The organism is Cupriavidus sp. 09_S30 (assembly GCF_056930435.1).
In genome coordinates this window covers 2,890,055-2,947,725 of the sequence record NZ_JBXOWI010000002.1, presented here as the reverse complement: position 1 = coordinate 2,947,725, position 57,671 = coordinate 2,890,055, and the positions used below count along the sequence as shown (strand labels likewise).

Sequence of the window (57,671 nt, the reverse complement as noted above, 5' to 3'; positions counted from 1 at the left end):
TGCGGCGGCAGTGGACCGCTCGCGATCTCCTGCGCCTCGTTGCCTGCCAGCCAGCCGATATAGCGTGAGAACACTTCGTCGTCGCGGCGATCCAGGCCCGCGGCGGCCTGGGCGCCTGCCCAGGCCTGATAGAACTGCGTGAAGGCGCGATGGTGAAAGAGATCCAGAAAGTCGGCAACGGTGCTGTCCCGGTATACCTCGTTACGCTCGCGAACGATTTCCGTCAGGTGGATCGGTAGCGCGCCGTTCGGTCCCAGCATGCCCAGGCCGAACAGCTGCACCTTGATCCGCCCCGACGACTGCTGCAACTGCGCAATCTCGCGCGGCGCGAAGGTGAGCGCGGCCTGCTGGCCAGCCCGGAACGGCTCGTCGCGTGGTCGACGGGCCTGCCCGATCGGTGGCAGTTCTGGATGCCGCGCAGAGAGATGTCTCAGCAGCCCTAGGAAGGTCAGCCGCCATGGTGCCACGCCGGCGTAGCTTCCCAGGTGCGCCTCGGCCGTGGCGGGTGGCGCAGCGCTGTCGTCGTGGTCCTTGAACATGGCTATACGGCGCTGCGGCCACCCATGCGGGCCGGCCATCGGTGCACGAGGCCGCGCTGCATCGAGTGCAGCGCCGTTTCGGTGAAGACATTGACCGAGACATGGCGGGCGAGGAAGTGTTCCAGCACCACCCCGAAGAGATAGGGGCTGATGCCCGAGAAGCCATCCTCGTCCACGGTGAGCTGGCACTGGATGCCGCGGCCATAAATCAAGGGGCCGTTGCCTGGCAGCCTGCGCATGACCGGCTGGATCTTCGAGCCGATCAGGCTTTGGATCTGTCCCTGATGCGCGAGATCGTCGCTGGGCGCGAACAGCCGCAGCATGTCGCGCAGGCCCTGGCCGCCCGAGCGATGTTCCAGATCGATCAACGACAGGTAGTTGAAGCCAAGCAGCCGGATCAGCCGCCAGGCCATTTCGCCATCCGCAAAGGGCGGACGAGGCGCCGAGGGTGGCCGGATCAGGCCAATGCCATTCACGGGGATCGATGTGGCCGAGGTGAGGTCGTGCAGGCCGTTGCGCGGTACCAGGTTAGGCAGGTCCCGGTTGGTGACCAGCGATTCGACCGACAGGTATCGCAAGCTGTCCGGGTACGGAGCCTCGTTCTGGTCCACCAGGGAAACGAACACTTCCGTGCCGGTATAAGCGGTACGAGTGCCATACTTGCGCGCCTGCTCCGAGAGCAATCGCCGCTCGCGCCGCAGCGAGAAGTAGCGGCCGTGGTTTCCCTCATCGCTGTTCAGCGTCACGAACAGAGGCTGAAAGTCGATAGGCGCACTCTGCTGCGACTCCTGCGCGGAAAGCCGCTTGACGGCATAGACCTCATAGTCGAGCGGATGCTGGCGATCGGCGACGAGATGAAACTCGGCGCGCCCAGGCGTGATCTCGATCCGATCGGTGCGCTTCGGGAACAGGTTGACCACGGGGGTGCAGTAGAGCGCGAACTGGCCGGCATCGACCTGGCTGGCCAGCGGGCCGGGTGGCTTGGAGAGCAGTACGACAAGTTCGGCTTCCTTGCTGCTGATCCGGCCGAACCCCGGCGCAAGCTTGTTGAGCCCGAAGAAATAGAAGCGTTGTGGGCAGGCAAAGTACTCGTGCAGCAGGTTGTGCCCGTGAAATGTGTTCCATTGCAGGGGCAGCGCGCCTTCGCCCGGTCCCATGCCGACATAGCTGACGGCATCCTCCGTCACCGCGTGGGGGCGTTCGCCGATTGCCCCGGGCTGGCCGATCAGGGTCGCCACCCCGGCGCTGTGCAGGAGTTCGAACAGGTGCGTTGCAATCTGGTCGTCGCCGCACAGGTAAACGGGCAGGTGGTCCAGGCCGGACAACTGGTCGAAGGTGGCGTCGCCCGTGCAGCGCAGGCGCAAGCGCAGGGCACCATGCACCGTCACATGGGCGGGAACATACCGCTCCAGCCCCCGGATATCCGGAGGAATCCCAGTGAGGCGCGCGTCGGTGAGTTCGACCGGCCACAGTGTCAGCGGCTGCGAGGTCCGGAACCGGCAAGCCGTTCTTTCACCCGGTGCCGGCGCAGCATCGAGATCCGAGTCGCGCGGAATCGGCACGCCCCGCACGAGATTCCCGCTCGAATCGCTCGGGCGGAATTGCGCAACGGCGATTGACGGCGTTGGCGCGACATAGTTCGGATAGACCACTTCCAGCAGCCGCTGCGTAAAGCGCGGGAACTCGGCGTCCAACTTGATCTGCGTACGCGCCGACAGCAGGCAGAAGGCCTCGATCAGGCGTTCCACATAGGGGTCGGCTACCTCGATGCCATGCATGCCCAGGCGTCTCGCCACCTTGGGATGCTGGCGGGCGAATTCGCCCGCCAGCTCGCGCATGTAGACGAGCTCGCGGTTGTAGTAGTCGAGCAGTTGAGGGTCCATGGTCTCAGTACGCGTGGATCGATCGGACGTGCATCCGGCTGGTTTCCAGATCCAGCGAACTCTGCGCCGTAAACGCCATCGGATAAGGGTCCATATGGACCAGGCCCCTGATCTCGAATACCAGGGTGTTGTAGCGCTGCGGTGCGTCTTCTTGCAGCAAGGGTTTCACTTCCAGCGAGCCCGGGATGAGGCGCGGTTCGAAATCCAGGATCGCCCGCCTGACGATCATGACGATGTCGCTCCATTTATGCCTGGACAGGTAGCTGCCGGCTACCGGCGGCACGCCGAAATTGAGGGTGGAACTGGCCGCGGCCGGATAGCGCTTGCGGTCGATCTCGTCCTCGCGATTGTTGGTATTGAGCAGGTAGGTCAAGTCGCGCTGGATGATCTCCCGCATCTGGGAGCGGGTGACCGTGTATTCGTCCGCGCTTTCCGTCTGGCGCTGGGGCGCATCGTCCCGCAAGCGATCGAACAAGGTCGGCAGGAGTTGCGTATTGGGGCGGCGGGGAGGGCGGCGCTCATGCATGTGCTTCGCCCAGGATCAGCGTATTGATGTCCAGGAACGCCACGTCGCCCGCGTCGGTCATCCAGGTCTTCTGCCCCAGCGCGATGACGCCAGTTTCGCCGGCTTCCGTCCAATTCGTCTCGCGTGCCAGGCGGATGGCGTCGCTACCTTGTTCCGAGCCGGGATAACGCACTGGCACAAAGCCGCGGATGACCATGCCGTCGGTCAGCGTGATGCAGGCGGGCCGCCACACCAGGTCCAGCAGCCCTGCCGGTTCGGCAAGCTCGAGCTTGCGCATCTGTGCAAATGGCAGCCATGCGTAGCGGCCGGCGGTCACGATCTCGCAAGTCGGGCCAAGCCGCGTATCCGTATCCGTGATCCAGCCAAAGCGCAAGCCATCATGCGTGCCGGGCGAGGCAGGGGCTTCCGATAGCGCTCGTTCTCGACTCGCATCGGCGGCAGCGGAATCACCGGCCTGCACGTAGGCCAAGGCTTCCTGCAGGTGTGCCATCCAGCGCGGCGCTGGCAACAGGAAGCCCGGTTCGCGCTGGCCGGTGAAGACGTCCTGACGAAACGCCTCTGCCCGGATGAGCTCCCGGCAGGCGAGAGCGGTTGCCGCAAAGTCAGGCGCGAGCTGCGCGGCAACCTGCAACTGCCTGAGTGCGCGCGGCCAATCGCCAATGACGCATAGCCACTGGAACAAGGACCAGCGGGGATCGGCCGCTGCCGGCTGCTGTCGCACCCGCGCTTCCATCGCGGCAATGGCGCCGGCGACCGAGCCGTATTGCGCGAGGAGGGTCGCGACGCTGCTTGCATCGCGGTGGCCGGGAACGCGCGGATCAAGCGTCATCACCGCGCTCCTGGGCTTGCGCCGGTGCCGGACGGAAGGCGCTGTCCATCGAGACGAGGTGATGCTCGCGGCGGGTGAGAGGCGCCGCGACGGCGCGCCGCTGCGGGGGCACGATGTCGCCGGCGAATAGCCGGAGGACGTCCGGCGCATGCGGGACCGCAAAGAATGGATGTGCCTCCACCGGTGCCAGAGGACCGAACATGGCGGCCTCCCGGCTGGAACCGTCCAGCATGTCGAACAGGCCGGCGGCACTGCCGGCTTGGCTTGTGAGCGTCTGCGCGGGTTGCGGACTCAGTTCGGCCGGTGCGGTCCGGGCCGCGCCCGGGTGGCTTCTTGCGTACGCGCTGACATAGGCAGGGTCGCGCAAGGCGGCCTCGGCTTCGCGCTTGAGCAGATCAAGCGGGTCAGTTGGCTCGCTGGCGGGTGCAGACGTAGGTGCATGCGTCAGGCCGCCGCCAACCGGCCTCACCGACGAGAACGGATCGGTCGCGTCTGGCCCGGCGGCATCCAAGGCATCGCGTGGCCACAGATTGTCGTTTGCGGGGGCGGTGCCGGGCTGACCTTGGGCCGCACCAGCCGGTCTGCGCTGCCTATCGCTCATGAGCTTTCGTATGTGCTGTCTGTCTTTCTGATGGTGCGGATAATAATCCCAAATTCTTGCCGTCAGGAATTAAAAAAATAATAAGTTTAGCGGTTGCGTAGGGGTGGAAAAGAATGAATAAATTCTAAATTCAATTTCTGAATCTTCCCAATATCAGATGTGATTTCGTCTGCTATATGGATGAATGTATTAATTTGTATTATTTTCGTGATCACTTGTTAAAAGTGATTGACTTGGCAGGCCCGCACGCCAAACATGCGCGCAGTATCGATCGGCTTTCGTGAAGATCGATGCAATTCCCTATCCCTTCTGTGGTGAGCTGAATCGTGCCTGAGGATTTTTGTGCGCAATGATTCGGCCAATTTCTCGGAGGTTGGGGAAAATCCGAGCGTTCTTCGGATGATAGTGGTTCATCTATTAAGATAAATCCGAAAAGGTGGCGAATGGATATTCCGCGTCAGACGCTGTTCGGTCGGCTCAATCCAACCCTGTTCAAGGCAATCGAAAGCGCAACGGCGTTCTGCAAGCTGCGAGGCAACCCGTACGTCGAGCTCGTGCACTGGCTGCACCAGCTGCTGCAGGCGCCCGACGGCGACCTGCAGCGCATGCTGCATCACGCTGGCGCAGATATGCCAGCATTGGAGGCCGATCTGGCCCGCGCGTTGTCGGCGCTGCCGGCGGGCGCCACCTCGATCAGCGACTTTTCGTTCCAGGTCGAGTCCACCATCGAGCGAGCCTGGGTGTACGCGACGCTCGCCTTCGGCGACGACCGGGTGCGTGGCGCCTACCTGCTGACCGCGCTGCTCAAGACGCCGGAACTGCGCCGCACCCTCCTGGCGATGTCCAGCCAGTTTGCCCGGCTGCCGTTCGATGACGTGGTGGCAGCCGTGCCGGCGCTGGTAGCACAATCGCCAGAGAGCCGGGAGGCTGCCTACGACGGCAGCGGCCTGGCGGCCGCCACGCCGGGCGAAGCGAGCGGCGCGCTCTCTCAGGCGGCCTCGGGCAAGTCCGCGCTCGCCCGGTACTGCCGTGACCTGACCGCGGCGGCACGCGCCGGTGAGCTCGATCCCGTGATCGGCCGCGAGCACGAAATCCGCGCCATGACGGACATCCTGCTGCGCCGCCGTCAGAACAATCCGCTGCTGGCCGGCGAGGCCGGGGTCGGCAAGACCGCCGTCATCGAAGGGCTCGCCCAGGCGATCGCAGCCGGCGAGGTGCCGCCGAGCCTCAAGGAAGTGCGGCTGCTCAGCCTGGACGTGGGTGCGCTGCTGGCCGGCGCCAGCATGAAAGGCGAGTTCGAGGCAAGGCTGAAGGGCGTGCTGGAAGAGGCCGCCGCGTCTTCCAGGCCGGTGATCCTGTTCGTCGATGAAGTCCATACCCTGGTGGGCGCCGGCGGCCAGGCGGGCACGGGCGATGCCGCCAACCTGCTCAAGCCGGCGCTGGCGCGCGGCGCCCTGCGCACGATCGGTGCGACGACCTGGAGCGAGTACAAGCGCCATATCGAGAGGGACCCTGCGCTCACGCGGCGCTTCCAGGTCCTGCTGGTCATGGAGCCGGAGGAAGCCAAGGCCGTCGCCATGGTGCGCGGGCTGGTCGAGACCTTCGAGGCGCATCACCAGGTCCTGATCCGCGATGAGGCGGTCCGTGCCGCGGTGAAGCTCTCGCATCGCTACATTCCATCGCGGCAGCTGCCCGACAAGGCCATCAGCCTGCTCGATACCGCTTGTGCGCGGGTCGCCCTGTCGCATCACGCTCCACCGGCCGCGGTCGAGCACCTGCGCCAGCAACTGGCGGCCGCCGATACCGAGTGCGCGCTGCTGGCCAAGGAAGCGGGCCTCGGCAAGCCCGATCCGGCCGCCAGCGCTGCGGCGTTGGCCCGGCGCGCGCAGATCGATGCAGACCTGGCGCTGGTGGAAGCCCGCTGGCAGCAGGAGCGCATGCTGGCGAACGATCTGGTCGCGCGCAGGCAAGCGCTGATGCAGACGCTGGCCAGCGGCACGGGCATGGCGGAAACGGAGGAGCCGCCCGCAGGCGACGGGCGCTCCCTGGCCGACGTGGACGCGGCCTTGCGCGCCGTCCAGGCCGACGCACCGTTCGTCTACACCGAAGTGGACGAGGCAGTGGTCGCGGCGATCGTCGCGGACTGGACCGGCATACCGGTCGGGCGCATGGTCGCTGACGAGGTGTCCACCGTGATGCGGCTTCCGCAGACACTCTCTGCCCGCGTCATCGGCCAGGAGAGTGCGCTCGCCCAGCTCGGCGAGCGCGTGCAGACTGCCCGCGCGCAGCTTGCCGACCCCGGCAAGCCGGTGGGCGTGTTCCTGCTGGTGGGCCCATCCGGTGTCGGCAAGACCGAGACCGCGCTGGCGCTGGCAGACGCCCTCTACGGTGGCGAGCAGAACCTCATCACCATCAATCTCTCCGAATTCCAGGAAGCGCACACCGTTTCCACGCTCAAGGGCGCACCGCCCGGCTACGTCGGCTATGGCGAGGGTGGCGTGCTGACCGAAGCCGTCCGGCGCCGCCCCTACAGCGTGGTTCTGCTCGACGAGGTCGAGAAGGCCCACCCCGACGTGCACGAGGTCTTCTACCAGGTCTTCGACAAGGGCTACATGGAGGATGGAGAAGGGCGCCACATCGATTTCAAGAACACGATCCTGCTGCTCACCAGCAACGTCGGCTCGGATCTGCTCGCCGGCCTCTGCGAAGACCCGGCCCTGATGCCATCCCCGGCCGACTTGCGCGAGGCGCTGGTGCCGGCCTTGCGCAAGGTCTTCCCGGCGGCCTTCCTCGGCCGTCTGGTGGTCGTGCCCTACCTGCCCCTGGCCGCAGAAAACCTGGGCCGCATCGTGCGTTTGCACCTGGACCGCCTGGTGGCGCGCATGCGCGACCAGCACGGCATCGCGCTCACCTATGGCGACGCCGTGGCCGAGTTCATTGCGGTCCGCTGCCCGGCCGGGGAAACCGGAGCCCGGCAGATGATCAGCTTCATCGAGCAGGCGATTCAGCCGCAGCTTGCGCGCTTGTGGTTGTCGGCCTTGTCCGAGAAGCGCCGCTTGTCGGCCATCGATATCCGGCTGGCAGCGCCTGGAGCGGACGATGCCGCCGGGCTCGCCTACCACCTCGAATACCGTCCCGGCCACGACCCTGTCAGGCCGGATTGTCCCGAAGCCAGAGCGGCCTGAAGCCGTCCGGCACGTCCTTGTAACCCGCTGGGGAAATCCATGTCCGTTGTGAACAGTTCGCAAAAGTTCATCGCACGCAACCGCGCGCCGCGCGTGCAGATCGAGTACGACGTCGAGGTCTATGGCTCGGAGAAGCGCGTCGAGCTGCCTTTCGTGATGGGGGTGCTGGCCGACCTGTCGGGCAAGCCCGCCGAGCCGCTGCCGCAGGTGGCAGACCGCAAGTTCCTCGAGATCGACATCGACAATTTCGACGAACGCATGAAGGCGATGAAGCCGCGCGTGGCGTTCGCCGTGCCCAACACGCTCTCCGGCGAAGGCCAGCTCCTGGTCGACATGACCTTCGAGAGCATCGAGGACTTCTCGCCCGCGGCAGTGGCCGGCAAGGTGGATGCGCTGCGGCAACTGCTGGAAGCGCGCACCCAGCTCGCCAACCTGCAGACCTATATGGACGGCAAGTCGGGCGCCGAGGCGCTGATCAACCAGCTGCTGCAGGACCCCGCACTGTTGCAGTCCCTTGCCAAGGCACCCAAGCCGAAGGCTGACGAAGACCAGGCCCCTAAGTCCTGACTGCGCAGGCTGTTCGCCGCACTGAAACCCTTCACCGATCGAGGATTCCATGGCATCCGTCCAACAAAAGCCACAGCAAGCCGCAGCAAGCGCTGAGCATTCCGCTGAACACTCTGATTTTGCCGCGCTGATCAGCCGCGAGTTTTCTCCCAAGACCGAGCAGGCCCGGGTGGCCGTCGACCTGGCCGTCAAGACGCTGGCCGAGCAGGCGCTCGCCAGCGCGTTCACCCTGAGCGATGACGCCTACAAGAGCATCGAAGCCATCATCGGCGCCATCGACAGCAAGCTCTCCGAGCAGATCAACCTGATCCTGCACCATGAGGACTTCCAGAAGCTGGAATCGGCCTGGCGCGGCCTGCACCACCTGGTGTCGAACACCGAGACGGATGACAAGCTGCGCATCCGCGTGATGGATGTCTCCAAGGAGGAACTGCGCCGCACCCTGCGCCGCTACAAGGGCATCGGCTGGGACCAGAGCCCGTTCTTCAAGCGCGTCTACGAGGAAGAGTACGGCCAGCTTGGCGGCGAGCCCTATGGCTGCCTGGTGGCCGATTACTACTTCGATCACACCCCGCCAGACGTCGAACTGCTGGGCGCGCTCGCCAAGATCTCCGCGGCTGCCCATGCTCCCCTGATCTCCGGCGCCTCGCCATCCGTGCTGCAGATGGACTCGTGGCAGGAGCTGGCCAACCCGCGTGACCTGTCCAAGATCTTCCAGAACCTCGAATACGCGCCGTGGAACAGCCTGCGCAATTCGGAAGACGCGCGCTACGTGGGGTTGGCCATGCCACGCTTCCTGTCGCGCTTGCCCTATGGCATCAGGACCAACCCGGTCGATGCCTTCGACTTCGAGGAAGACACCGACGGCGCCGATCATCGCAAGTACGTGTGGAGCAATGCCGCCTATGCCATGGCGGTCAACATCAACCGCTCGTTCAAGCTGTACGGCTGGTGCACGCTCATCCGCGGCGTGGAAAGCGGTGGCGTGGTCGAGAACCTGCCGTGCCACACCTTCCCGACCGACGATGGCGGCATCGACATCAAGTGCCCGACCGAAATCGCCATCTCGGACCGCCGTGAGGCCGAACTGTCCAAGAACGGCTTTATCTCGCTGGTGCATCGCAAGAATACCGACTACGCGGCCTTCATCGGCGCGCAATCGCTGCAGAAGCCGGCCGAGTACTACGACGCCGACGCCACCGCCAACGCCAACCTGTCGGCGCGCCTGCCCTACCTGTTCGCCTGCTCGCGCTTCGCGCACTACCTGAAGTGCATCGTGCGCGACAAGATCGGCGCGTTCAAGGAGCGCGAGGACATGCAGCGCTGGCTCAACGAATGGATCATGAACTACGTTGACGCCGACCCGGCCAACTCCTCGCAGGAAACCAAGGCACGCCGCCCGCTCGCCGCTGCCGAAGTGGTGGTCGAGGAGCTGGAAGGCAACCCGGGCTACTACAGCGCCAAGTTCTTCCTGCGTCCGCACTTCCAGCTCGAAGGGCTGACGGTCTCGCTGCGCCTGGTGGCGCGCCTTCCGTCGGTCAAGGACGCCGCCTGAGGCATCCCAACCCCATCCCCACAGACTCCGCCTCCCGGTCCGCCTACCGGCTGGTCCAGGAAGCGGCTGTGGCCTTTGTCTGCAGTACCCGTCTACATCTGAAGGAGAGTTGCAATGGCACAGGACATTTTCCTGAAAGTGCATGGTATCGACGGCGAGTCGCAGGATTCGTCGCACAAGAACGAAATCGAGGTGCTGGCCTGGGACTGGAGCATCGAGCAGCAGTCCACCATGCACGCTGGCTCCGGCGGCGGCGCCGGCAAGGCGACCGTGTCGGACCTCACTTTCGAGCACTTCATCGACCGGGCTTCGCCCAACCTGATGAAGTACTGCCTGACCGGCAAGCACATCAATGAAGCCGTGCTGGTGGTACGCAAGGCCGGCGGCAGTCCGCTGGAATACCTGAAGCTCACCATGACCGACGTGATCGTCACCAAGGTGTCGCCGAAGGGCTCGGTGGATGACGAAGTGCGCATGCGCGAGCGGGTGGCCCTGTCGTTCTCCCAGGTGAAGCAGGAATATGTGGTGCAGAACGCCCAGGGCGGCAGCGGCGGCGCCGTGACCGCGGGCTACGACATCAAGGGCAACAAGGAGCTCTGATTGCCATGACCGACCTCGCCGGCCGCCATCTGTCCGGCCGGCGAGGCCGCCGATTTCATTCCGCCGCCCACGCCATGGCCATTCCACTGCGCTCCGACTACTTCCGGCATGCCTGTGAAGACATGGGCCATGCCGCTATGGCTGCTGCCGCCGGCAATGGCGACGGGCCTTGCTCGGCGCCCTTCCTCCGCTTCCTTCACTGGGAAATCACGCCATGAACACGTCGAACAACGCGGCGAACCGGATGCCGGGCCGGCGCCAGACGGTCAGCGTCTCCAGCGCCGCCATTCCCGACCTGCTCGGGCAGCCGCAGCTGGAATTCGTGCGGCTGTCCGGTCATGAGGGCTTGAGCGAACTGTTCACCTACCAGGTGGACCTGCGCGCGGTCTCGCCTGCGGCAGAGCAGTATCTTGCCGAAGCCGACCCGGACGGCATGATCGGGTGCGAGATGACGGTGACGGTCGAGCTCGACGGCATGGGCACCGGCCTGCTCGGTGGGGTAGGGGCGGGGCAGCGGGAAATCACGGGCTTGATCTCCGACATCGAGCAGGTCGGAGGCGCCGCGGAGAACCGGCTGTACCGCATCACGCTGCGCCCTTGGCTATGGCTGGCTACGCAGACCTCGGACTTCAAGCCCTTCCAGAGGAAGACGGTCATCGAGATCCTGGACGAGGTCCTGGCGGACTATCCCTTCTCGGTGGAAAAGCGCCTCGACGTCTCCGTCTACCCGAAGCTGGCCTGGGAGGTGCAACACGGGGAAACCGATGCCCGCTTCATCCAGCGCCTGACCGAGGAATACGGCATCACCTACTTCTTCGAACACGACGGCGGACACCATCGGCTCGTGCTGGTAGCGGAAATGGGCGCATATCGCCAGTTCCCCAGCGAGGCCTATCGCACGCTGCCCATCTATCCGCGCGGGTTCAAGATCGACCAGGAACACCTGGTCCGCTTCGATCCGGTCCATCGCCTGCGCACCGGCAAGGTGACGCTGAACGACTACGACCACCGCAAGCCGCGGGCGAACCTGATCACCGACAACAGCCAGCCGCGCGATACGCGCTTCGCCGGCTTCGACCGCTACGAATACCCCGGCGACTACATTGACCCGGATGTGGGCGCCACGCGGGCGCGCATCCGCATGGAAGAGCGCCGCGCCCGCGGGCGGCGCGCGCGCGGCGTCGGCGCGCTGCGTGGTGTCGTGACGGGCTGTACCTACCAGGTAAGCAACCACGACAACCCCGCGTTGAACCGCGAGTTCCTCGTCACCGGCGCGACACTCGATCTGGAAGACACCGGAGCGGAGGCCGGCCGCGGCCAGCAGTTCCACTGCCGCGTCGACTTCGAAGCCCACCCGGCCGACGAGGTGTTCCGTCCGCCGCGCACCGTGGGCAAGCCGCGCGTGTCCGGCTTGCAGCGGGCCGTCGTGACGGGGCCGAAGAACCAGCAAGTCTGGTGCAACGACCACGGAGACGTCACCGTCCAGTTCGAGTGGGACCGCTACGGCAAGTATGACGAGAACTCTTCGCCGTGGGTTCGCGTCGTCAACGGCTGGTCCGGCGATCAGTACGGCGCGATGCATATCCCCCGCATCGGCCAGGAAGTCATCGTCGCCTTCCTCAACGGCGACCCGGATTGCCCCTTGATCGTCGGGCGGGTCCCGAACCAGATGAACATGCCGCCATGGGCGCTGCCGGGGCAGCATGCGCTGTCCGGCATCCGCAGCAAGGAGCTGTTCGGCGGGCGTCATAACCATCTGCTGATGGATGACACCAAGGACCAGATCCAGGCGCAACTGTCGTCCGATCACCAGACCTCGCAACTGAACCTGGGCTATTTGACCGGCGTCCCGAACAACGCCGGGCGCAAGGACAAGCGCGGCGAAGGCTTCGACCTGCGCACCGACGGGCAAGGCACCGTGCGCGGCGCCCGCGGCCTCTTCCTCACCAGCGAAGGGCAGGTTGCCGCCGTGGGCGGACACCTTTCGCGCGACGAGTTCATCCGCTGCATGGAGGCCGCGCTCGAAGCCGCCAGGTCGCTGGGCGACTACAGCGGCCAGCACGAAGCGCTGCAGACCGACACCGGCCCACAAGCAAGCCTAGCCCAGGCCGTCCGGGAATGGGATGCCGGCGCCAACAACCACAAGGAAGCGCCCGGCCAAGGAGGCCAGCCGCTGCTCGGCGCCTACGCCCCGGCCGGCATAGCCCTGGCCACGCCCCAGGTGCTCACCAGCTACGCCGGCAAGCATATCGACATGGTCGCCAAGCTGAACCAGCAGTTCACGGCCGGCCAGCAATGGCTGGTCAACGCCGGCACCGGCATCAGCCTGTTCGCGCACAGCGGCGCCTGGAAGGGCATCGCCCACCAGGGCAACCTCGTACTGCAAGCGCAGAAAGCGAGCATCGAAGCCAACGCACAGAGCGATGTGGTGGTCACCGCCACCGACGGCACCATCCTGCTCAACGCCAAGCGCGGCATCACCTTCATGAGCGGCAATGCCGGCATCCGCATCGCGGATGGCTGCGTCGATGTCTATGGGCCGACGCGCGTGCATATGCATACCGCCGCCTTTGACGTGCCGGGGGCGCAGGGGATTGACGGCGTGCTGCCTGAGTTCGCCTCGGGCGATGCCGGCCGCAGCTTCGCGCTGGTCAGGGGCACGGACGGCAAGCCCATTCCCGATGCGCCCTTTGCCGTGACCAAGACGGACGGCAGCGTCGTCGACGGCATTGCCGCTGATGGCCAGACACCACTCTCGAGCGCACAGCAGATCGAAGTCCTGCAGGCGGCCTTCAAGCTGCCCAAGCTGTACTGAGGCACCGGCACCATGAGCCAATCCAGCTTCCACAACCCCGAGGCCGGCGTCATTGCCAGCGCCAGCGACATTACGCTGCCTACCCACCGTGTGCGCGAGGTGCGATACAACGCACTGCCCGGCATCATCATCTTCGTGCACGGCGTGAACTCCACCGGCGAATGGTTCGACGCAGCGGAAGAGGGCCTGTGCCAAGGGCTCAACGAGCGCTTGCGCCGCCGGGATTTCGATGACCCGCCCGACAACCCCCTCTCTTACCTGCTGCGTGCTGCCAAGTACCGCACCGAACTCACGCCCGATGGCTACCTGACCCGGCCCAGGTCCGAAGACGCGATCAAGCCTGAGGAGTTCGTGCAGGGCGCCGAGGCCAGCCCCGTGATCCGCTTCCGCTGGGGTTACGTCGCCAGCAAGTCCGACCTAAAGTCCGTTGGCGGCAACATCCTGCTCGACGAGGACGACGCCTGGGGCGGCGGCCCCTTCGCCAACGGCTGCACCGCGCTGCCCGACCTGTGGAGCAATGGCACGGTGACCGATCTCTTCGCCGGCTTGCAGATCCAGCAGATGAACACCGAGGCCAGCCGCCTGGTATACGGCTGCCCGGCCCGGCACTACGGTGCGCACGCCGCATGGCGCCTTGCCGCGCTGGTTGCCCAGGTGCGCGAGCGGCACACGACGGAATGTAACGGCAAGGAATGCCCCGTGACCATCGTGTGCCACAGCCAGGGCAATATGGTTGCCCTGGCATCCGCCTTCATCGGCGACAAGAAGTTCGGCGGCAAGGGCGTGGCCGATACCTATATCCTGGCCAACCCGCCCTACAGCGTGCTACCCAACTGGGCTGACAACTTCGCCCAGTACGACCAGCATACCGACCTCGGGCGCGTTACCACGCTCTCGCGGCGCAAGACGCTGGACGCCTTCTTCGGCATCGTCAAGAAGCGCCAGGGCAATCTGGCCAGCGCGGCCTGTGTCAACGCCCTGATGGGTAACGACCGCAAGCCGTGGAATGTGGAGAAGGACCAGGAGGAGTTCCCCACGCACAAGCGGGTCTTCCTGTACGCCAACCCCCACGACCAGGTCATCTCCGTCTCCACTGTCATGGGCATGGGCTGGATGGGCCTGCCGCAGGCCGTGCTGACCGGCGAAGACGACGACATGCGCGACGCCAAGACGCCCTACGTCTTCCAGCATGCAGACGGCGTGCTGTACCAGCGCATCTGGGCCCAGGGCAACCCCAGCAAGTACAAGGACGAGACCTTCAAGGTGGGCGCCGCACCAGGCCAGAATTTTGTCTACTACGACAAGGATAAGCCCGCCCGCGCCGACGCCATTCAAGGCGCGGACGGTAAATTCTGGCTGCGCAAGCCGCTGGAGATGCGCTTTCATTTGGGGCGCACGTGGGCGAACGAGCAGCAAGGCGTTGCCGGCAAGGTTGGCGCCACCATCCTGGGTGGGACGTACGAGATCGCCATCGGCCTGGTCCGGGTGGTGACCCTGGGCAAGATAGCCCCCTACGCCTCCGTTAACGCCACCCCGCCCGACGGTTGGACGGTCCGCATCGATGCCCATAAGGTGCCCAACCCGATTGCGCCCACCGCCATCCACCTATATCACCCGCAGACCGCCCCCACCGGCCAGCAGCCGGAGGGCGACGGGAAACAGCCGCCGGACGGCGCCAATGCCTCGCCAAGAGGCAAGGTCGAAGGCGAGTTCAACCAGGGCCCCGAGTCGCACACCGACGCCTTGAACCCGCGCACCCGCACGAAAGACGTCTACGACAAGTACCGCAGCGCGGGCCAAGGTGATGAAGCCGACGAAGCCGCACTGCGCTATGAACACAACGCCAGCGTGCGGCAACTCGCGCGGCGCAAGAAAGATAACCGCTATGAGGGCGCCGTCGAGCAGATGAAGACGGGCGGTGACCTCTCGGGCGACGAATACAAGGAATTCCGCGAGTTCGACCAGGAAAAGCGCGAAGACTTCCTGCGCCAAGTCAAGGACATGAACGCCACCAACCACTCCACCATCCTCTCCAACCCGGCGCACAGCCGTCACGTACTCGCTTACGACGTGAACGTCGGCATGAACGGGCTGCCCACGAAGCAGATGAACTGGCTGCGGCAGTTTGCGGATTGGCGGTATTGCAATCCGAAGGATACGGTAATGATGGAATGGCACGAGTACCACCTGAAGGGGCGAATGGATGGTGGCAAGAAGCTGGAGGAATGCCGCAATTACCTGCCCGAAGTCCCGGTACAACTCGGTATCGACACCGAGCGCAGCAACAGTAGCCGCTGGTCACAGAAGCACAGCACACCGCAGCCCGACCCGATGCAGAGCCGTGAGCTGCCGCTTGATGAGCAGATGCGCCGCGATTGGCGTGCCGAGCAGCAGCGGCTAAGCCGCCCGACCGAGAACGACGACGTCTTTGGAGTCGGCCCGAATGAATAGCCGTCGCCGCCTCGCTGCGCTCGTCGGCTTGCTTGCTGCCGCCATTCTCACTACTGCCTGCACCGGAACCGCCATGTCCCGACCCAAATACTCCCGCCAGCCAACCCCGTACCCGCTAGCCGTCACCCCGCCGCCCGCCACCGGCCCAAACGCGCCCGCCGCCTATGTCATGGGCATCGTCTGGCGCAGCCCGCTGATGTGGATTGACTACCCTACCCACTGGAACCTCCTGTGGACGCAGGGTATGGCCGATCGCAACCCGAACGACGCCGACAGCCCGGAGCTTAAGCTGGGCGATCCCACCGGAGTGTTGGTGCGGCCGGTGCGTGTGGTCTGGTCGGACGACAACCCCAACCCGGTCTATTGGCTAACCATGACCGAACTGATCGGTCCGCCGCTGTACTCGATGGGCTACCAGTATGCAGTGGACCCGAACTACTTCTACTCGATCCACAACGGCACCAACCGCCCGGACTTCGGTGACATCCGCGTGTTTGCCGGCATGCCCCGCGCATGGATCGATACGCCGACCTACATCAAGGAGGTCCGGTATCGAAATGGCAGCGACCGCCTTGGCGAGCATTTTGAACTGGGTCTGCCGGCGCCGTCGATCTTGGCCGAGAACGAAGACCATGCCGAGGCGCGCTTCCCGGATCTGTTCACCAAGATGTACGTCAATCGTGGCAAGCCCCAGCGCGGAATGGGCCACCCCGCCGATATGGTCGTCGGCCTACCCACCTTCACGCTGAAGGCCGCGCGGCGGCTGTACACCAGCGAGATCTTCGGCGAAGCGGAGGCGATGGACCTGGAGGCCTATCCCGAGACCAAGGTGCCCGACGTCACGGTCATGGCCGGCGAGGAAACGGTGGGCTTCTACGACCTGCAAGAGGCGATCGCCTACCTGAACGCCAACCCGCGCAAGACGGTGTGGGTCTACACCATGGACGCGCCCGGCTACCCCAAGGGCGGGCGTACCGATGAAAACGCCATCCTGCTGATCCTGGGCCACCCGAGCGCGGACTGGGGCTACGCGCCGCTGTCGGCCATCTACACCCCGCAGCAGCACGAAGGCGGCATCGGCGCGAAGGCCGTCGACCCGGGCGGCGCCTGGAGCGGGCTGCTGCAGACCATGCAGGCCGCAGCCCGGCAAGCCCACCCGGTCGGCCGCCTCTATCACGACGTGGACAAACACGCGAGCAACGTCAACACATTGATGAAGCCGCTGCGCGCCGCTGTGCACCAGCAGTGGCCGGACCTGGACCAGATCCAGGACGTGCGCAGCGTCTCCGAGCACGCCATCGGCGGGCTGCGGGCGGCCAGCGCGGGACTGAACATCGCACGCGCCACGGCCTACGCGGACCAGACCGGCAACAGCGCCGTGGTGACGAGCGCCGCCAACCCGAACGATGCCTGGAGCGTACTGGTGGCGCCGCCGCCGGGCTGGGTCAAGCGCGAGCCGCCGAAGGTGTGGCCGCGTGCGGGTGGACGGACCAGTGCGTATCTGCCGTGGTTTGGCAAGCGTACTGGTAGTACCGGTAAGAAGTGAATGAGCGAGGGACTGATGCGAAGCCTGTTCTTAGGAAATCGTGCAATGGCTTGGGTGGCGGTGGTAACGCTCGTCGTTGCCATCCTCGTCCTGACCGCCTGCACGACCAGCAGGTCCCGACCCAAATACTCCCGCCAGCCGACGCCGTATCCGCTAGCCGTCAGCCCCCCGCCTGCCACCGGCTCCAACGCGCCCGCCGCCTACGTCATGGGCATCGTCTGGCGCAGCCCGCTGATGTGGATCGACTACCCCACCCACTGGAACCTGCTGTGGACCCAGGGCATGGCCGACCGCAACCCGAACGACACTGACAGCCCGGAACTGAAGCTGGGCGACCCCACCGGTGTGCTGGTGCACCCCGTGCGCGTAGTCTGGTCGGACGACAACCCCAATCCGGTTTATTGGAAGCCGTTGCGCGCCATGATCCGTCCGCCGCTGTACCCGATGGGCTACCAGTATGCGGTGGACCCGAATTACTTCTACTCGATCCACAACGGCACTAACCGCCCCGACTTTGGCGACATCCGTGTTCTTGCGGGCATGCCCCGCGCGTGGATCAATACGCCGACCTATATCAAGGAGGAGCGGTATCGGAATGGTAGCGACCGCCTTTCGGATCACTTCCGGCTCGGCCTGCCCGCGCCGTCGATTCTGGCCGAAAACGAAGACCATGCCGAAGCGCGCTTTCCGGACATGCTGTTCAAGATGTATGACGACGATGGCAGACCACGGCGTGGCCTGGGTGTTGACGCCGAGATGGCCATCGGCCTGCCCATTTTCACGCTGAAGGCCGCGCGGCGCTTGTTCACCAAGGAGATTTTTGCTGAGGCGGAGGCGATGAGCCTGAAGCTCTATCCCGAGACCAAGGTGCCCGACGTCACGGTCATGGCCGGCGAGGAAACGGTGGGCTTCTATGACCTGCAAGAGGCGATCGCCTACCTGAACGCCAATCCGCGCAAGACGGTGTGGGTCTACACCATGGACGCGCCCGGCTACCCCAAGGGCGGGCGCACCGACGAAAACGCCATCCTGCTGATCCTGGGCCACCCGAGCGCGGACTGGGGCTACGCGCCGCTGTCGGCCATCTATACCCCGCAGCAGCACGAAGGCGGCATCGGCGCCAAGGCCGCCGACCCGGGCGGCGCCTGGGGCGGCCTGCTACAGACCATGCAGGCCGCAGCCCCGCAAGATCACCCGGTCGGGCGCCTCTATCACGACGTGGACAAACACGCGAGCAACGTCAACACATTGATGAAGCCGCTGCGCGCCGCTGTGCACCAGCAGTGGCCGGACCTGGACCAGATCCAGGATGTGCGCAGCGTCTCGGAGCATGCCATCGGCGGGCTGCGCGCGGCCAGCGCCGGGCTGAACATCGCGCGCGCCACGGCCTACGCGGACCAGACCGGCCACAGCGCGGTGGTGACGAGTGCCACCAACCCGAACGATGCCTGGAGTGTACTGGTGGCCCCGCCGCCGGGCTGGGTCAAGCGCGAGCCGCCCAAGAAGTGGCCGCGTTCGGGCGGGCGCACCAGTGCTTATCTGCCGTGGTTCGGCAAACGGCCAGATAAGCAATGAGGAGCAATGGCGGGCAGCCTTGGCCCTGGCCGCTGAACCCAATAGACGCAGTTTGGATTGGCGGTGCCGAACCAGGGTCTGGTGCCGATGCGTTTTTGCGTTTTTTCAACCAACGAGGAACAGAAATGAATCGCAGACTATTTCTTGCCGCTTCGGCACTGCCGCTGCTTGCGCTGGGGGCATGTTGGACGCCGGTCACCCAGTCCCTGTATTCGGAAGCTTCAAAGACGGAGTACAAGAATTACTCGGAGACGGTCAGCCAGATCCTGATCACGAATGATGGGAAGAAGATTGTGGTGATTGGCCCTGCCTATCACTACATCATCGATACCCCGCCGCGATTGGTCGAGGTTCTCAACTCGCCCCTGCATCCGGACGTGGTGGCGCGCATGGGGCAATTCAATGTCACGCCGGATGCCAAGCTGAGTGGCGACTTTACCTTGTTTTTGTCCGATAAGGCAGGCGACCAAAGCCAGCAGCTCGCACAGTCATTCGGCTTCTGGAAAGCCTCGGGTGGGAAGATGGCGCTGTCGTTCAATCTGAGCGGCACGCGCTATAGCGCCAAGGAATTCACCATGCCCTCCGCGCTTGCCAAGCACTTCAACCAATCGTACAGCGTGGATATCAGGGAAGAGCTGCCGCCCGGCGGCAAGTCGGCGCTGGTCTTGCTCACGCCGCTGTCGGTGGCAGCGGATGGTGTCCTGAACATCCTTGCCATTCCGCTTGTGCCGCTTGGCATTGCTGGCCTGGTGGCCGCCTCTTCGATGCGCTAAGCGCAAGCCATGGGCGGCGCTGTTCTCTCAATGGAGGGCATGCCGGGAGATTTCCCGCGCTTGACGGCCCCTGCATTGCGCGAGCAGAACAGCGCCGCCTCTATTTCAACCCGGGTCCACTCAGACAGGAGCCTAGTATGTCCGCAGACATCATCACCGTAGGCGATATCACCTCCCATGGCGGCGTGGTGATCAGCGGGTCGCCAAGCAGCAAGATTCGAGGCAGGGCCATCGCCCGTCTGGGTGACCTCGTCAACTGCCCGCAGTGCTATGCCGATGGGCGCCCGCACGGCATCAATCGGATCGTGCAAGTGGCCGGCCGGTCCAAGGTCGATGGCATCCCTATGGCATGCGCGGGGGACATGGGCGAGTGCGGCTGCGTCTTGATCGGCAGCCAGCCGGCCCGAGCATGAAGACCGTTGCGCAATCCACCACGTCCAAGCGCAGATGGGCGTGGCTTCTGATGTGGTTGGCGGTGTCGCTTGCGCTTGCTGCCTGCTCCACGACGCCGGCCCAACCAGAGCAGATGAAACTCGACCTGGCGATCCAGGCCAAGGATACGGTCAACCCGGACGACAAAGGGCGAGCGGCCCCGGTGCTGGTCCGCGTCTATGAACTCAAGACGCCGAACGCGTTCGAGCAAGCGGATTATTTCTCGCTGGAATCGTCGGACCGGACCCTGCTGGCCCAGGATCTGCTCGTGCGTGACGAGTTCATCTTGCGCCCGGGCGAATCTCGCGACATCGAGCGCAAGCTCAACGCCGATACGCAAGCGCTCGGCTTCCTGGTTGGCTACCGCGAGCTTGGCAAGGCGACCTGGCGCAGCGCCTACCCACTTCCACCCGCGCCGCAGGCGGCGTGGTATCGCGCCGTGATTCCTGCGCGCAAGGTCAAGCTGCAGGTCGTATTGGACCAGCAATCGATTACAGTTTCCAAACCTGACTGATTCCATGAGCTGGTACAACAAAGTCGTCTGGAGCGAAGGGCTGTTCCTGCGCCCGCAACTCTTCCAGCAGCAGGAGCGCTACCTGGAGCATTTTGCCCACAAGCGCGCCGCTGCATTGAGCCCGTTCTTCTGGGGGTTCCACCACTTCGCGATCGATGCGGAAGCGCTATCGCTCGGAAAGCTGGTCCTCTCGGGCGCCGCAGGCATCTTCCAGGACGGAACGCCGTTCGACGCGCCTGCGCACACCGCGCTGCCGGCGCCGCTGGCGCTTCGGCATGAACACCTGAACCAGACGATCTACCTGGCCGTGCCGATTCGCGCGCCAAACGCCGAGGAGACCAACTTCGAGGATGCACCCGATTCGCTCGCGCGGTACCGGGTCTTCGAGGAAGAGCTGCCGGATGCCAATTCGATCGCGCAAGGCCCGAAGCTGGTGCAGCTGGCGGACCTGCGGCTGCGCCTGCTGCCCGAGAAGGAGCTATCGGAATCCTGGATCGGTCTTCCCCTGACCAGGGTCACGGAGATTCGAGCGGACGGGAGCGCCCGCCTGGATGCCGGGTGGATCCCGCCGGTGAATGTCTACGCCGCAAGCGCGTTGCTGCACACCTGGCTCACCGAGGTCCATGGCCTGTTGCACCTGCGCGCCGATGCGATGGCAAAGCGATTGGCCGCGGCCAGCACGCGGGGTGGAGACGCCGCCGAAGTGTCCGAGTACCTGATTCTCCAGTTGCTGAACCGGTACGAACCGGTTCTGACGCATCTGCTGGAGGCCAAGGCCGCGTCGCCGGAAATGCTCTATCTGCAATTGGCGGCGCTGTCGGGCGAGCTGTCCACCTTCGTGCGTACCGATACCCGCCGGCCCATGGCGCACCCGGCCTATCGCCATGATGCCCCGCATGCTTGCCTGAAGCCATTGGTTGACGATCTGCGCCTCCTGCTGAACGTGGTCCTGGAGCGCGCAGCGCAGCGCATAGAGATCAAGGGGCAATCCCACGAAATACAGCTGGCGGTCCTGGAGCCCAGCGAGATCAAGCGCTTTGCCACCGTCGTGCTGGCGGTGAAGGCCCAGGTGCCGGCGGATCTGTTGCTGCAGCAATTCCCGGCGCAGACCAAGGTCGGGCCGTCCGAGCGCCTGCCCGAGCTGATCCGCTCCCATCTTCCTGGCGTTCCCTTGCAGCCGTTGCCGGTACCGCCGCGCCAGATTCCGTTCCATGCCGGCTACGTGTATTTCGAGCTGTCCCAGCAGCACCCGCTGTGGGAGCAGGTTGAACGCTATGGCGGCCTGGCCTTGCATGTGGCGGGCACCTTTCCCGAGTTGGAAATGGAGTTGTGGGGAGTACGGCAATGAGCGCAGCGCCGATGACAACGGGGAGTACCGCGCTGGATGCGCCGGTGCCACAGCGTCCTGCCAGGACGGACGAGGCAAGCCCGGGCGCCGCGGCGGCAGGCCCGGCCGAGCCGCACGATGCGCGCAAGTCCATCGAGCAGCGGGTGGAGGAAGTCTCGCGCGCAGTCAATCCCTTGCTGGCTGCGGCACGCCCGCTGCTGCGTGCCTTGGCAGACATGCCGGCATCGCTGCGCCAAGACGAGGCCGTCACGTGGAAATCGCTTCTGGCGCAAGAGGCGCGAGATTTCCAGACGGTCTGCGAGCGCGCCGATATCCGGCGCGAGCACATCATGGCGGCGCGATTCTGCTTGTGCACGGCGCTGGACGAGGCAGCCAACCGGGCGCCGTGGGGGCAGGATACCTGGGCGAACAACAGTCTGCTGATCCAGTTCCACGGGGAGACCGGCGGTGGCGAGAAGGTGTTCCAGTTGCTGGGCAGGTTGGTGGAAGCCCCAGCGGAGCACCTGGACGTGATCGAGGTGATCTATCAGGTCTTGTCGCTTGGCTTCGAGGGCCGCTATGCCGGGGCAGCCGATGGTCATCGCCAGCTCGATGCGATCCGGCAGCGGCTGCTGCATATGATCAGCGGTGCGCGCGGGAGCGTGCCGCGCGAGCTGTCGCCCCATTGGCAGGGCGCGGATGCCGGCCGGCTGGGCCACCTGCGCGCGATACCGATGTGGGTCACGGTCTCGGTGCTGGCGCTCGCGCTCCTTGCCCAGTTCGCCTGGTACAAGTACCAGTTGCTGCGCCGTACGCATGACCTCGAGCAGCAGATCCTTGCCATCACCAAGATTGCCGCGCCACCGCTGCCGGCAAAGACGGCGAGGCTGGCCGCGCTGCTCAAGGAGGAGATCGCGCGCGGCGTCGTCAGCGTACAGGAGGACGCGACGCGCAGCGCGGTCACGTTCCGCGGCGATGACATGTTCGATGGCGGGCGTGCCGATGTCAGCGCCAGGATCCTGCCGCTGCTGGACAAGGTGGCGGGGGAGATCAACAAGGTACCCGGCAAGGTGACGGTGATCGGCCACAGCGACAACGTTCCCATCCGGACGGCCGCATTCCCGTCGAATCAGGTGCTGTCCGAAGAGCGGGCGGCAACCGTTAGCGAGTACCTGGCCAGCAAGGGCGTGGCCAAGGGGCGTCTCGAAGCGGTCGGCAAGGGTGACTCGGAGCCGCTGGCCGACAACGCCACGCCGGCCGGCCGCGCGAAGAATCGGCGGGTTGAGATTGTCGTCACGCAGTCAGCGGGGTAAAGGCATGAAGTTCTTCACTCGAATCGCTACCGTGCTCTTCTCGCGGCACGCGTTTGCGCTTGTTGCCGTGCTGCTGGCGGCCGCCGCCATCTGGTGGATCGGCCCGCTGATCGGCATCAGCGGCATGTATCCGCTGGCGGGCCTCGGGGCAAGAGTCGCGGTCATCGCGCTGTTGCTGGCGCTCGCGCTCTTCTGGCTGCTGAAATGGCGGCTTTCCATCATCGCGGTCGCCGCGCTTTGCCTGTTGATCTGGAACGCAGGGCCTCTGCTTGCCATGGGCACCAGCCATCCGCTGGCGTCGGAATCGGCCCGCATCCTGCTGATTTCATCGCTCGTCTTCCTGCTCGCCGCTTACTTGCTGTACTTGCTCTGGCAACGCGCCCGCGGCGACGAAACCTTCGTGCAGAGCCTGCTGAATTTCGGCGGGAAACGCCAGGAGGTGGTAGCCAAGGAGGAGATCGCCAAGCTCGAAATTGCCATCCAGGCCGCATTGCGCCAGCTGAAAGGCATGCGGACCGGTAGCCGGATCGGCCGGCTGTTCGAGGGGCGCCGCTACCTCTACGAGTTGCCCTGGTACATGATGCTGGGCGCGCCGGGAGCGGGCAAGACGACGGCCTTGCTCAATGCGGGCCTGCAGTTTCCCATCGCCGAGCAGATGAGCCAGGCAGCACGCACTCGCGGGGCGACGACGCAAGCGCAGTGGTGGTTCACCAACGAGGCCGTCCTGATCGACACCGCGGGCTGCTATACCGCGCAGGCGCAAGGATCGGCAACCGTCCCGGCCGAATGGATGGGCTTTCTCGGCCTGTTGCGCAAGCACCGTCCCCGCGCGCCGGTTAACGGCGCGCTGGTCACGATCAGCGTGACGGATCTGCTCGCCTATTCGGCGCAGGCGCGGATTGGCGCAGCGGCCAGCATCCGGGCGCGCCTGGCCGAACTGCGCGAGGCGCTGGGGATCCGCTTTCCCATCTATGTGGTGATCACCAAGCTCGACCAGCTTGCCGGCTTCAGTGACTACTTCCAGTACCTGACCAGCGAAGGGCGGGCCCAGCCGTGGGGTTTCACCTTGCCGCTCATGAACCGCCGCCGGCGCGGACAGCCGGCGGTGGAATTGGCGGCCCAGTGCGGCGACGAGATGCGCGCGCTGGCCGCGCGGCTGCAAGCCGGGATGGATGGCCGGCTGTACGATGAGTTCGACCTAGGCCGGCGCAAGTCGCTCCTTGCCTTGCTCGACGAGCTCGACAGCCTGGCCGAGCCGCTTGTCGCCATGCTGGAGCAGATCTTCCTCGACTCGCGCTATGACGGCACCGAACGGGAAGCCATGCTGCGCGGGGTGTATTTCACCAGCGCCGCGCAGAGCGGAGATGCCGTAGTCGCGGATGCGGGGACCTTGCTCCGGCAACTGCAAGGCAATGCAGTACCCGGCGCGCAGGCTGTCGAGGTCACGACCGGCACTGCCGGGGGCAACCGCAGCTACTTCCTGCAGGATGTCTTCAAGCGCGTCATCGTGCCCGAATCGCATCTGGTCAAGCCGAACCTGCGCTGGGAGTTCCGCTTCCGCCTGTTGCGCCTGCTCAGTCCAGCGCTGGCGCTGGTGGTCTTCCTGTGGCTGTCCGCGGCGCTCTACATCAGCTTCGGCAGCAACCTCGGCTACCTGGAAATGGGGCAGGAGAAAGCCAAGGCGCTGGCGACCACGATGACCGCCTACTACAAGAAGCCGCAACCTGACGCGATACCCGGGGTGCTGGCCGCGGCGCGCGATCTGCCAGCCTATGCTGGCCTCGATCTGGCCGACCCCGCCGGCGACTGGCGCTATGGTCTTTACAGCGCGCCGCCTGTGCGGGACGTGTCTGGCCGGGCCCACGCCTGGCTGGAGGACAAGCTGCTGGTGCCCTATCTGGTGCAGAGGGTGGAATCGGTGCTGGCCACCGCCGTCAAGCAGCGCGATGCCAAGCGAACCTATGACACCCTGCGGGTCTACCTGATGCTGCACAACAAGGGCAAGTTCAATGCGGCCGACGTGCGTAACTGGGTGCAAAGCGACTGGGCGAACGGCGACGGCGCGGATGCCTTCGGTGGGCGGGTGGCTGTCCTCGAACACCTGGACAGCCTGCTGCAAGGCAGTCGGGCGGTAGTGTCGCCCGCCCCCAGGAACGAGGCGCTGGTCCGCTCGGCGCGGGAGTTCCTGGATGGCAACACCTCAGTTGAGCGCCTGTACGACCGCGCCAAGGCAGCCATGATGGAAGAGGCGCCGCAGGATTTCACGCTGGTGCGTGCGGTCGGGCCCCAGGCCGGCATCGTATTCACCCGGGCCAGCGGCGAGTCGCTGGAGCGGGGTATCCCTGGCTTGTTCACGTATGCCGGCTATCACGAGCTGTTCAATGTCCGGCTGGCGGAATTCGTCGGCAAGGCTCAGGCGGCTGATGCCTGGGTGATGGGCAGGGAAGCGGGGGCCAGCGCTCAAAAAAAAACACTGGAGGGCGCCGCGGCACGGCTTAGCGGAAATGATCCGATGGCGCGGGAGATCCGGCGTCTCTACCTGGAAGAATATGCCCGGTACTGGGAGACATTCCTGGGCGATATCCGGACCGTAACGGGGAACAACCTGGCCTTCGATCTTGAGATCCTGCGAACGTTTGCCGCCCCGGACTCTCCACTGGCCAGGCTGGCGCGGGAGGCAGTGCAAGAGACCACGCTCAGCCGGCCAATGGCCGATCCAGAGGACAGGTCGTTGGCCGAGAAGGCACTGTCTGCCTTGGAAAAGAAGACCGATAAGGCCGGCGCCTTGACGGCGCGCGCCGAAGCCCGCCAGGAACGCGAGATCGTCGACCAGCGCTTCGCCGCGCTGCGCGAGGTGGTCACCGGCCAGGCGGATGTGGTCGCCGCAGGCGGGCAGTCCGGCGCCGCCAAGTCGCAGCTGGACGCCATCGCCGGCATGGTCAATGCCTACTACACCAGTCTGGTTGTGGCCAACAATGCCTTGATCACCCGTACCCTGCCGCCGCCCGCGGATGCCGCCGCCCAGCTGCGCATGGAGGCGGCCAAGCTGCCGGCACCGTTCAAGTCGGTGCTGGCCGATCTGGTGGTGCAGGGGACACGGGATGTCAACAAGGGCGTCGGCGACATCCTGATCGCGCAGATGGATGCCGTCATCGGAGAAAGCTGCCGCAGCGCCATCGACGGCAAGTACCCGTTCGCGCCAACCTCGATGCAGGACGTCGACCCGGAGGATTTCGCGCGCATCTTCGCCGCCGGCGGCGTGCTGGACGACTTCTTCCAGAAGGTGCTGGCGCCGCACGTGGACACCACCATCACGCCTTGGCGCTACAAGCTGACGGCTCCGGACGTGCCGCCGGTCGCCGGCCCGAGCCTGGTGCCGTTCCAGCGCGCCAAGGCGATCCGCGAGGTGTTTTTCCGTGACCCGGGGGCCAGGAAGATGGCCTGGAAAGTCGACCTGAAGGTGGTCGAGTTCGATCCCGAGATCGTTGAGCTCAACATGGATTTCGATGGACAAAGCCAACGCTATGTCCATGGTCCGGTCGCCCCGCTCAAGGTGACCTGGCCAGGGCCGCGTGGCGGGCAGGGCGCGGAGATCACCGCCAGCCCGCGCGTCCGCCCGGATACCTCGACCCTGGCCGCCAACGGTCCGTGGGCGCTGATGCGAGTCATTGCCAAGGGCAAGCTGGCTGGCTCGGCCACCGCCAGCCACTTCCTGGCCGAGTATGAGTTCGATGGCCGCAAGGCCAAGCTCGATATCCAGACCGGGAGCCTGGCCAACCCATGGACGACCGGTCTGCTGCAAGGCTTTCAATGCCCCGGGAGGTCCGGATGATGGTGCCCATGCATGTGCCGTTTTCCCAGAATCACCTGCTCAGACTGGCGCAGCCGTTGTTCTGGGTGCTCGATGAACTGTCGCCCGAGCTGGAGTCGCCCGCCCGGCTGGACGCGCTGCAAGCGGAAGCACGGGCAAGGCTGGCGGCATTCCGGCAAGCCTGCGACGCAGCCGCCAGGGCGTGGGAGGACGTCGAGGCGATTCACTATTGTTTCTGCGCAGCGCTGGACCAGGCGGGAAGCCGTGTGCGCGGACGCGCGAACCAATGCAAGGGCATGTGGCTTCAACACGGCCTGCTGAGGGAGGGCTATGGCGAAAACAGCGGCGGGCAGCACTGCCGGGCCTGGCTCGCCCGATTGCAGGAAGACGCGCCAGCGCATGCCGATGCCCTGGAAGTCATCGGGCATTTGATCGAGCGTGGGTTGCAGGATGAACGTGGCGTGTCGCTCGCCGATACGCTGCCAGCCATCCGCTCGGTAGCGCGCTCGCACAGACACCCCGCCGGGCCCCGCGGATTACCGCATTGGCGTGGTTTGCCTCCGGCCGATCCCATCGCGGGCCACCTTGCAGGCGCCCGCATGCCTGCAAGGTGGCCTCTGGTCCTGATCGGCGTCTTGCTGATCGCGGCGCTGGCCTATCTCGCGTATCGCCAATATGCGGACAGTCAGGTCCTGGCACAAAGGGTGGACCAGCTCTCGGCCCAGATCGCTGCCCAACGAGATCCGCTGGAGGAGCGCTTGGCATTGGCTGGCACCAGGGCTCGCCACCGGTGTCATCAGCATGGACAGGAGGGGGGATCGGATCTACCTCGCATTCAGCGGCGACGCCGGCTTTGCAGCCGGTAAGGCCGACCTCACTCTGATACTGACTCAGCAACTTGATCAGGTCGCGGCGGTGCTGGCCGATACCGCAAGTCGGATTTCCGTGGTCGGGCATGCCGACGACTCGCTGGGACCGGCGGGTTCCCAGGCGTTGAACCGGGCAGTGTCGGAAGCCAGGGCAATGGCCGTTGCGCGATATCTGCAGGCACGTGGCCTGATGCCATCGCGGGTATCGACCGTTGGCCGTGGGTCAGCGGAGCCGGTCGGCGACAACCGGACCGAGGCAGGCCGGGCCTTGAACCGGCGCGTGGAGATCGTCGTCGATCGCGCCTCGTAGGGGATCGCGGCAGCGCGCACTTCAACGCAGTTTCGTAGCAGGCGCCAGGCAGGCGAGCAATCTCTCGAACGCGGGCCCGATTTCCTCCTCCGGCACGCAGGCATAGCCCAGGAGAAGCCCGCGTTGCACGGCGCCGCCTCCGATGAAGTAGCGTGACAACGGCCGCACCACGACACCATTCAGTCCTGCCTTCGCTGCGATGGCCACATCGTCGGCATCGTTTGGTAGGCGCAGCACCACATGCAGGCCCGCATTGCTGTCGCACGGATGCAGCGCGCCCGGGCTCAGGTAGCGCTCGATAAGCCCCGTCAGGATCGCGCGGCGCCGGCCGTACAGCAAACGCATGCGGCGGATATGCGCCGCATACTCGCCGCTGCGGATGAACTCTGCCAGGGCGGCCTGCGTGATGAGGTGGCCGGCGCGGTACAGCTCGCTGTGGCCGGTCTGGAAATCTGCGGCGAGCCGGCGCGGCAGCACCAGGTAGCCCATGCGCAGTCCCGGGTAGAGCGTTTTGCTGAAGGTGCCGATGTAGATCACCGGCGCGTCCGGCTCCAGTCCCTGCAGCGAAGGAATGGGCTGGCCGGCGTAGCGGAACTCGCTGTCGTAGTCGTCCTCCACGATCCAGCTGCCATGCCGGCGCGCCAGTTCCAGCAGTGCACGGCGGCGCCTGAGGCTCATGACCGCCCCCAGCGGATACTGGTGCGAGGGCGTGACGAAGAGGAAGCGCGGCGCGCACGCATGCCCTGTGGTGTCGTCCTCGGGCAAGCACAGCCCCTCTTCGTCGACAGGCGTCGGCTGCGGAACGATTTCGTTCATCTCCAGCACGCTGCGGATGCCCCAGTAGCAGGGCTCTTCCACCCAGGCGTGGTCGCCAGGCGAGCCGAGCAGGCGCAGGACGAGATCGATGGCCTGGTGGATACCTTCCGTGATCAGGACCTGTCCAGGTTCGCAATGCACCGAGCGGGCCACCCGCAGGTGCTCCGACAGCGCGGCACGCAGCGCGGGCAGGCCGCCGCCCTGGCTGTAGCTGAGCCATTCGGGGGGCGGCCGGCGCCACAGCCGCGCCGTGATCTGGGCAAAGCGCTGGTGCGGGAAGCGTGTCACGTCGGGCACCCCCGGCATGAAGGCGCCCCACTGTGTGGTCGCAGCGGAAGCGCTGGAGAGCAGGCGCCTGCCGCGCGGCGACAGGCCCGGCATTTCCGTCTGGCGCGCTGCGCCGGCAAGCGGCTCGCCCGCATTGAGGTAGCGCTCCGGGGCGGTGCTGGCAACGAAGGTCCCGCGGCCGGTGCGCGCGTGCACATAGCCTTCGGCCAGCAGTTGCTCGTAGGCAAACATCACCGTATTGCGGGAGAGACCCAGCTCCGCCGCCAGGTCGCGTGACGGCGGCAGACGCATGTCCGGGCTCAGGCTGCCGTCCTGGATAGCCCCCCGGATGCACTCGTACAGGCCCCGGTTGAGCGGCTTGCCCAGTGCTGCGATGCCGTCACCGCCCAGGCGCTGAAGCAGCAGGTCAGCGCAGATCGAACTCAAATTGGCACCATTAGATTTATTGATTTGGCACTCGATTGTAGGGCCAAAACTGGATGAAATGCGATCACGCCGGTCGCCACCCGTTCGCTAGCTCGCGTTTCCGCCGGGCGGTCAACTAGTGGCCGACCACAGACATCAACGGAGATCCCCACAATGAACAACCTCGAACTGAACCAGCGCCGCGCCAGCGCCACGCCGCGCGGTGTCGGCGTGATGTGCGACTTCTATGCAGAGCAGGCCGAGAACGCCACGCTCTGGGATGTGGAAGGCCGCGCCTTCACCGACTTTGCTGCCGGCATCGCCGTACTTAACACGGGACATCGTCATCCGCGCGTGATGGCGGCGGTGGCAGCCCAGGCGGAGCGGTTTACCCATACGGCCTATCAGATCGTGCCTTACGAGAGCTACGTGGCACTGGCCGAGCGCATCAACGCGCTGGCGCCCGTCGACGGGCCGGCCAAGACCGCCCTGTTCACCACCGGCGCCGAGGCCGTCGAGAACGCGGTGAAGATCGCCCGCGCCTACACCGGTCGCCCCGGCGTGATTGCCTTCAGCGGCGGCTTCCACGGCCGCACCATGCTTGGCATGGCGCTCACCGGCAAGGTCGTGCCATACAAGGTCGGCTTCGGCCCCTTTCCGTCGGACATCTACCACGTACCCTTCCCCAGTGCGTTGCACGGGGTCAGCACCGCGCAGTCGCTGCATGCCATTGAAAGCCTGTTCAAGACCGACGTCGAGCCGGGCCGGGTGGCTGCCATCATCATCGAGCCGGTGCAGGGTGAGGGCGGGTTCCAGCCCGCTCCCGCGGAGCTGATGGAAGGCCTGCGCGCAATCTGCGATCGGCACGGCATCTTGCTGATCGCCGACGAAGTCCAGACCGGCTTCGGCCGCACCGGGCAGCTGTTCGCCATGTCGCACTACAAGGTGCGCCCGGACCTGATCACCATGGCCAAGAGCCTGGCCGGCGGCATGCCGCTGTCAGGCGTGTGCGGGCGCGCGGAGATCATGGACGCGCCCTTGCCTGGCGGCCTGGGTGGCACCTACGCGGGCAACCCGCTGGCCGTGGCGGCCGCGCACGCTGTGCTTGACGTCATAGCGGAAGAATCCCTGTGCGAACGCGCCGACACGCTTGGCAAGCAACTCCGCCGACACCTCGATGAGGCACGCGCGTACTGCCCCGCGCTGGCGGAAGTGCGCGGCGTCGGCTCGATGGTGGCAGCGGAATTCGTCGATGCCACTGGCGCGCCGAGCGCGGAGGAAGCAAAGCGCGTGCAGCAGCGCGCGATGGAGGCCGGCCTGCTGCTGCTGACCTGCGGCACCTACGGCAACGTGATCCGTTTCCTCTATCCGCTGACCATCCCGCAGTCGCAGTTCGACGCAGCCCTTGCGGTGCTCGCCCGGGCCCTTGCAAAGTAAAGACAGGGCGCAGCCAGGCCCCTCAGTGGTCTCACCGGTCCATGGAAGCCATGTCGGCCGGCGTTCGCGTGATGGGTCGCTGGATATCTATATCTATTAGGCAGTCTTCGAGGCAGTCTTCGCCGACCTGTGGCCAGGATCGGCGAAGCGCCTCATACGCGGCCAGTTCCCGGTCGCAGTGACGGAGCCAGGCGTGTTCATGTCGTCGCATGCGAGCATGAGGACAGGCGCCCATGATGCGCAGGCCTAGCCATCCAGTGCCGGCGGCGCTCCGCTGTCTTGTGCAAAAGACCGGAATGCCTGCGCCACAAAATCGATCATGCGGGCGGTGAGCGGGGCAGCCTGCACCCCGGCTCTCGTCACGATTCCGAAGCGGGCGCCCCCCTGAACGGGAACGGAAAGCTCCACCTCCACCAGCTTTCCCTCTCGCAATTCATCACGCACCACAGGACGGCTGGCCAGCAGGATCGCGTCACTGTGTGCCGTGGCCAGCAGGATGTCTTCGAAGCTGTCGCTTTCCATGCTGATCCGCGTCGAAAAGCTCTCCTTCATGGCCGAGTGGCGCTGCAAGCTGGCAAGGGCGAACGGTGACAGGCTCGTACTGGCGATTGGGTAGCGGCTCAGCGCATACAGCGAGACGGCCGTCCCTTTGGCCAATGGATGTCCCGCGCGGCAAAAAAAGCCGATGGGCCACTGGGGCAGATCCCGGATCTCGAGGTTGCCGCGGTCCTCCAGGACATCGAGCGGAGCGATGTCCGCGCAGAAAAAGTCCAGGAGCCCCTCATGCAGCATCTGCAACAGGCGCTCAGTCGCACCCCGGCGAATGCAGATGCGGGAACCTTCGGCCAGCTTGCCGCCCTCCACGATCAGGCGTGCCGCGAGCAGTCTTGCCGGCGTCGCGCCCAGGCCGATGGTGACCTCTCCGTATTCTCCCCGGACCATATGGCGGATCTCGTCGCGCATGTGGACGGTATCGGAGAGGATGCGCCGCGCACGCGCCACCACAGTTTGTCCATACGGTGTGATTTGCACACCGTGCGCGTCGCGCGCGAACAGCGTCACGCCCAGCTCGTACTCGAGTGCTTTGATGCTTCGTGAGAACGCCGGCTGGCTCAGGTTGACCAGTTCGCAGGCCTTGCCGAAGTGAAGCGTATCGGCCAGCGCCACGGCATGCTGCAGCTTCTTGATGTCCATCCGGACGCCTCGCAAATGCACTGGAAGAAAGATGTTTGGTTATTATGCAATGCCTGCATCGATATCGCCGAAATTTCGCATTGGATTGCATCGTCGTGGCTATCTAATATCCGGGGCTATTAGATAAAAGGAGACAGCCCGCATGAACCCCGGCAACCAATCCCTTGCCGCCGACAGCATTCCCGAGGTGGTTCGGGTGCCGCGGCGCCAGCCCATCAAAGCGGGGCTCGGTGCATTCGTCGGCACCACGATCGAGTGGTATGACTTCTACATCTTCGCCACCGGCGCCTCCCTGATCTTCGGGCAGATCTTCTTTCCCGCCGGCAATCCCTTCCTTGCCACCCTGGGCGCCCTGGGCACATTCGCCGTCGGATTCTTCGCGCGGCCCCTGGGTGCCGTGCTGTTCGGCTCCATGGGCGATCGGATCGGCCGCCGCAACGTGCTGGTCGCCACGCTTCTGCTGATGGGGGTCTCGACCGTGCTGATCGGGCTATTGCCGACTTACAAGCAGGTAGGCATCCTCGCTCCGGTCCTGCTGGTAGTGCTGCGCATTGCACAAGGCATCGCGGTCGGCGGCGAATGGGGCGGCGCGGTACTGGTCGCATCCGAGCATAGCCCCGAAGGGCGCAAAACGTTTTTCGCCTCCTTGCCGCAGATGGGAAGCCCCGCCGGGATGATTCTCTCGATCCTGGCCTTTCGCGCGATCATGTCCCTGCCGCAGGATGCGCTGATGGATTGGGGGTGGCGACTGCCGTTTCTGGCCAGCGCAGCCCTGATGATCGTCGGACTGCTGATCCGGCATGGTGTGGACGAGACGCCCGAGTTCGAACAAGCGCGCAAACGTGCACCGAAGCGGAACTCCGCATGGAGCGTGATCCGGCAGATGCCCGTGCAACTCCTGCTGGCGGCCGGCGCGAATACGCTGGGCATCGCGGCAGTGTATTTCGGCTCGGTGTTCATGCTCACCTATACGACGCAGTATCTGCACCTGCCTCGCACCATGATCCTGGACTGCATCTTCATTACCACGGTCATGCAGTTGTGCATTTCGCCGGTCGGCGCGTGGCTGGCAGACCGCGTCGGCACCGGCCGGTTCCTGATCATCACGAGCTTGTCGACGGTCGTGACCGCCTTCGCCATGTATGCGCTGATCAATGTCGGAACGATGCAAGCGATTCTTCTGGGCATGGGTATCAACATCATCTTCGGCGCGTCGTTCTATGCGGCCATCTCCGGCTTCTCGGCATCGCTGTTTCCCACGGAAGTCCGCTATGCGGCTGTGTCGATTGCCTACCAGGGCTGCGCCGCGATTGCAGGTGGGCTGACGCCGATGCTCGGCACCATTCTGGCCGAGGTATTCCCCGGAAACTGGGTGCCGCTGGCAGCCGCCTATGCCTGCACCGCCTTGATCTCCGCAGCCTGCATCAGCGCGCTCCTCGTCCGTAGCCGTCGGCAGCAAGCGGCTTGAAGCCGCTAGCGATTGAACACGTCCCCCACGAATATTCACTGGAGTTTGCGGTATGAGCGCAACAAGCGGAATTTCTCGCGCTGAATTGAGCGTCGAGGCACTCAAGGACAAGGTCCATGGCGCGCAAGACGAGATTGTGGCGATGCTGGAGCGTCTGGTCAGCATTCCTTCCCTGCTGGGCGATGAAGGCCCGGCGCAATCCTATATGCGTTCGGTATTCGAATCGCTCGGCCTGGAAATCGACGAGTTCGAGGTCGACGATGAGGCCATCGCGAAACACCCTGCCTATTCGCCCGCCATCACAAGTTATGCCGGGCGGCCTAACGTCATCGGCGTGCACAAGCCGAAGCATGGCACTCATGGCCGCTCGCTCATCCTGAACGGGCATATCGACGTCGTGCCGGTAGGTGACGAGGCGCTATGGACTCGCCCCCCCTTCGAGCCGGCGGTGGTGGACGGTCGCCTCTACGGCCGAGGCGCCTCCGACATGAAGGCTGGCATCGTGGCCTACACGAAGGCGTTCAAACTGCTCAGGGACATGGGCTACGAACCGGCGGCGCCGGTCTACCTGCAGTCCGTCATCGAAGAGGAATGCACCGGCAATGGCGCGCTGGCGTGCCTGATGCGAGGCTACGAAGCCGACGCGGCGATCATTCCGGAACCGACCTCCGGCTGCATCATGGATACCCAGGCAGGCGTGACCTGGTTCGACCTGGATGTCAGCGGCCTGCCCGCACACGCTGCCCTGGCCACGGAAGGGTGCAGCGCGATTGAGTTCGTCTGGTACCTGTACCAGGCAATCAAGAAACTCGAAGCAAAGTGGAACGAGCCGTGCTGCCGCCACCACCGCTTCGCTGACGTTCACCACCCCATCAACTTCAACCTGGGCGTCATCAACGGCGGCGAGTGGGCCTCATCGGTAGCGACGCGCTGCCACGCAGAGATCCGCATCGGCTACTACCCGGGCATGAGCGCGGACGAAGCCATCGAAGCCGTGAAGGGGGCCATTCACGAAGCATTCGAAGCGCACCCGCATAAGGAAGCGTTTCATTGGGCAATCACCAATCGTGGTTTCAAGTCCGATGGGTTCGCGCTTGACCGGGACATTCCGCTGATCGAGACACTGCGGGAATGCCACGCCGAAGTGTTGAATGCCCCTGCATCGTTCATCAGCTTTGCCGGCACGACCGACGCAAAGTTCTTCAACCTGTATGGAACCACGCCTGCGCTCTGCTATGGCCCTCCGGGCAAGAACATGCATGGCATCGACGAGTCCGTTGCCATCACCGACGTGGTGCAATTGACCACCGTCATCGCGTGGTTCATTGCGCGCTGGTGCGGACTCAATCGAATCGCTTGATCCCGTTTCGCGTGGGGGGCATGCCTTGGTCCATGGCGGCCTTGGCCGCGTAGGGCATGGCTTCCTCCGATCCAGCCACAAATCCTGAGCGCAGCCGGCCGCTGCCGGTGGCCAAGAGCGTCTATCTCAATGGACGCTTGCAGACCACGACATACTGACATACGGGCAGGTAGACTTCCCGCGCAGTTGGGTGCAGCACAGCGTCCCGCTGATCGCGGCGCGCGAGCCATGCGCTGGAAGGCCGCGTCCAACGGTCGGAGGTCAATAGAGCAGCGGGATGCACCCGCTGCCGGGTGCTCAGTGGGTGCTCAGAAGGCGCACAGTGGGCGGGCGGCGGTCCGCCGCCCGCAGGTGCAAAGCAGTCGGCCAACTGCCCGCAACGCTGTGCCGGCCTTCCGTCAAACCTTCTTCACGAACTCCGATTTCAGGCTCATGGCGCCAAAGCCATCGATCTTGCAATCGATATCGTGGTCGCTGTCCACCAGGCGAATGTTCTTCACCTTGGTACCCATCTTGACCACACCAGCGGATCCCTTCAGCTTCAGATCCTTGATGACCGTGACGGTATCTCCGTCCTGAAGGACATTGCCGGCGGAATCGCGATGAACCCGGGCCTCCGATTCGGCGGGCGCTGCTGCCTGCGCGGACCATTCATGGGCGCATTCCGGGCAGATGAAGAGGCCACCGTCTTCGTAGGTGAACTCGGAGTTGCATTTGGGGCAGGGGGGAAGCGTGCTCATGTTGGATCCTTTGTTGCTTGGCGTAGGCCGTATAAGGGCATAAGTATACTGGCCCGCTTGATGGGGCTCCTTGCGGTCGGGTTGGCGCGGGCCCTGGTTTCGTGGCTTGGCGTGCGTTCAAGTGAATCGGAGTCGTGCGGTGAAGCCCGCAACGTGATGCATTGCACGGGCGCGCAAATCGTCAGGACGCTGACCTTGCCTTGACTCCGGGCGACCGGCCAACCATCGGCCGCACCGGATGCTCATGGATATCGGGGGCGAGGGCGCACGCAGCGCCTTGTCGATGGCGGGCGCGTTCTACGACATGATGCTGCGTGCGAGGGTGATCGATGTGGGTGTCAGGCGGTCAGGCCGTCAACCTGCCCATCGAATCTGCCAATCGGCTGGACAATGATCTTGACGTTGCCATCCTTGTTGTTGACAAGTTCCTCGAAGCCCTGCGACACAATGTCGGCGAGGGAGATCCGCCCACTGATCAGCGGCTGTACGTCGATGCGACCATCTGCGATAAAGCGAATCACATCGGCGAATTCGCCGTTGTAGGCGAGTGATCCGATCAGCTCCTTTTCCGTCGCGACGATCTCGAAGAAATTGAATGAGCTTGCCTCTTCGAAAATGCCAACCATCACGCATTTCCCCGCTTTGCGGATCACGTCGATGGCAAGCTTGGCCGTGGCCTTGTTGCCGATACACTCGAATGACACATCCGCTCCGTAGCCGCCGGTCAGCGCCTTGACCTCCGCGATCGCGTCGCATTCCTTCGGATCAATGACGACGGTGGCGCCGACCTCCAGCGCCTTCTTCTTGCGCGCCGACGACATTTCCAGCGCGATGATCCGCCCTGCGCCGGCTGCCTTGGCGCACATGATCGTGCATAGGCCAATGGTGCCGGCGCCCACCACTACAACGGTCTGACCGACGATATTGCCGGCCTTCTTTACCGCATGGAGGCCTACCGCCAGCGGTTCGATCAGCGCGCCTGCCTCCGTGGGAAAGCCTTCCGGCAGCTTGTAGAGCAGTTCCGCAGGCACGTTGACGTATTCCGCAAATGCACCGTTGTTCATCAGTCCGGTGAACGCAAGGTTTTCGCAGATGTTGTACAGGCCATGGGTGCAGTAATAGCATTTCCCGCAATGCTGGCAGGCATCAGCGGCGACGTGTTCGCCAACGTTGAAGCCGGTAACGCCAGCCCCGAGTTCAGCGATTTCCCCGCTGAATTCGTGGCCGAGAATGCACTGTCCCTTCAGGCCGGTGAGTGGGTGGGGTTGATCGACCGGTATAAACACCGGGCCCGCGAGATATTCATGCAGATCCGAGCCGCAGATGCCACACCAATGCACGCGGATCTTTACCCATCCCTCGGCGGGTGTCCCGGGAGCGGGGACCTCCTCAACGCGGACATCACGGCGACCGCGCCATACAGCGGCCTTCATGCTTGACTGATGCACCGAATCTTCTTTGCTCACGGCTGCGTCTCCATCGTGGTTTGAACGGTTTGCGACGGAGGCCGCGCGGCGTCGCGCCTGACATGGCCTTCGTGCAGCAACCATTCCGCAGGAACCATGCCAGTGAAGATGGCGTGTGAAGTCCGCTTGCGAAGGCGCTTTGTGGCCTGCAGCGCAGCAAGCGCGGGACGCCGGCATGACGGACCGGGCACGGCTTCGTTTGTGCAATTTGTGCGATGCGCCACGATCCCGGCGACGACCCTCAGTCGGCTCGGCGCACCGCGACAAGTGTCGCGCTCGACGAGACATTTGTCTCGTCGCCTGCTGCGACAAGGCAGCTGTCCACTTCCTTGAAAAAGGCTCTCTCCCATCCCGAAGAACCGCGTCCTGCCGGGCTTTGCAGCCTTCCACCGATGCCATGAAGCGCGCGCGTCGACGCTGGCATCTCTCTTGCAATAGTTGGCCGTCCGGCAAGGCGCCGGTCGCTGAAACGCATGCGAAAGCAAGAGGAGACATCAGATGGAACCCACACGCAGCCATCTTCTGTGGATGTACGAGAAGATGATCGAGATCCGGCTGTACGAAGAGACCATGGCCCGCGTCTACCTGGAAGGCAAGTTGCCGCCGAAGATCCAGAAAGGCCTGGCCTTCGACATCGGTGCCGGCCCGGTGCCGGGCGAAATGCACCTGTCGGCCGGACAGGAACCGGTCGCCGTGGGCGTTTGCGCACACCTGCGGCCCGAAGACACGGTGGTCGGCGCCCACCGATCGCACCACTTCGCGATTGCCAAGGGCGTACCGCTCGATGCCATGACTGCCGAGATGTTCGGCAAGGCAACGGGCTTGGGCCGCGGCAAGGGTGGCCATATGCACCTGTTCCATGCCGAGACCAAGTTCTCTTGCAGCGGCATTGTCGGTGCGAGTTCGCCGCAGGCCTGCGGCGCCGCGCTCGCCGCACGCAAACTCGGCAAGGACTGGGTCGCGGTGTCCTTCTTTGGCGAGGGCGCGGCCAACCAGGGATCATTTCACGAATCGCTGAACCTGGCTGCGCTATGGAAGCTGCCGGTGATCTTTGTCTGCGAGGACAACAAGTACGGCATCTCGGTGGAGAAAACCGCATCCACCGCAGTGCCTACCAATGAGATTCGCGCCGCTGGCTATGGCATGCCGGGCGTGCTGGTGGAGCGCAATGACGCAGTGGCCGTCTACCGTGCCGCCGGCGAGGCCGTGGCGCGCGCGAGGCGCGGTGACGGCCCCACCCTGATCGAGGTCAAGACCGACCGTTATCTCGGCCACTTCCAGGGCGACCCGGAAACCTATCGCCCGCGCGATGAGGCCAAGACCTTGCGCAGCGCTGACCCGATCGGGATCCTCGGCGCCGAGTTGCGCACCAGCGGGCTGCTCGGCGATGACGCTGAAGCCGCAATGCGCGCAGCGGTTGCCGCCCGTGTCGAAGCCGCGTACGAATTCGGGCGCAACAGCCCCTATCCCGCACCCAGCGACGCGCTGCAGCACGTCTTCGTGCAGTAAGCCTCGTATCCGATCAGACAGGAGACCAGTATGCAAACCGCACAAGACGCGGCCCAGGGCACGCGCACGCTCAGCATGGCCCAGGCTATCGCCGAGGCTATCGGCCAGGAAATGGAGCGCGATTCGCGCGTCTTCGTCATGGGCGAAGACATTGGCAAGTACGGTGGCATCTTCAGTGCCACCACCGGGTTGCTGGACCGCTTCGGCCCCGAGCGCATCATGGATACGCCGATCTCCGAAACGGCCTTCATGGGCGCGGCCATCGGCGCTGCCGCGGAAGGACTTCGTCCGATCGCGGAACTGATGTTCGTCGATTTCTTCGGCGTGTGCTTCGACCAGATCTACAACCACCTGGCCAAGAACACCTATATGTCGGGCGGGCGGGTGGCACTGCCGGCCGTGGTGATGACCGGTATCGGCGGCGGCTACAACGATGCTGCCCAACATTCCCAATGCCTGTATGCCAGCTTCGCCCACATGCCGGGCATGAAGGTGGTGGTGCCCTCGAACGCCTATGACGCCAAGGGCCTGATGATCCAGGCCATCCGCGACGACAACCCGGTGGTGTTCTGCTACCACAAGGGCATCATGGGCCTGTCGTGGATGTCGTACTTCGAGGGCAGCACCAATGCCGTTCCCGAAGAATCCTATGCCATTCCCTTCGGCCAGGCCCGGGTGGCGCGCAGCGGCCGCGACGTGACCATTGTCACGCTGTCGCAGATGGTGCAGAAGTCGCTGCTGGCGGCCGAGCAACTGGCAGCCGAAGGCATTGAGGCCGAGGTCATCGACTTGCGCACCATCGTGCCGCTTGACCGCGAAGCCGTGCTGCGGTCTGTGGCCAAGACCGGCCGTCTGCTGGTGGCCGACGAGGACTACCTCAGCTTCGGCTTGTCCGGTGAGATCGCCGCCATCGTGGCGGAGAACCTCGACAGGGTAGCGCTGCGCGCGCCGGTGCGCCGGCTGGCTGTGCCTGATGTGCCGATCCCCTTCTCGCGCCCGCTCGAGCAATTCGTGATTCCGCAGGTCGACGGCATCGTCGCCCAGGTTCGGGCGCTGGTGCAGGACCACCCTCTTTCCTATCAACTGAAGCGAGAAGCAGCATGATCGACGTAACGATGGCCGACGCCGTCTGGCAAGACGTGGAAGACGGTACCGAAGCCCTGTTGCAGGAGTGGCTCGTCCAGCCGGGCGACAGCGTCAGCGCGGGCCAGGTGCTGGGCGTGGTCGAACTTGTCAAGACCACGCATGAGATCACCGCGCCGGCGGGCGGCGTGGTGGCCGCCCTCGCTGTCGCTGCCCAGGACACCTTCGGGCGCGGCGCCGTGCTGGCTCGGCTGGAGCCGACATCATGAGCCACAGCCTTGCTTCCGTACTGAGCGGCCCCGCCGCGGCAGGCGTGGACCAAGAGCGCCGTACCGTGCCCCTGAGCGGCATGCGCGGTGCCATCGCCCGCAATATGAGCGCCGGCTGGGCTGTACCAAGGGTGGCGCATTCGATTGAGGTGGATGTGACGCTGCTGGAACTGGCGCGCCACGCGGAGCAGGAAAAGCTCGGGCCGCGGTGCAAGGTCACGCTGACGGCCTTTGTGCTGCGCGCGGTGGCGTTGACGCTGCGCCAGCATCCGCGGCTGAACGCGCGCGTGCTGGAGAAAGAGATCGAGTTGATGCCAAACATCAACCTCGGGCTCGCGGTCAGCCTGGACGAAGGCCTGATGGTCCCGGTACTGCGCGATGTCGACACCAAGTCCATCGGCGACATCGCGGCAGAAAGCCGCAGCCTTGCCGAGGGTGCGCGTGCCGGCACGCTGCCGGCCAGCGCCTACCAGCGTGGCACCTTCACCGTGACCAATCTCGGCATGACCGGCATCGACAGCTTCACGCCCATCCTGAACGTACCGCAGGCCGCCATCCTGGGCGTGACCCGGGTCGTCAAGCGCGCCGTGGTCAAGAACGACTGGATTTCGGTGGCGCCGATGATGGGCTTGCATCTGGTGTTCGATCATCGTGCCGTCGACGGCTACCCTGCGGCGCGCTTCCTGACTGACCTGAAGACGCGGCTGGAAACCGTGGAAGGCCTGTGATGCTCGCCACCGCCTTCCTCGCCAGCGGCGTGGGCTGCGCCGAAGAGCAAGCCTGGAACCGCGCCGCACTGGCGCAGCCCGTGCGGCGGCCGGCGGTACGCCTGTGGAGCTATGCAGCGCCGGGCATCGTGCTGGGGTGTTCACAGGCTGCCATGCAGGACCGTCTGGTGGGCGCCGTCACGCCGTTCGTGCAACGCGACTCGGGCGGTGGTGCGGTGCTTACCGGGCCGTGGATGCTGTCCGCCTCGATCGTGCTGCCGCCCGACCATGCGCTGGTGGGCACGGGCACGGTATCCAGTTACCGGTGGCTGGGCATGCTGCATGCCGGCCTGCTGCGTGACCTCGGCATCGCCGCGTATGCCGTGCCACCCGAGGAAGTGCGGTTGGCCCCGCCGGCAGACGGGCTGAAGTGGGCCTGCTTCGGCGGGCTCTCGCCCTGGGAGGTGGTCGTCAGGCAACGCAAGATCGTCGGCCTGGCGCAGATACGGCGGCGCACCGGCGTGCTGCTGACCTCGGGCACCCTCATCTCGCCCCCCGACTGGCCGCTGCTGTGCGACGCCCTCGGCAGCGATCCGGAAGACGCCGCCCGCCTGCGCGCGTGCACCACGTCCTGCGCCGATGAGTTGGGTGCGCCCCTGCTGGCCACCGTGCTCGCTGAGCGCTTGCATCACATGCTGATCGACGTACTAGGCGAACGCGGGGCGGAGCGGCTGCCGGAAGGCATTTCCCGCAGCCGTCGTGCGCCACGCCAGGAGGGCAGCCAACCCAGCCAAGTCCGCTTTGTTTAGGCACTGACAGAGGCAGTTACGAGCGCAGTTGCGGGTGCGTCCCGCACTGCAACGGAGAACGGAGACAAGAGCTATGAAATCTTCCCGACCAAGCAGCGCGGCCATGCGCACCCTGGTCAAGCAGCCCACCGTGTCGCGCCGCGGCTTCCTGCGCGGCAGCGGCCTGGCCGCCATCGGTGTCACGATCATCACCCCCAACGCGCTGGCGCAACCGCCGCGCGAGGCCCTCACCGCATCGTTCCGCGCCTTGGGCCCGGCCACCGCCCGCACGCTGGTGGTGATGTCGCGCGATGTCTTTCCGCATGACAAATTGTCCGATCGCTACTACGCCGATGCGGTCGCCCCGCTGGAAAAGGAGGCGGCGGGGGACAAGAAGGCCCGTGCGCTGTTGCAGCAAGGTGTGGCCGACCTGGATGCCGCCGCGCGCCAGCGCTATGGCAAGCCCTATGCGGAAGTCGCCCGGGAGGCCGACCGCGTCGCGCTGCTGCAGGCGATCGAAAGCACCCCCTTCTTCCAGAAGGTCCGCGGCGAGCTGGTGACCGGTCTCTACAACAACAAGGCGGTATGGCCGCTGCTGGGCTACGAAGGGTCGTCCTGGGAGAAGGGCGGCTACCTGCACCGCGGCTTCGACGATATCGACTGGCTTTGAGCCCCCGCCCGGCAGTCCCGTCGCTGCCCATGGCGAAAGCCGGGCGGGCATGACACACACATAAGCGCCAAGCCGTTTGGGATCTGCCCCGGCGATGGCACTCGGAGACAAGCATGACAACGAAGTTTGACCTCAAGGACGACAGCGTGGTCGTCATCATCGGCTCGGGCGCGGGCGGAGGCACGCTGGCCAACGAACTGGCCCAGCGCGGCGTGCGCTGCGTCATCCTGGAAGCCGGCAAGCATTTTACGCAGGCCGATTTCGAGAATGACGAGTGGGCCATGTTCAACAAGATCTCGTGGCTGGACAAGCGCATCTCGGCAGGTGGCTGGCATCACACGAAGACCTACCCCAACCTGCCGGCCTGGATCGTCAAAGGCGTGGGCGGCTCGACCGTACACTGGGCCGGCGTGGCGCTGCGCTTCATGCCGCACGATTTCCATACCCGCACCACTTATGGCGAAGTCAAGGGGGCCAACCTGATCGACTGGCCCATCAACTACGAGGACCTGGCGCCTTACTACGACCGTGCCGAGAAGAAAATGGGCGTGACCGGCACCACGGCTTCCGGTCTGCCGATGCTGCCGGAGAACAATCACTACAAGGTGCTGGCAGCCGGTGCGCGCAAGATCGGCTACAAGGAAATCGTGCGCCCCATGGCGGTTGCTTCACAGCCCTATGACGGCCGCCCCGGCTGCATGCAGATCGGCTTCTGCATGCAGGGCTGCAAGATCGGCGCCAAATGGTCGACGCTCTACACCGAAGTGCCGCGCGCGGTCGCCACCGGCAAGGCCGAGTTGCGTCCGCAATCCATGGTGCTGCGCATCGAGCACGATGTTGCAGGGAAGGTCACCGGCGTGCTCTATGTCGATGCGCGCGGCCGCCGGCAGCTCCAGCGTGCGCGGGTGGTTTGCGTGGCTGGCAACTCGATTGAATCGCCCCGCCTGCTGCTGAACTCGGCCAGCAGCATGTTCCCGCAAGGCCTGGCCAATTCCTCCGGCCAGGTGGGCCGCAACTATCTCAACCACACCACCGCCGCGGCGGTGGCGATCCATCGCAAGCCGGTCTATATGTACCGCGGCACGGCGTTGGCGGCGGTGGTATCGGATGAGGCCAAGCTCAATCCGAAACGCGGCTTCCAGGGCGGCTACCACCTGGAGGGCTTGTCGCTCGGTCTGCCGTTTACCGCGGCCTTCATGAAACCTGACGGTTGGGGCCGCGATGTCACGTCGGCACTGGAAATGTACGACCACATGAGCTGCGTCTGGGTGTGCGGCGAAGACCTTCCCCAGGAGCAGAACAGCGTCACCCTGCACGCGACGGAGAAGGACCAGTACGGCTTGCCGGTGCCTATCGTCAGCAAGACCGACCATGCCAATGACGCTGCCATGCGCAAGCACGCGTTAGCCCAGTTCCACAAGATGTCAGAAGCGGTTGGCGCCACCCGCGTGATCGACATGCCGCCTTACCCGGCCAGCCACAATATGGGCACCAACCGCATGAGCGCAAACGCTCGCGACGGCGTAGTCAACCGCTGGGGCCAGAGCCATGACATTCCCAACCTCTTTGTCTCCGACGGCAGCCAGTTCGCCTCCAGTTCGGCGGCCAATCCCACGCTGACGATCGTGGCGTTGGCCATCCGCCAGGCAGAGTACATTGCCGGCGCGCTGCAGCGGCGCGAGCTGTGAGCCGGCGTGTGAGCCGATACCGCATTGCGGCGGACCGGCAAATGCATTAGCGTAGAGTTCGGTTCAAGGCGGCGGCTAGACCGCCTGGACCAACCACCCCCAACCGGCCAAGGAGACAGCCGTGCTGCAGAAAGCACACCGGGCACATATCGAGCGCCTGCTCGCCTTTTCGCAGCAGCCGGGCACTGCAGGCAACGCCATCGAGCGCTCCTGGGCACGTTGCGTCAATGACTATGGCCTGGACCCCAGCCGCCCGGTACCCGCGCATATCGTGGAGGCGCATCGCCTGCGTGAGCACAAGGAGCAGATCGAGGACTTCCTTGGCGTGGCGCGCAACGGTATGGAGCAGCTCTACAAGCGCGTGTCCGCCCTGGACTACGTGCTGCTGCTGACCGATGCCCACGGCGTGGCGGTGGATTTCATCGGCAATGATCACTGGGACCACGAGCTCAAGCACGCCGGCCTCTACCTCGGTGCCGACTGGAGCGAGCCGCGCGCCGGCACCTGCGCGGTCGGGACCTGCATCGTCGAGCAGGCGCCGGTGACCTGCCACCAGACCGATCACTTCGACCTGTCGCATATCACGCTCACCTGCAACAGCGCCCCATTGTTCGATCCCACCGGCGGCTTTCTCGGCGTGCTCGACGTTTCCGCGCTGAGCGCCCCGGGACCGCGGGAGGGGCAGCACCTGACGCTGCAGATGACCACGATGTACGCTCAGATGATCGAGGATGCCAACTTCCTGCGCTACTTCCGCGACCAGTGGATTCTGCGTCTGGGTGCGACCTGGTCGCTGGTGGACGTGGACAGCGAGATCATGGTCGCCTTTGACGCCGACGGCGTGATCCGCGGCATCAACAGCGGAGGGCGGCGCAAGCTGGTGCTGGCCGACGAGACCAGTGGGCAAGCTCCTGGCGACCCGCGGGGGCATCTGCTGACCGAGGTCTTCCGCGAGAACATGAGCGAACTGTGGCGTATTGCCCGCGCCGGGACCTCCTCCGAGCGCACGGCGGTGCGCACCCACGACCACGGCCTCTACTACGCCACCGCCATCCCGCCGCGCGGCGCGCCCGGCCGTCCGTCCCTGCCTGGCGCGCAGCCGTCGCTGCCCAGCCCACAGGCGAGTGCCGCGCTGGATGCACTCGGCGCGGACGACCCGCAGATGCAGCGGCTGATCCTCCAGGCCAAGCGACTGGCCAACAAGCCCCTGAATATCCTGGTCCACGGCGAGACCGGCACCGGCAAGGAAGTCCTTGCCAAGGCATTGCACGCGGCCAGCGAGCGCCGCAGCAAGCCGTTTGTGGCGGTCAACTGCGCGGCGATTCCCGAATCCCTGATCGAAAGCGAGCTGTTCGGCTATACCGCCGGCACCTTCACCGGCGCCCGCAGCAAGGGCATGCGCGGACTGATCGCACAATCAGATGGCGGGACACTCTTCCTCGATGAGATCGGCGATATGCCGCTGCATCTGCAAAGCCGCCTGCTACGTGTGCTGTCCGAGCGCGAGGTGATGCCGCTCGGCGCCGAGAAGCCGATTCCGGTTGACCTGCGCGTCATTGCGGCCTCACACCGCGATCTGCGCCAACTGATTGCCGAGCAATCTTTCCGTGAGGATCTCTACTACCGCCTGTGCGGCGCCACGCTTTACCTGCCGGCCCTGCGCGAGCGGCGCGACAAGGACTACCTGATTGCACGCATTGCCGAGGAAGAAGCCCGGCAGCTTGACATGCAGGCCGAACTGACACCCGCTACACTCGCATTGCTCCTGGCTTTCCCATGGCCGGGCAATGTCAGGCAGTTGCGCAACGTGCTGCGCTTCGCACTGGCCATGAGCGAAAACGGCTTGATCGACACGGATGCGCTGCCGCCGGAAATCCTCGAGGTGACGGGCGACAATCAAGCGCAGACGCCGCTGGTGGCCGCAGTCGATACCCCGAGCGACGAACGCGAAATCCTGCTCGATGCCCTGCGGCGCAACAAGTGGCGCATTACCCAAGTCGCGTCCGACCTGGGCATCGCGCGCGCCACAGTCTACCGCCAGATGGATCGCTTCGGCATCATCGCGCCACACCGCCAGTAGGCTGCAGCGCGCCACCAACCGATCACAAACCAGCATGCCAAGGCCCCAGATCCTGACCTACGTCGATGACGGCGCCTCCGACTGGACTGCCTGCCTGATGCGGACAATCGGGCATCAGCTTCATTCCGGCGCGTATGAAATCCGTGCCGTGATGGCTGCCGACATCAAGGAAGACGCTGCGCTCTTCGATGACGCGGTCATGTTCGTGATGCCGGGTGGTGCCGACCTGCCTTATTGCGCAGCACTCAACGGCGCGCCAAACGCGCGCATCCGGCGCTTCGTCGAGGGCGGGGGCGTTTACCTGGGAATCTGCGCCGGTGCCTACTACGCGTGCAGGGAGCTGGCCTTTCATGCGGGAACCAGGGGCGAGATCTGCGGCACGCGCGAACTGAACTTCGTCGATGCGGTCGCCGTGGGTTCGCTGCCGGAGCTTACCGGCGGTGTCCTCTATGACGGGACACCGCGAACCACTGCCGCGGTGGAGATCCGGACCACGGATCGACTGACCGCCGCCCCGATGTCGCTTTATACGCACTACCACGGCGGCTGCCGCTTTGACTTTGGCGATGCGCCCGATGCCGATACGCAGGTCCTGGCGGTCTATACGGGTATCGAAGGCACGCCACCCGCCATCGTGAGTTCGCGCGTTGGCAAGGGCCGCGCGATCCTGACGGGTGTCCACCTGGAGATATCCGAGCAGGAGTGCAAAGAAGCGCTGCAATCACACAGCGACATGAGCAAACACCTCCACGTTTGCCAAAGGCTGGCACAGACCGGCGACGCGCGGCTGGCGGTCTTCCGGCAATTGCTGGCGCATGGCGGGCTGACGTTGGGATAAGCGCTGGGCGTGTTCCTGCCGGCTGCCGATCCGGCCGCTCACTTATGGAACACGCGGAACACGCGGAACACGCGGCAGATGTGGACGATGAGAAGCCGATCTCCACTACTGCATGGTTGCCGCCTGGTGCTCAGCGGGCCTTTGCCACACAGCGGGCGCATGCCCGCTTCCCGGTTGTTGTCATTCGAATCGATGTGTTCAATTTTGGAGCGGCACGGGTCCCTCCAAAACGGGCTGGAACGGCTCATCTGAGAGTCTCGTCTGGCCGGTAGCGTCTGGTGAATCACCTTGCAGGTACAGGCATGGATCATGCGGAAAGGCTTGCGGGTGCAAGACACCTCAATCACCAGAACATTGGAGACGACATGACCCACCTCAACACCGCTGATCGCATCGACAGCTTCTTCATCCCCTGCGTGACTCTCTTTGGCCCAGGCTGCGCGCGTGAGACCGGCACGCGCGCCAAGTCACTTGGCGCGAAAAAGGCCCTCATCGTCACGGATGCGGGCCTGCACAAGATGGGGCTCTCCGAAACCATCGCGGGCTACATCCGCGAGGCAGGGCTGCAGGCCATCATCTTTCCGGGTGCGGAACCCAACCCGACCGACGTCAACGTTCACGACGGCGTGAAGCTGTTCGAGCAGGAAGGATGCGACTTCATTGTCTCGCTCGGCGGCGGTTCCTCGCACGACTGCGCCAAGGGTATCGGCCTCGTCACTGCCGGAGGTGGACATATTCGCGACTACGAGGGCATCGACAAATCAACGGTGCCAATGACGCCACTGATTTCGATCAACACGACTGCCGGCACCGCTGCGGAGATGACGCGCTTTTGCATCATCACGAATTCCAGCAATCACGTGAAGATGGCCATCGTCGATTGGCGTTGTACACCCTTGATCGCAATCGACGATCCTCGCCTGATGGTGGCCATGCCGCCCGCTTTGACTGCGGCAACGGGCATGGATGCGCTGACGCACGCTGTCGAGGCCTACGTCTCCACCGCCGCCACGCCAATTACCGATGCATGTGCGGAAAAAGCCATCGCCCTGATCGGCGAGTGGCTGCCCAAGGCTGTCGCGAATGGGGACTCGATGGAAGCCCGCGCAGCGATGTGCTACGCCCAATATCTCGCCGGCATGGCCTTCAACAATGCCTCACTTGGCTACGTTCACGCGATGGCCCATCAGCTTGGTGGCTTCTATAACTTGCCACATGGCGTATGCAACGCAATCCTGCTGCCGCACGTATCGGAATTCAACTTGATTGCCGCGCCTGAGCGTTTCGCGAAGATCGCCGAACTGCTCGGCGCAAACGTTGCGGGCCTGAGCACGAGTGACGCCGCCAACGCTGCCATCTCGGCGATCCGGTCCCTCTCCGCATCGATCGGCATTCCGGCGGGCCTTGCGGGCCTGGGCGTCAAGGCGGAAGACTTTGAGGTGATGGCGAACAATGCGCAAAAGGACGCTTGCATGCTGACGAATCCGCGCAAAGCAACGCTGGCGCAAGTCATCGCAATCTTCGCTGCCGCGTTGTAGAGCGTATGTCCCCTCGGGCGAACTCCGGGGGGAATCGGGCAGCATGACAGCTCACGTATGAGGGCTGTCACCCGTCTCCCGGATCCGATCCTCTAAAGCTCTTGCCACCTCACAGGAGTTGTGATGATTACCTCCTACGTCGAACCTCTCTTCGGCATCAGCCAGGAAGGTTCACCGCAACCGCCGCGGACATCGACGAATCTTGCCCCCTCGACCTTTACCGTTGCGCTCTTTGTGCGCAAGAAGAAGCCCACCGAGGTGCTGATGGACAGCTCCAGCGACCGGCCCGATGTAGGTGCCATCGCCGTCTTGGGTTACAACTAGCCTTGCTATCCTCGGCGCTTTTATCTACCGGTTGAGAAGTTCAGACGCGCTCATCGGCGGAGCGACCACGCAATTGCTGATCGTTCCGCCGCCTCTATGGCGGATGACTGTTCAATCCATCGAGCATTGCATCGAGGTTGTTTAAGCACAGCCGACGATCCGGCTGCCACCCTTATTCATGTCGGACCTCAAGGAACCCCCGTCGGGCACACAGCATTCATGCAGCCCGAGCCGAGCTTGATGGAGTGGTCACCGACGATTGCGTCAAATTTGAGCGCGGCGAGCTTGGTGGCCAGGTGGAAGAACCGCTCCGTGCTCAGCACAGTCGACTCACTCCGGATCTCCCCGCTCCAATCAATGAACTGCAGCCGGCCCGCCGGCGCATAGTCAACGCTGCTGTCGATGGGCAATAGCGGTTTGAAGAAGGGCTCCGCCTTGAAAAGGCGGCGGACCATAATCGACGGCGGCATGTGAGGCACGAGGTCATCTTGATACTCGTAGCGGATCACATCCTGCACAAGATGCTGATACCCATCCGCAAACGCCTGGTCTCCCGGATGGGCGCCCTCGAAGGTGCGCACAGAGATGTCGGCGCCGTTCACCATCGCGCTCTGCGCGAAACGCGCCGCTGCCAAGTGCGCGACGGCGCCGCCCTTGCTGTGGCCTGTGATGCACAAGTGCTTCTTGGGCGATGCGGCCATCTGCTCAGCGACCGCCGATGAGACCGCTGGCCAAAGCGCGTCCAGCGCGCCGAGAAAGCCCTGGTGGACGCGGCCGGGCAATTTTTCGCCTGCGACCAGCACCGCCTCAAAATCATGGAGCCAGTCGTCAAGCACCTGCTTTGGCTCGGATGACGTTGGTGGAAGCGTTCCGCGAAATGCCAGGACGACGCCGTCCTCGCCGCTCCCGACCAAGGCTGCGTCAATGCGATTCGATCCTGTCGCGAAGCCGCTTATCGTGCCCGTCAAACCAGACCCGCTGTCGTAAGGGGCCAGAGGCGGTACGGGACCAGTCTGCGTGATGGCGTATGCCCAGTTGCTGGCGCAGATCATGCGCCCATCGATCGTCGGTGCAGTCATGTCCCTCCCCTCCTCAGGCGCCGACGGGCGGCAGCCGGACGAAACCCCTGGTCAGTCGCGCTCGAACTAGCGTCCAGCGCCGTGCAGTGGCTGCTCCAAGCCTATGGTTAGCGGTCACATCGGCCGTTCACCGCTGGACTGATGCGCCTTCCTGATCATTGCGGATCTTGTGGCAATGAGAATCTGCCAGTGGCCACGCAAATATTCCACATAGATCCATGTTAGGAAGGTCCTTTTTTGAACGAATTGAAGAATTTTTATAAGTGAATTAATGCGATATTAAATCGTTTCAGATTCGGTACGTGTTCTTTAGAAGAGCACGGGCTCTTACTGATCGTCTGCCTGCGCAGCTTCGCCTGCTTCGAGCGCTTGGCCACCATCCATAAGCCTTCCTGAAGTTGGCCTGTTGCATCATCTACTGGCGTCATCTCAGGAAGTCATTTTTTTAGAGCGTCTTGGTAGGCCTCCGCTGGCACCCTTGTGCGCAAGCATCAGGCGCAATCCTGGATTTGTGCAACGACGCCGTCCACCTCATATCAAAAATGAAACAGTGTGAGCGGGGTTTAGATCAGCGAGAAAAACGATTCATTACGAGTGGATGCTGCCGTGCATACGATGATGGCAGATGGACGAAGCCGTCCTGCATCCCGGCATGTGTCGGGCAATACATGGTCTTTCTTTAGTGAAGGTGTTTGCTGCTCTAGCTGGCGAGTCGCTCGGTCGGCCATTTATCGCTCTGCCAGTGTGCATGCGACACGGCCTGAGACGACCATGTGGAAGGTGAGCCTTTATACGGAAGATGAAGGAGATTGCTATGAACAATTCACACAATTCACATCGCTTTATCGGCGATCGTCAAGCGCCGACTCCCCTCGCAGGCGTTCGCACACGACGGGCTATTCTGGGAACCGGCGAAATGCCGGAAGCGCTGCGCGCGATGATTGGGATGCGCGTGCTCTATTCAACAATGGACTCGTCTGAAAAGCCTCAGGTGCAAATTGAATCGATCGAGAGTCGCGGGCAACCCTTATGGAAGATCAGGGTGCCCGTAGGCGAGCGGCTAAAAGGCGCGTGCCCGGGTATCAGCTTGGAGCGGCACTCATCGAGCAAGTTTTTGAAAGAGTTCGATGAGCGAGCCTCGTACACCGCTTACCGGCCTGCCTGGATCGATGCACTCCCTGCGCCCCGCATCGTCCTGGAGCGTGCAACGCGAATGTTGCGACGCTTCGATGGGCGGCGTGTACGCCCCCTGTGGGTGTACGACAGCGCCCGCTATGCATTCGAGGACGCATCGTGGCCGTGGGGACTTGTTGGCCGAATCTTCAACAACCGAGGCGAAAGTGGAACTGGGGCGTTGATCGGAGATCGTCTGGTCATCACGGCGGGCCACATGGTGCCATGGGGCGATTCACCATGGTCAATGAGATTCGTTCCTGCGTATTTCAACGGGACGTCGCTTTTTGGGGCTGGAGTGGAATCGTATGTATCCGATGCGCGCGGTTACGATACCGGTGGCACCGGATACGACTGGGCGATATTGCGCTTGTATGAGCCATTGGGAGCATCCCTTGGCTATTTCGGCTACAACAGTTATTCGGACGATTGGAACAATCTGCCGGTGTGGAGCAATATCGGCTACCCCGGTGACATCGACAATGCTGAGGAGCCAGCATTTCAACAGGGCTTCACCATCAACGACACCGACGGCGATTCTAATGGGGGAGAAGAGCTTGAGACCGAGAACTGCGATCTGAACCACGGTAATTCTGGTGGGCCTATGTTTGCGTGGTGGAATAACGGAACCGATCCACGCATCGTCGGCGTCGTCAGTAGCGAAGAAACCGAATACAAATTTCCGTTTTCCACTCGCAACGACAATGTGTTCGCAAGCGGTGATGGCTTCGTGAGCCTCTGCGCGTGGGGGCGTTCGAATTGGCCGGCTTAGTAGGTAACGCCGGCGCTTGAATTCAATGGGGCTGAACCGCGCCGGAAATCTACGAGCCTCATTGGTTTGCGTCGCGCGGCCATGCGGGAATGAGGGGGTTGCAGACAATACCGAGCTTCTTTCGGCGGGCGGGATGTTTCCGATAGGCAGCAGGAGGCGGCGGTTTCTGTATCAGTTCACTTATTCGAGCGTGGCCGTGTCAACGGCCTCCTGGTTGCGCCAGGAGCGCCGGTGAATGACCTCGGCTAGAGGTAGAGAAGAGGCACAGAGAAGCAGAAGCCCAGCGCAAGTATCCCATCCGAGACTAGCGGATTAGCTCCCTGGCCTACAAGGCTCCGCGCCTTGCCAGCAGGAACCCCTCCCGTTTTCAGGCTGTCTATACCGGTATATGGCATGTGGGGGCACGCAAAATGGATCCCATGCAAACAGGGGCGATGCCCCTATCCGCCCTATCCGAACAGGAGGCGCGGCGCCAGTTGCGTCGCGCCGTGGTCGCCAGCACCGTGGGCACCACGATCGAGTGGTACGACTTCTTCCTCTACAGCACGGTGACCGGCCTGGTATTCGCCAAGCTGTATTTCCCGAAATCCGATCCGCTCGTCGGGACGCTTGAGGCATTCCTGATTTATGCGGTGGGCTTTGTCGCCCGCCCGATCGGCGCAGCGATCTTCGGGCACTACGGCGATCGCATCGGCCGCAAGGCCACCCTGGTCGCCACGCTGCTGCTGATGGGCCTGGCCACGTTTGCCGTCGCGTTCGTACCCTCCTATGCGCAGATCGGCATCTGGGGCGCGGTCATCCTGACGGTGCTGCGCTTTATCCAGGGCGTCGGCGTAGGCGGAGAGTGGGGCGGCTCGGTGCTGATGTCGATGGAATGGGCGCGCTCCGACGCGCATCGCGGCCTGGTCGCCTCCTGGCCGCAGTTCGGCGTGCCGGCAGGATTGTTCCTGGCCAACCTGGCGGTGCTGGCGTTGAGCTGGCTGGCGGGGGATCAATTCCTGACCTGGGGTTGGCGCGTACCGTTCTTCCTCAGCATCGTGCTGGTCGCGGTGGGGCTCTATATCCGGCTGAACATCCTCGAGACGCCGATCTTCGCGCGGCTGCTGGCCGAAAACCGGATCGAGAAGGCTCCGATGCTCAAGGTGATCCGGCGCCAGCCGATGGACATCGTGCTGTCAGCCCTGGTCCGTATGGCCGAGCAAGCGCCGTTCTACATCTTCACGGCCTTCGTGTTCACCTATGGCGTCATGACGCTGGGCATGTCGCGGAACCTGCTGCTGACCGCCGTGCTCGCTGCGGCGGTGCTCGAGTTCTTCACCATTCCGTTCTTCGGCCATCTGTCCGACGTGTGGGGGCGGCGCCGCATGTATATCGCGGGCGCGGTGGCGGTGGGGGTGTTCGGCTTCCTCTATTTCGCGATGGTGGACACCCGCAACCCGATGTGGGTGTTCGCAGCGATCGTGCTCTCGCTGGTTCCACACTCGATGATGTACGGCCCGCAGGCGGCGCTGATCGCCGAGAACTTCACCGGACGCCTGCGCTACAGCGGCGCTTCGATGGGCTACCAACTCGCCTCGGTGATTGCCGGCGGTCCCGCGCCGCTGATCGCAACAGCGCTGTTCGCCAAGTACCAGTCGGGGTACGCCATTGCCGCCTACGTCCTGGTGTGTGCGGCACTCAGCGTGTTCGCCGCCTCGCAACTGCGTGACTACACCAACAAGGACATCTCGCGCGAGTATGACGACATGGGGGCCGCGCCCGGCAGCGGGCATGCCGGGCACGCGGCCTGACGCCAAAACGCCCGGCGTCACGCGCGCAATGGTCGCGACCCTATGACATGCCCGAGGCCGTTCGTTTCCCGGATGCTCGCCACCGTGCGCAGACCGTGCCGCACGCGATCGATCACCCGATCCTCCCGTCGCGTGGCATATACGGCGTATGCCGACCACGAGAACTCCGGTGCGTTTTCCACGCGGCGCAGACGGCCGTCAGACAGGAATGGTTGCACGGTACCGACCCGGAAGTAGCCCGATCCGCCGACCGACAGCAGATAGGTCAGGGCAAGCGGGCCCAGCGAGATGGAGACTGGCGGGCTGCTGAGGCCTGGGAATGCTGCCTGATGATTGGCGGCGAAACTTGGTCCCCAGTCGACGTAGATGTACTGTGCCGGGTCCATCGCGCCATCCGCCGCGCTGGTGACCATGATGAGCTTTTCTTCAACGAGCAGTTCGGATACGAGATCCGGGCGCTGTGGCGGATTGTAGAGAACAGCAAGATCGAGCGAACCCTCCTGCACGCGATCGAGCAGGCGCATCGGTCCATCGACATCCGTGCGCAACGCGATATCAGGGCATTCCTGATGCATCCAGATCAGCCAGTCCGCCAGCAGCGGATACCACAGGCTCAATTCTCCGCCCAGACTCACCACCTCCTCGCGGCCTGGCGGCAAGGCAACGAACTGCCGTGCCTGCTCCCATACCTGCACGAGCGCCGTCGCGTGCCGCACGAACCGTTCTCCGGCGGGCGTCAGGCGCGCCCCGGCCTTGTTGCGCACGAAGAGCCGGCGTTCCAGCAAGTCTTCCAATGTGCGGATCCGCGCACTGACAGCCGTCTGCGTCAGGTGCATGCGCTCCGCAGCGGCGATGAAGCTGCCGCATCTCGACACCTCCAGAAAGGTGCGTGCCAGATTGATATCCATCACTTCATAACAATTTTCTTGCTGATATCTGAAATGATAATGCATTGGCTTGTTGTTAACTGGAAAGGGAAAATGTGGGAGTGGAAGCAAAGTGATCGTCTTGAAACATGTCGGCATTTGCCAGGAAGACAGGCGGCAGAGCCGTTCAGGCATGCGCAATGACGCAATCGGCGCGTTTGGTGACAGATCGGGCGTGCTGCCGCAGCAAGCCATGCTGGCACGCCACACAAGGACAGCTGCGCACAACTGGCCCAACCATCCATACGAGCCATGTGAAGACCGTCATCACCAAACGTGACGGCGGTAGTTCACACGGAACCGTCTTGCTGCCAAGAGAGCCAAGAGAGAAGTGATATGTCGACTCCGATCCAAGACCCGGCCCGCGCCGAGAGCCTCGCCGCCATACTGCATCGCCCCGTCTGCGATCTGCTCGGATGCACCTGGCCGGTTGTCCTCGCTGGCATGGGTGGCGTTGCGCGTGCGGAACTGGTGAGCGCGGTTACCCTTGCCGGGGGCTTCGGCTTTCTCGGCATGGTGCGTGAACCGATAGATCTGATCCGAACCGAAGTGCAGCAGGTGCGCGCCGCCACGGATCGCCCGTTCGGCGTGAATCTGATTCCGTCCGCCACAGCCCCTGAACTGCTGGATGCGCAGATTGCCACCTGCATTGCGCTTCGCGTGCCGGTCGTCGGCTTGTTCTGGGACGTGGCTCCGGCGGTCATCCGACGGCTGCTGGATGCGAACGTGTTGGTCGTTTACCAGGTGGGCTCGCTGGCGGATGCGCAAGCTGCCGAAGCCGCCGGCGCGCAGATCGTGATTGTCCAGGGCCAGGAAGCCGGCGGCCACGTGCGCGGCAAGCAGCCGCTTGCCACGCTGCTGCCGGAGATCGTGGCCGCCACGAATATTCCGGTGCTCGCCGCGGGCGGCATCGTCGACGGCGCCGATATGGCCACGGCACTATCGTTTGGCGCTCAGGGTGTGGTGCTCGGTACCGCTTTCATTCCGACTCACGAGTCTTTCGCGCATGCCTACCACCAGCAGCGCATCGTCGATGCTGCCGAGGGCGAAACGCTCCTGACCGAACTCTTCCACATCAATTGGCCCAAAGGGGCGAGCGTGCGGGTTCTGGCAAACAGCGTCACGCGCGGCGAGCGGGGGGATCCAAACGGAACGGAAAAGGTCGTGATCGGTGAGGAGGAGGGGCGCCCGATCTATCTGTTCAGCACCGATTCGCCGCTCCGCTCGATGACCGGGGATTTCGAAGCGATGGCGCTGTATGCCGGCACGGGGGCGGCACGCGTCCATGGGATTGTCAGCGCGGCCGAGCGCTTGCGTCAGATCGTCACCGAAGCCGGTGCGCTTCTCGATTCGGGCGCTGTCCCGGCTGCCCCCGGCCAGGCGCATGACATGCCTCACCCCGACGCAGAGAACGCCGATCTACTGCCGGCCCTGAACGAACTGCTGGAGGCCGAGCGCGCGGGGGCACGCGTGGCATCGCAAAGCCTGGCAGAGGCCTCCGACCCTCAACTCCGGCAACTGCTGATCGGCATTCGCCAGGATGAAGCGCGCTGGTGTGCGGTGCTGACCAGGGCCATTCTGTCGCTGGACGCCACCCCGACCCGGCGCACCGGCGCCTTTCATGAGAAAGCGATGGCCATCAGCGATCTGCCGCAACGCATGGCATTCCTGAACCGAGGCCAGGGCTGGGTCGTCCGCAAGCTGAAGGCGCTGGTCCCGGGCATCCACGATGCGCGCATCCGTGCCGATCTTGCCGCGATGCTGGCTTCTCATGAGAGGAACATCGAGCAAGTCGAACTCCAGCTTTCCGCCGCGCCGCCTGACACATCCCGCGCCGCGGGATAGCGTGGCCGTTCAGTCTAGCCAGCCGCCAGCCAGGCCTTTCCTGCTTGGCGGCTCCCACACGTACATTTCGGAGGTAGTTCATGTTGACGCAGAAGACGAAGGACATCGTAAAGGCGACCGCGCCGGTGCTGGCCGAACACGGCTACGACATCATCAAGTGCTTCTATAAACGCATGTTCGAGGCGCATCCCGAACTGAAGAATGTCTTCAACATGGCCCACCAGGAACAGGGCCAGCAGCAGCAGGCGCTGGCGCGTGCGGTCTACGCGTATGCGGAGAATATCGAGGACCCGAGCAGTCTGGCGGCTGTGCTGAAGAACATTGCCAACAAGCATGCGAGTCTCGGCGTGCGGCCAGAGCAATACCCGATCGTCGGGGAAAACCTGCTGGCTGCCATCAAGGAAGTCTTGGGCAGTGCAGCAACCGACGACATCATTTCCGCATGGGCACAGGCCTATGGAAATCTCGCCGACGTGCTAATGGGCATGGAAAGCGAGTTGTATGAGCGTTCCGCCGGGCAACTGGGCGGATGGACCGGCTGGCGCACCTTTGTCGTGCGCGAAAAGCGGCCCGAGAGTAGCGTGATCACGTCGTTCATCCTCGAGCCTGCCGATGGCGGGCCGGTGGTGAACTTTGAACCCGGTCAGTTCATCAGCGTCGCAGTCGACGTGCCGGCCCTGGGCTTGCAGCAGATCCGCCAATACAGCCTGTCGGACATGCCCAATGGGCGCAGCTATCGGATCTCGGTGAAGCGCGAGGGCGGCGGCGCGCAGCCGCCGGGCTATGTCTCATGCCTGCTGCACGATCACGTCAATGTCGGCGACGAGGTCAAGCTGGCCGCGCCCTATGGCAGCTTCCATATCGACGTCAACGCCAAGACGCCCATCGTCCTGATCAGCGGCGGCGTGGGGCTGACCCCGATGGTCAGCATGCTCAAGCGGGCAATACAGGACCCGCAGCGCCAGGTGGTGTTCGTGCATGGCGCACGAAACAGCGGGGTGCATGCCATGCGCGACCGGCTGCGCGAGGCCGCCAAGACCTATGCCAATTTCAACTTGATCGTGTTCTACGATGATCCGCTGCCGCAGGACGTCGCTGGCCAGGACTTCGACTACGCAGGGCTGGTCAACGTCAAGTCGATCAAGGATATGATCCTGTTGCCCGACGCGGACTATTACATCTGCGGCCCGGTCCCGTTCATGCGGATGCAGCATGACGCGCTGAAGGAATTGGGTATCCGTGAGGCGCGCATCCACTATGAAGTGTTCGGTCCAGACCTGTTTGCCGAGTAGCAGGATTGACTGGCCGTGGTACCCCTCTATTCGCGCGAATCCGGACAAGCGCTACCCGAACGCGCGTTGACAGCTGCTTCAAGAGCGACACGAGGGAGCGGGTAC

The 57,671-nt window shown here is 64.3% G+C and carries 46 protein-coding genes and 2 pseudogenes (1 of these 48 cut by a window edge); 36 read left to right on the top strand and 12 right to left on the bottom strand.

Features of this window, described 5'->3' with window-relative positions; translation table 11 throughout:
* The 5 genes in view from tssG to AC1Z3O_RS33405 are tightly spaced (at most 4 nt apart) and all read right to left on the bottom strand, a layout consistent with a single transcriptional unit that may run on beyond the window.
* Positions 1-539 carry the 5' portion of a type VI secretion system baseplate subunit TssG gene (gene tssG / locus AC1Z3O_RS33425; protein ID WP_483521372.1) on the bottom strand. Its footprint begins 502 nt before the window's first position, so only the first 539 of its 1,041 coding nucleotides appear in the window; it begins with the start codon at positions 537-539; the stop codon falls past the left edge of the window.
* Positions 540-541: 2 nt separating this feature from the next.
* The gene (tssF, locus tag AC1Z3O_RS33420; RefSeq protein ID WP_483521370.1) at positions 542-2,422 is read right to left on the bottom strand and encodes a type VI secretion system baseplate subunit TssF; all 1,881 of its coding nucleotides are present in this window, start codon (positions 2,420-2,422) and stop codon (positions 542-544) included.
* 4 nt (positions 2,423-2,426) lie between these two features.
* Positions 2,427-2,948 (bottom strand): type VI secretion system baseplate subunit TssE, encoded by a 522-nt coding sequence (gene tssE, locus AC1Z3O_RS33415; protein ID WP_483521368.1) that lies wholly within the window; start codon positions 2,946-2,948, stop codon positions 2,427-2,429.
* Positions 2,941-3,777 (bottom strand): type VI secretion system accessory protein TagJ, encoded by an 837-nt coding sequence (locus AC1Z3O_RS33410; protein ID WP_483521366.1) that lies wholly within the window; start codon positions 3,775-3,777, stop codon positions 2,941-2,943. The genes tssE and AC1Z3O_RS33410 overlap by 8 nt, the downstream gene beginning before the upstream one ends.
* Positions 3,767-4,378, bottom strand: a complete 612-nt coding sequence (locus AC1Z3O_RS33405; protein WP_483521365.1) for a TagK domain-containing protein — start codon at positions 4,376-4,378, stop codon at positions 3,767-3,769. The genes AC1Z3O_RS33410 and AC1Z3O_RS33405 overlap by 11 nt, the downstream gene beginning before the upstream one ends.
* A gap of 443 nt (positions 4,379-4,821) precedes the next feature.
* Here AC1Z3O_RS33405 and tssH point away from each other — a divergent pair, with 443 nt between their 5' ends.
* The 17 genes from tssH to AC1Z3O_RS33320 all read left to right on the top strand — a co-directional run bounded on the left by tssH (position 4,822) and on the right by AC1Z3O_RS33320 (position 28,021).
* The gene (gene tssH / locus AC1Z3O_RS33400; protein ID WP_483521363.1) at positions 4,822-7,563 is read left to right on the top strand and encodes a type VI secretion system ATPase TssH; all 2,742 of its coding nucleotides are present in this window, start codon (positions 4,822-4,824) and stop codon (positions 7,561-7,563) included.
* A gap of 39 nt (positions 7,564-7,602) precedes the next feature.
* The gene (gene tssB / locus AC1Z3O_RS33395) at positions 7,603-8,130 is read left to right on the top strand and encodes a type VI secretion system contractile sheath small subunit (RefSeq protein WP_483521361.1); all 528 of its coding nucleotides are present in this window, start codon (positions 7,603-7,605) and stop codon (positions 8,128-8,130) included.
* A gap of 49 nt (positions 8,131-8,179) precedes the next feature.
* The gene (tssC, locus tag AC1Z3O_RS33390; RefSeq protein ID WP_483521359.1) at positions 8,180-9,685 is read left to right on the top strand and encodes a type VI secretion system contractile sheath large subunit; all 1,506 of its coding nucleotides are present in this window, start codon (positions 8,180-8,182) and stop codon (positions 9,683-9,685) included.
* Positions 9,686-9,799: 114 nt separating this feature from the next.
* Positions 9,800-10,285 carry an Hcp family type VI secretion system effector gene (locus AC1Z3O_RS33385; RefSeq protein WP_483521357.1) on the top strand — a complete coding sequence of 162 codons (486 nt, stop codon included), beginning with the start codon at positions 9,800-9,802 and terminating at the stop codon, positions 10,283-10,285.
* A 5-nt stretch (positions 10,286-10,290) separates the two neighbouring features.
* The gene (locus AC1Z3O_RS33380; protein ID WP_483521356.1) at positions 10,291-10,503 is read left to right on the top strand and encodes a hypothetical protein; all 213 of its coding nucleotides are present in this window, start codon (positions 10,291-10,293) and stop codon (positions 10,501-10,503) included.
* Positions 10,500-13,100, top strand: a complete 2,601-nt coding sequence (locus tag AC1Z3O_RS33375) for a type VI secretion system Vgr family protein (protein ID WP_483521354.1) — start codon at positions 10,500-10,502, stop codon at positions 13,098-13,100. Before AC1Z3O_RS33380 ends, AC1Z3O_RS33375 begins: the two co-directional genes overlap by 4 nt.
* A gap of 12 nt (positions 13,101-13,112) precedes the next feature.
* A complete protein-coding gene (locus tag AC1Z3O_RS33370) occupies positions 13,113-15,551 on the top strand; it encodes a T6SS effector phospholipase Tle3 domain-containing protein (RefSeq protein ID WP_483521352.1) in 2,439 nt (812 codons plus the stop codon).
* A 73-nt stretch (positions 15,552-15,624) separates the two neighbouring features.
* Positions 15,625-17,097: a hypothetical protein gene (locus AC1Z3O_RS33365; RefSeq protein WP_483521350.1), complete on the top strand. Its 1,473-nt coding sequence runs from the start codon at positions 15,625-15,627 to the stop codon at positions 17,095-17,097.
* 45 nt (positions 17,098-17,142) lie between these two features.
* Positions 17,143-18,672 (top strand): hypothetical protein, encoded by a 1,530-nt coding sequence (locus AC1Z3O_RS33360; protein WP_483521348.1) that lies wholly within the window; start codon positions 17,143-17,145, stop codon positions 18,670-18,672.
* 125 nt (positions 18,673-18,797) lie between these two features.
* Positions 18,798-19,445: a hypothetical protein gene (locus AC1Z3O_RS33355; RefSeq protein WP_483521347.1), complete on the top strand. Its 648-nt coding sequence runs from the start codon at positions 18,798-18,800 to the stop codon at positions 19,443-19,445.
* A 137-nt stretch (positions 19,446-19,582) separates the two neighbouring features.
* Positions 19,583-19,858 carry a PAAR domain-containing protein gene (locus tag AC1Z3O_RS33350; protein ID WP_483521345.1) on the top strand — a complete coding sequence of 92 codons (276 nt, stop codon included), beginning with the start codon at positions 19,583-19,585 and terminating at the stop codon, positions 19,856-19,858.
* On the top strand, positions 19,855-20,391 hold the full coding sequence (tssJ, locus tag AC1Z3O_RS33345; RefSeq protein ID WP_483521343.1) for a type VI secretion system lipoprotein TssJ: 537 nt from the start codon (positions 19,855-19,857) through the stop codon (positions 20,389-20,391). The genes AC1Z3O_RS33350 and tssJ overlap by 4 nt, the downstream gene beginning before the upstream one ends.
* Positions 20,392-20,395: 4 nt before the next feature.
* Complete coding sequence (gene tssK, locus AC1Z3O_RS33340) at positions 20,396-21,739, top strand: type VI secretion system baseplate subunit TssK (protein WP_483521341.1); 1,344 nt, start codon at positions 20,396-20,398, stop codon at positions 21,737-21,739.
* Positions 21,736-23,031 carry a type VI secretion system protein TssL, long form gene (tssL, locus tag AC1Z3O_RS33335; RefSeq protein ID WP_483521339.1) on the top strand — a complete coding sequence of 432 codons (1,296 nt, stop codon included), beginning with the start codon at positions 21,736-21,738 and terminating at the stop codon, positions 23,029-23,031. Before tssK ends, tssL begins: the two co-directional genes overlap by 4 nt.
* 4 nt (positions 23,032-23,035) lie before the next feature.
* On the top strand, positions 23,036-26,863 hold the full coding sequence (gene tssM, locus AC1Z3O_RS33330) for a type VI secretion system membrane subunit TssM (protein WP_483521337.1): 3,828 nt from the start codon (positions 23,036-23,038) through the stop codon (positions 26,861-26,863).
* The gene (locus AC1Z3O_RS33325; RefSeq protein ID WP_483521336.1) at positions 26,860-27,708 is read left to right on the top strand and encodes a DotU family type IV/VI secretion system protein; all 849 of its coding nucleotides are present in this window, start codon (positions 26,860-26,862) and stop codon (positions 27,706-27,708) included. Before tssM ends, AC1Z3O_RS33325 begins: the two co-directional genes overlap by 4 nt.
* Positions 27,644-28,021 (top strand): OmpA family protein, encoded by a 378-nt coding sequence (locus tag AC1Z3O_RS33320; protein ID WP_483521334.1) that lies wholly within the window; start codon positions 27,644-27,646, stop codon positions 28,019-28,021. Before AC1Z3O_RS33325 ends, AC1Z3O_RS33320 begins: the two co-directional genes overlap by 65 nt.
* Positions 28,022-28,042: 21 nt before the next feature.
* Here the strand turns inward: AC1Z3O_RS33320 and pdxR are convergent, their stop codons facing one another.
* The gene (pdxR, locus tag AC1Z3O_RS33315) at positions 28,043-29,551 is read right to left on the bottom strand and encodes a MocR-like pyridoxine biosynthesis transcription factor PdxR (RefSeq protein ID WP_483521332.1); all 1,509 of its coding nucleotides are present in this window, start codon (positions 29,549-29,551) and stop codon (positions 28,043-28,045) included.
* Positions 29,552-29,704: 153 nt separating this feature from the next.
* Between pdxR and AC1Z3O_RS33310 the strand changes: the two genes are divergently transcribed.
* Positions 29,705-30,967 (top strand): 4-aminobutyrate--2-oxoglutarate transaminase, encoded by a 1,263-nt coding sequence (locus AC1Z3O_RS33310; protein ID WP_483521330.1) that lies wholly within the window; start codon positions 29,705-29,707, stop codon positions 30,965-30,967.
* A 246-nt stretch (positions 30,968-31,213) separates the two neighbouring features.
* Here the strand turns inward: AC1Z3O_RS33310 and AC1Z3O_RS33305 are convergent, their stop codons facing one another.
* Entirely contained in the window at positions 31,214-32,161 is a 948-nt protein-coding gene (locus AC1Z3O_RS33305; RefSeq protein WP_483521328.1) for a LysR family transcriptional regulator, read from the bottom strand.
* A gap of 142 nt (positions 32,162-32,303) precedes the next feature.
* Here AC1Z3O_RS33305 and AC1Z3O_RS33300 point away from each other — a divergent pair, with 142 nt between their 5' ends.
* The gene (locus AC1Z3O_RS33300) at positions 32,304-33,629 is read left to right on the top strand and encodes an MFS transporter (RefSeq protein WP_483521326.1); all 1,326 of its coding nucleotides are present in this window, start codon (positions 32,304-32,306) and stop codon (positions 33,627-33,629) included.
* Positions 33,630-33,681: 52 nt separating this feature from the next.
* Positions 33,682-34,989 (top strand): ArgE/DapE family deacylase, encoded by a 1,308-nt coding sequence (locus AC1Z3O_RS33295; RefSeq protein WP_483521324.1) that lies wholly within the window; start codon positions 33,682-33,684, stop codon positions 34,987-34,989.
* A 398-nt stretch (positions 34,990-35,387) separates the two neighbouring features.
* On the opposite strand, the gene AC1Z3O_RS33290 is transcribed toward AC1Z3O_RS33295, so the two are convergent.
* Positions 35,388-35,729 carry a zinc ribbon domain-containing protein YjdM gene (locus AC1Z3O_RS33290; protein ID WP_483521322.1) on the bottom strand — a complete coding sequence of 114 codons (342 nt, stop codon included), beginning with the start codon at positions 35,727-35,729 and terminating at the stop codon, positions 35,388-35,390.
* A gap of 338 nt (positions 35,730-36,067) precedes the next feature.
* Positions 36,068-37,162 (bottom strand): 2,3-butanediol dehydrogenase, encoded by a 1,095-nt coding sequence (locus AC1Z3O_RS33285; RefSeq protein ID WP_483522124.1) that lies wholly within the window; start codon positions 37,160-37,162, stop codon positions 36,068-36,070.
* A 531-nt stretch (positions 37,163-37,693) separates the two neighbouring features.
* On the opposite strand from AC1Z3O_RS33285, the gene AC1Z3O_RS33280 reads away from it, so the two are divergent.
* From AC1Z3O_RS33280 to AC1Z3O_RS33230, 11 genes are all read left to right on the top strand, one after another.
* Positions 37,694-38,704, top strand: a complete 1,011-nt coding sequence (locus AC1Z3O_RS33280) for a thiamine pyrophosphate-dependent dehydrogenase E1 component subunit alpha (protein WP_483521320.1) — start codon at positions 37,694-37,696, stop codon at positions 38,702-38,704.
* A gap of 30 nt (positions 38,705-38,734) precedes the next feature.
* Positions 38,735-39,808, top strand: coding sequence for an alpha-ketoacid dehydrogenase subunit beta (locus tag AC1Z3O_RS33275; RefSeq protein ID WP_483521318.1), 1,074 nt, complete (start codon positions 38,735-38,737; stop codon positions 39,806-39,808).
* A complete protein-coding gene (locus AC1Z3O_RS33270) occupies positions 39,805-40,056 on the top strand; it encodes a lipoyl domain-containing protein (RefSeq protein WP_483521316.1) in 252 nt (83 codons plus the stop codon). The genes AC1Z3O_RS33275 and AC1Z3O_RS33270 overlap by 4 nt, the downstream gene beginning before the upstream one ends.
* Positions 40,053-40,784, top strand: coding sequence for a dihydrolipoamide acetyltransferase family protein (locus tag AC1Z3O_RS33265; protein ID WP_483521314.1), 732 nt, complete (start codon positions 40,053-40,055; stop codon positions 40,782-40,784). Before AC1Z3O_RS33270 ends, AC1Z3O_RS33265 begins: the two co-directional genes overlap by 4 nt.
* Positions 40,784-41,572 carry a lipoyl protein ligase domain-containing protein gene (locus AC1Z3O_RS33260; RefSeq protein ID WP_483521312.1) on the top strand — a complete coding sequence of 263 codons (789 nt, stop codon included), beginning with the start codon at positions 40,784-40,786 and terminating at the stop codon, positions 41,570-41,572. Before AC1Z3O_RS33265 ends, AC1Z3O_RS33260 begins: the two co-directional genes overlap by 1 nt.
* 73 nt (positions 41,573-41,645) lie before the next feature.
* Positions 41,646-42,221 carry a gluconate 2-dehydrogenase subunit 3 family protein gene (locus tag AC1Z3O_RS33255; protein ID WP_483521311.1) on the top strand — a complete coding sequence of 192 codons (576 nt, stop codon included), beginning with the start codon at positions 41,646-41,648 and terminating at the stop codon, positions 42,219-42,221.
* A gap of 113 nt (positions 42,222-42,334) precedes the next feature.
* Entirely contained in the window at positions 42,335-43,909 is a 1,575-nt protein-coding gene (locus AC1Z3O_RS33250) for a GMC family oxidoreductase (protein WP_483521309.1), read from the top strand.
* Between the two features lie 121 nt (positions 43,910-44,030).
* Positions 44,031-45,989: a sigma-54-dependent Fis family transcriptional regulator gene (locus AC1Z3O_RS33245; protein WP_483521308.1), complete on the top strand. Its 1,959-nt coding sequence runs from the start codon at positions 44,031-44,033 to the stop codon at positions 45,987-45,989.
* A 34-nt stretch (positions 45,990-46,023) separates the two neighbouring features.
* Positions 46,024-46,827 carry a BPL-N domain-containing protein gene (locus AC1Z3O_RS33240; RefSeq protein ID WP_483521306.1) on the top strand — a complete coding sequence of 268 codons (804 nt, stop codon included), beginning with the start codon at positions 46,024-46,026 and terminating at the stop codon, positions 46,825-46,827.
* Positions 46,828-47,192: 365 nt separating this feature from the next.
* Positions 47,193-48,365 (top strand): iron-dependent methanol dehydrogenase, encoded by a 1,173-nt coding sequence (gene mdh, locus AC1Z3O_RS33235; RefSeq protein WP_483521304.1) that lies wholly within the window; start codon positions 47,193-47,195, stop codon positions 48,363-48,365.
* Between the two features lie 123 nt (positions 48,366-48,488).
* Positions 48,489-48,689: a hypothetical protein gene (locus AC1Z3O_RS33230; RefSeq protein WP_483521302.1), complete on the top strand. Its 201-nt coding sequence runs from the start codon at positions 48,489-48,491 to the stop codon at positions 48,687-48,689.
* Between the two features lie 188 nt (positions 48,690-48,877).
* Here the strand turns inward: AC1Z3O_RS33230 and AC1Z3O_RS33225 are convergent, their stop codons facing one another.
* Complete coding sequence (locus AC1Z3O_RS33225) at positions 48,878-49,768, bottom strand: lipase family protein (RefSeq protein WP_483521300.1); 891 nt, start codon at positions 49,766-49,768, stop codon at positions 48,878-48,880.
* A gap of 360 nt (positions 49,769-50,128) precedes the next feature.
* On the opposite strand from AC1Z3O_RS33225, the pseudogene AC1Z3O_RS33220 reads away from it, so the two are divergent.
* Both AC1Z3O_RS33220 and AC1Z3O_RS33215 read left to right on the top strand, forming a co-directional pair.
* A pseudogene (locus tag AC1Z3O_RS33220) lies at positions 50,129-50,217 on the top strand (IS5/IS1182 family transposase); the annotation flags it as partial.
* Positions 50,218-50,582: 365 nt separating this feature from the next.
* On the top strand, positions 50,583-51,713 hold the full coding sequence (locus AC1Z3O_RS33215) for a trypsin-like serine peptidase (protein ID WP_483521298.1): 1,131 nt from the start codon (positions 50,583-50,585) through the stop codon (positions 51,711-51,713).
* 74 nt (positions 51,714-51,787) lie between these two features.
* Here the strand turns inward: AC1Z3O_RS33215 and AC1Z3O_RS33210 are convergent.
* Positions 51,788-51,959: pseudogene (locus tag AC1Z3O_RS33210) on the bottom strand (IS3 family transposase); the annotation flags it as partial.
* Between the two features lie 164 nt (positions 51,960-52,123).
* Between AC1Z3O_RS33210 and AC1Z3O_RS33205 the strand changes: the two are divergent.
* Positions 52,124-53,503: an MFS transporter gene (locus AC1Z3O_RS33205; protein WP_483521297.1), complete on the top strand. Its 1,380-nt coding sequence runs from the start codon at positions 52,124-52,126 to the stop codon at positions 53,501-53,503.
* Positions 53,504-53,520: 17 nt separating this feature from the next.
* Here AC1Z3O_RS33205 and AC1Z3O_RS33200 read toward each other — a convergent pair whose 3' ends face one another.
* Positions 53,521-54,411 (bottom strand): LysR family transcriptional regulator, encoded by an 891-nt coding sequence (locus AC1Z3O_RS33200; protein WP_483521295.1) that lies wholly within the window; start codon positions 54,409-54,411, stop codon positions 53,521-53,523.
* A 354-nt stretch (positions 54,412-54,765) separates the two neighbouring features.
* Between AC1Z3O_RS33200 and AC1Z3O_RS33195 the strand changes: the two genes are divergently transcribed.
* Together AC1Z3O_RS33195 and hmpA are read left to right on the top strand one after the other, a co-directional pair.
* Positions 54,766-56,274 (top strand): nitronate monooxygenase, encoded by a 1,509-nt coding sequence (locus AC1Z3O_RS33195; protein ID WP_483521294.1) that lies wholly within the window; start codon positions 54,766-54,768, stop codon positions 56,272-56,274.
* Between the two features lie 80 nt (positions 56,275-56,354).
* Complete coding sequence (hmpA, locus tag AC1Z3O_RS33190) at positions 56,355-57,566, top strand: NO-inducible flavohemoprotein (protein WP_483521292.1); 1,212 nt, start codon at positions 56,355-56,357, stop codon at positions 57,564-57,566.
* The last annotated feature ends 105 nt before the right edge of the window (positions 57,567-57,671 follow it).

Coding starts and splice junctions, on each gene's coding strand:
- tssF (WP_483521370.1), bottom strand. CDS start 2,422: ATGGACCCTCAACTGCTCGACTACTACAACCGCGAGCTCGTCTACATG.
- tssE (WP_483521368.1), bottom strand. CDS start 2,948: ATGCATGAGCGCCGCCCTCCCCGCCGCCCCAATACGCAACTCCTGCCG.
- AC1Z3O_RS33410 (WP_483521366.1), bottom strand. CDS start 3,777: ATGACGCTTGATCCGCGCGTTCCCGGCCACCGCGATGCAAGCAGCGTC.
- AC1Z3O_RS33405 (WP_483521365.1), bottom strand. CDS start 4,378: ATGAGCGATAGGCAGCGCAGACCGGCTGGTGCGGCCCAAGGTCAGCCC.
- tssH (WP_483521363.1), top strand. CDS start 4,822: ATGGATATTCCGCGTCAGACGCTGTTCGGTCGGCTCAATCCAACCCTG.
- tssB (WP_483521361.1), top strand. CDS start 7,603: ATGTCCGTTGTGAACAGTTCGCAAAAGTTCATCGCACGCAACCGCGCG.
- tssC (WP_483521359.1), top strand. CDS start 8,180: ATGGCATCCGTCCAACAAAAGCCACAGCAAGCCGCAGCAAGCGCTGAG.
- AC1Z3O_RS33385 (WP_483521357.1), top strand. CDS start 9,800: ATGGCACAGGACATTTTCCTGAAAGTGCATGGTATCGACGGCGAGTCG.
- AC1Z3O_RS33380 (WP_483521356.1), top strand. CDS start 10,291: ATGACCGACCTCGCCGGCCGCCATCTGTCCGGCCGGCGAGGCCGCCGA.
- AC1Z3O_RS33375 (WP_483521354.1), top strand. CDS start 10,500: ATGAACACGTCGAACAACGCGGCGAACCGGATGCCGGGCCGGCGCCAG.
- AC1Z3O_RS33370 (WP_483521352.1), top strand. CDS start 13,113: ATGAGCCAATCCAGCTTCCACAACCCCGAGGCCGGCGTCATTGCCAGC.
- AC1Z3O_RS33365 (WP_483521350.1), top strand. CDS start 15,625: ATGTCCCGACCCAAATACTCCCGCCAGCCAACCCCGTACCCGCTAGCC.
- AC1Z3O_RS33360 (WP_483521348.1), top strand. CDS start 17,143: ATGGCTTGGGTGGCGGTGGTAACGCTCGTCGTTGCCATCCTCGTCCTG.
- AC1Z3O_RS33355 (WP_483521347.1), top strand. CDS start 18,798: ATGAATCGCAGACTATTTCTTGCCGCTTCGGCACTGCCGCTGCTTGCG.
- AC1Z3O_RS33350 (WP_483521345.1), top strand. CDS start 19,583: ATGTCCGCAGACATCATCACCGTAGGCGATATCACCTCCCATGGCGGC.
- tssJ (WP_483521343.1), top strand. CDS start 19,855: ATGAAGACCGTTGCGCAATCCACCACGTCCAAGCGCAGATGGGCGTGG.
- tssK (WP_483521341.1), top strand. CDS start 20,396: ATGAGCTGGTACAACAAAGTCGTCTGGAGCGAAGGGCTGTTCCTGCGC.
- tssL (WP_483521339.1), top strand. CDS start 21,736: ATGAGCGCAGCGCCGATGACAACGGGGAGTACCGCGCTGGATGCGCCG.
- tssM (WP_483521337.1), top strand. CDS start 23,036: ATGAAGTTCTTCACTCGAATCGCTACCGTGCTCTTCTCGCGGCACGCG.
- AC1Z3O_RS33325 (WP_483521336.1), top strand. CDS start 26,860: ATGATGGTGCCCATGCATGTGCCGTTTTCCCAGAATCACCTGCTCAGA.
- AC1Z3O_RS33320 (WP_483521334.1), top strand. CDS start 27,644: ATGGACAGGAGGGGGGATCGGATCTACCTCGCATTCAGCGGCGACGCC.
- AC1Z3O_RS33310 (WP_483521330.1), top strand. CDS start 29,705: ATGAACAACCTCGAACTGAACCAGCGCCGCGCCAGCGCCACGCCGCGC.
- AC1Z3O_RS33305 (WP_483521328.1), bottom strand. CDS start 32,161: ATGGACATCAAGAAGCTGCAGCATGCCGTGGCGCTGGCCGATACGCTT.
- AC1Z3O_RS33300 (WP_483521326.1), top strand. CDS start 32,304: ATGAACCCCGGCAACCAATCCCTTGCCGCCGACAGCATTCCCGAGGTG.
- AC1Z3O_RS33295 (WP_483521324.1), top strand. CDS start 33,682: ATGAGCGCAACAAGCGGAATTTCTCGCGCTGAATTGAGCGTCGAGGCA.
- AC1Z3O_RS33290 (WP_483521322.1), bottom strand. CDS start 35,729: ATGAGCACGCTTCCCCCCTGCCCCAAATGCAACTCCGAGTTCACCTAC.
- AC1Z3O_RS33285 (WP_483522124.1), bottom strand. CDS start 37,162: ATGAAGGCCGCTGTATGGCGCGGTCGCCGTGATGTCCGCGTTGAGGAG.
- AC1Z3O_RS33280 (WP_483521320.1), top strand. CDS start 37,694: ATGGAACCCACACGCAGCCATCTTCTGTGGATGTACGAGAAGATGATC.
- AC1Z3O_RS33275 (WP_483521318.1), top strand. CDS start 38,735: ATGCAAACCGCACAAGACGCGGCCCAGGGCACGCGCACGCTCAGCATG.
- AC1Z3O_RS33270 (WP_483521316.1), top strand. CDS start 39,805: ATGATCGACGTAACGATGGCCGACGCCGTCTGGCAAGACGTGGAAGAC.
- AC1Z3O_RS33265 (WP_483521314.1), top strand. CDS start 40,053: ATGAGCCACAGCCTTGCTTCCGTACTGAGCGGCCCCGCCGCGGCAGGC.
- AC1Z3O_RS33260 (WP_483521312.1), top strand. CDS start 40,784: ATGCTCGCCACCGCCTTCCTCGCCAGCGGCGTGGGCTGCGCCGAAGAG.
- AC1Z3O_RS33255 (WP_483521311.1), top strand. CDS start 41,646: ATGAAATCTTCCCGACCAAGCAGCGCGGCCATGCGCACCCTGGTCAAG.
- AC1Z3O_RS33250 (WP_483521309.1), top strand. CDS start 42,335: ATGACAACGAAGTTTGACCTCAAGGACGACAGCGTGGTCGTCATCATC.
- AC1Z3O_RS33240 (WP_483521306.1), top strand. CDS start 46,024: ATGCCAAGGCCCCAGATCCTGACCTACGTCGATGACGGCGCCTCCGAC.
- mdh (WP_483521304.1), top strand. CDS start 47,193: ATGACCCACCTCAACACCGCTGATCGCATCGACAGCTTCTTCATCCCC.
- AC1Z3O_RS33230 (WP_483521302.1), top strand. CDS start 48,489: ATGATTACCTCCTACGTCGAACCTCTCTTCGGCATCAGCCAGGAAGGT.
- AC1Z3O_RS33225 (WP_483521300.1), bottom strand. CDS start 49,768: ATGACTGCACCGACGATCGATGGGCGCATGATCTGCGCCAGCAACTGG.
- AC1Z3O_RS33215 (WP_483521298.1), top strand. CDS start 50,583: ATGAACAATTCACACAATTCACATCGCTTTATCGGCGATCGTCAAGCG.
- AC1Z3O_RS33205 (WP_483521297.1), top strand. CDS start 52,124: ATGGATCCCATGCAAACAGGGGCGATGCCCCTATCCGCCCTATCCGAA.
- AC1Z3O_RS33200 (WP_483521295.1), bottom strand. CDS start 54,411: ATGGATATCAATCTGGCACGCACCTTTCTGGAGGTGTCGAGATGCGGC.
- AC1Z3O_RS33195 (WP_483521294.1), top strand. CDS start 54,766: ATGTCGACTCCGATCCAAGACCCGGCCCGCGCCGAGAGCCTCGCCGCC.
- hmpA (WP_483521292.1), top strand. CDS start 56,355: ATGTTGACGCAGAAGACGAAGGACATCGTAAAGGCGACCGCGCCGGTG.